This is a genomic window from Sphingobacterium sp. UBA5789 (genome assembly GCF_002418355.1).
Classification (GTDB): Bacteria; Bacteroidota; Bacteroidia; order Sphingobacteriales; family Sphingobacteriaceae; genus Sphingobacterium.
Genome location: NZ_DIDX01000004.1, coordinates 220,260 through 277,930, shown reverse-complemented (window position 1 = coordinate 277,930; position 57,671 = coordinate 220,260). Strand labels below are relative to the sequence as shown.

Sequence of the window (57,671 nt, the reverse complement as noted above, 5' to 3'; positions counted from 1 at the left end):
ACTTTTCAGGCTTATTTCCCCAATATTAATCTTAGACTCACACTAAAGGATACTTCTCTGATAAGCCTGAATATAAAAGTAACCGCCAATGTAACTATAGATACCTCTATTGAGGGAAAACAGAACTATCTGACAGCAACTATACTGACAGCAGATCTGGAAATCAAAGAAGAGCAATATAAAAAATATGTAGATAGTCTGAAAAAGTATGTTATCCCTATCCTGATTCTGGTATTAAATACAGAACTTCTCAATAAAATAAAGTTACCCGCACTGACCTTTAAAGATGTCACGGTGAGCTTACCTATACCTGTTGTTGAAAAATCCTTTGTGACAGCTTACTCTTGTATAGGAGCCCGGCAACCTGACACATATGCTCCACTTAACTGGCCTGTTGAAACTGTATTTGCCGGAGTAGACAGTACTGCGATAGAAACAATGGCAGCTATACCTTTTCCCCTGAAAAAAGAAAATGAATTTTCATGGAAGATCATAAGTGGTCATGTATTGGCTCAGGTATTTAATCCCAGATCTTTTGTTATCCAGTCTGACGGAAGTATTGAAGGAAAGATTGACACTGAATTATTAGCACAGCTGACGCTAAAAAAGGCTTTTATTAAAATATCTTTCGGACCACATGGAAAAGCAACTATAAAAGCCACTTTTAAACCTGTTATTCATAAGGGAAAACTATTACTAACCGTCAAAGATCTTAATATTCCTAAACTGGATATTGACTTTGGTATTGCCAAATGGGCTGAATATTTGTTAAAACCACTGAGTATAGGACTGAGTATCGCGCTTAATGGGGTATTTCTTCCTCTGGTATCAGCCATATTAAGACAGATTGAAATTCCGATTATGCAATTTCCGACTATTTCATTTGAGATCAAAGGCATGACTTTTAATATTGATATTATTGAAGCTAAAACCTCAAAACTCGATAAGCTGTTGCTAATCTCCGGGATACCAGCTGTTAAGTGATATTACTGTGATCCTAAGTATGCAAGAATCTTATCTGCTTAGGTCCTGACAGGATTCTTGCAACCTTAAATTACCATGTACTGATCTTTGACAGAAGTGACCTGATCTCCTGGATAATGAGATCGGCATCATTCACCTGTACAATATGTCCGCTATTCTGTGCGATAACCAGATGGCTGTCTGCAGACCAGGAAAGCATATCATGATGCAGTTCACTGACAAGAGTTTCAAAATCCTGTCTAGCTTTTTCATTTTCAATTGCACCCGACCATATTTTCGGATTTCCCATGATTACGGTTAAAGGAATATTTCCGAATTTGCCGGAGTGCTCAGCCATTTCAAAATTCAGTACATCATTCTTCGCCTCTTTAAATACCGCATCGTATGATTTGTAGAAATAATTTTTAAACTGTGTTTGAAACGGATGATCCATCGGGATTTCAGGAGACACCTGTGCTTTGGAAAATATAAGTCTGAAAATTCCGGTTTCCACTCCTGCGGTCACTGCCCAGTGAGGAGGTTGAGAAAAAGCCTTCAACACTTCTGGAGAGGATTTTTTCATTTGCAAAGGATGAGCCCCTTCTACAAATACAATTCCAGCAATATCTTTTCTGTGTTGATCTATAAATGAACGCAGGTAAATGGCCCCCATAGAATGTCCGACCACAATATAAGGTTTGGGACAGTGTGTTTTCTCCAGCAGTTGATATAGTTCATCAGATATAGATGTATTGGTCTTTGCGGTATCTCCGGCTTCGCTTAAGAAAAAACCACTTCTGTCGTATGCCAGTGTCACGACCGAATCCTCTGCCAGTTTCTGCTGTACATCTCTCCAGTTAAAATGATCGCTCGCCAGACCAGACTCGAAAACTACGGTATAATTTCCCTTACCCATTTTCACATAATGAATATCATGTCCGTTGATCTGTTCAAATGTACGGCCGGTACGAATATCTTTTTCAAGCCGCCAACGCGAATATTGTTCAAATAATATACCCACAACAATCAGAATAAGCACGACAACCAGCGCCCACTTAAAGAATAATCCGGAAAACTTAAGCAACTTCATGTAATTATTTTTTAGATATATGTTAATAAAAAGGATCATCGCTGATCTACGCAGATTTCCAAATTTAACAGAATGTAACGACTTGAGATACAGGAGAGAAAATATTAGACATTTCTGTGGCATACCATCCTCCTGATATACCGTATATTGCAAATAACATGTTTATCTACAAGTATATATTAACTAGTAATATGGGTGAAAATAATTTTGATGAAATTATTCGACGTTCTTTGGAACTAAGAAAGAGTTACCACAATCTGGAAGTGCAAAACCATGGAAGTGAATGGACAATAGAGGAAGATGCATTGGCTTATCTGACAGATGCTGGTTTGGTAGGCAGAAATATTATGTCTCAGCAGCAGAGATGGCCAAAAAGTAATTCGGCCTCCGAACTGGAACATAAACTGGGTGAAAATATCTGGTGGCTGATCGTACTGGCTAACCGAAGTAACATCGATATCAAAGATGCTGTTGAAAATTTTCTGACTAAAACGGAGAAATTGGTTCGTTAAGCAAAATCAATACTGCAGTTGTGGGACATAACTTACTAAGAGTGTTTATCCTCGTGGCAAGTTAGTTCTACATCCATTTCCATACACTTTTATAGGAATCTATGGATTCGGCATATTGGATCATACCGGCATAAAAAGGGTGCTGGCCTATTGTAGAACTGTCACCGATAATGACCAGTTTGTATCGGGCGCGGGTCATCGCTACATTCATACGCCGTATTTCATTCAGAAATCCGATCTGACCTTCGGCATTGCTGCGTGTCAGTGAAATATAGATAATATCACGTTCTTGTCCCTGAAAACCATCAATTGTTTGCACTTGGATAGGTACAACGGTTTTCGCCCACATTTCATTTCCTATCAGCTCTTTGAGTAACATTACCTGTTGTCTGTAAGGGGAAATCAGACCTATTTTTGGGAACTGATTTATGTGTTCATCCCTTTTAAATGTTGTTAAATATTGTTTTAAATGACGAATCAGGAAATTAGCCTCTTCAGCATTTGAAATGGCCGTATCTTCCTGCAATTCATCAAATCCTGCTCCGGCAGTATCGATAAACAGAAAAGCCTTATCTCCCGGCATAAGCTCCTGTTGTGCTATTAATGGTTCTGCAAATAAGGTATTATTATAAAGGGCTGCTGATGGATATTGCATAATATCCTGATGCATACGGTACTGTTGCCGCAGCAGACACACATTAGATGGATAGGCATAAACCAGCTTTTCCATAAGTGTTTCCTGAAAAGCCTTTACCAAAGAATCTTTAGATTTAATAGTCGGAGGCAACTGAAGATGATCTCCGGCAAGAATAAGCTTGTCAGATTTTAAAACAGGAATCCAACAGGCGGGTTCCAGAGCTTGTCCGGCTTCATCAATAAATACAGCTGCATATGTTCTGTCCTGAATAGCAGAATGGTTGGAACCTACAAGAGTAGCAGTAATAACCTGTGCCTGATCCAGAATATCATTCTGGATATATTGCGCAATCTGTTCCGCTTCTTTCATGAGATTCTTTGCTTCCTGAAAGAGAGCTTTCCGTTGATCACGTTCGGCTTTTCCAAAGTTTCGTTTATACTTCTTAGCCATATCTCTAAAAACATCCGCTTTTTTCCGTATTGTTTTTAATTCCTTTTGCATAGGGTGACTTTCCAGTTTTCCATCCAGGGTGAGCTCATGCAGCTGTTCGGATACTTTTACAGGATTACCAATGCGTACGACCTTTACGCCTGTTTCATGAAGTTTTTCTGTCAGCAAATCTACGGCTGTGTTACTGGGTGCTGTGACCAGAATCTGATCCGGATATTTCTGCAGAAGCGCTTTAATACCCTGAACCAAAGTAGTGGTTTTACCTGTACCCGGAGGACCGTGTACAATGGTAAGGTGTGGCGATGCTATTATCTGATTTACAGCTTTTAACTGATATTCATTTAATCCTGTAATGGAGTTGATTTGCTGATCAGAAACCGTATGATCAGAGTCATGAACCTGCTGATCAATCAGCAGATTGATAAGTGGCCCCATCCTCTTATCATCCCTGGCAGCATCAGCCCGTTTTAATGCTTTAAACATTTCCTGATAGCTGTTTTCATCAAACAGGAGATCTACACCAAGTTTTCCCGATCTTACCCAATCCGGTAATTCATCCACCCGTAGAGAAATCTTCATTTCATCTCCGTTTACATAGCCTATGATGCCGGAAATCCGATCTGCAGAAGGATTGTGGTTAGAGAACAGGGCTACAGGCATCCCGTATCTGAACCGATGTGTCTGTTCATCCTTAACTGTCCGCTGGATTATAATCTGAATATAGTCTCCAAGTCCGATCTCTTCATTACGAATCATAATCGGATACCAGCACAATCCTGCCTGTCTCCGTTTGGCTAAGGACTGGGTCTGCAAAAGCTGTTGATATTCTTCTTTATCGTGTTTTTGTTCTTTCTCTAATAAGGTAGCGAGCTCTTCAAAATATGTCATCTACAAAAGTTAAATTCAAAAATAGGCATTCGCAGACTACATATTAAGAGACTTTCTCATTTTTCTGGTAAAAGATTTAATTCAATACAGATCAGCAAATGCTATTCTCCTAAAAAGGCTTCCAGGTCATCTTCTTGTCCCAATCCAAATTTCTTCTTCAATCGGTACTTGAACATCCTTACGCTCTGTGGTTCTATATGCAGCACTTGTGCAATCTGCTTAGTGGTCATTTTGAGATAAAAATAGGTACAGTATTTCAGATCCAGTGGGGTTAATTTCTGTACCGCTTTATCACTTAACTTGTTGAAGAAATCAGGATGGAGCTCCTGTACCTGCATTTTAATTTCTTCAAAGTCCGTCTGTATCAGCATTTCTTCTTTGATCAGTTTTTGGATAAGTCTGGATTCTCCTGTTCTTATTTTCTCCTGTATCTGTTTGAACGTTTCGTTTTTACGGTCAATAATCAACGAATTAGCCAGAGCTTCCTTTTCCAATTGCTGCTTTCGGATGTCTAATAATTCCTGTTCTGCCTTTAAACGTGCCTGCTCTTCATGCTCTAATTTCAACAGCATCTGTGCTTGCAGTTCAGCATCCTCCTTTTCCTGTGCTAACTTTTTCTCCCGTTCTATGGAATACCGAAGCTTGAAGTGGTAGGAAATGAACATGAATATCAGCCCAATAAGTAATGCAAAGGCTATACCTCCATAAAGGTAGTTTTGCTTGCGGCGGAAATCTTCCCGTTGTTTTGATAGTTTCAGTTCTTGGTCTTTCTTTGTAGTTTCATATTGGACTTCCAGCTTTTGTGCATTGAAAAGCTGTTGCTCGTTGAAGGATTTCTTTAATAAATCTTCTGCTCTTTGCTGATAAGTTAACGCCACTTTTAGATCGTTCCTTCTACCAGCGAGTTCTGCAAGATCTTTATTGACGGCGTACTCCAATCTAAAAAAATTACCATTGGCATTCATCAATTGGCTCAGACCTTGCAGCAGATATTTCTCTGCAAGTGTAAAATTTCCCTGCTTTTTAGCGAAACCACTCTTAATTCCGAAAACGTTCATCCATTTTTCAGATGTGGCTTTTTTGTTCACCAATTTTTCTTCAACAAGCCCAAGATATTCATAGGCTTTTTGTTCGCGGGTAGAAAGTTGTTCCGTTGAAAAATCCAGATAATAATTTGCGATATTTATGCAGGTAATTACAAAAGTATTTCCACTCACTTTTTCAGGATTTAGCTTTTGCTGTTCAAACGAATTATTCAGATAATAAAAACTACTATCAAGTAAGTCTTTATTTTTCTCCTTTTTATACCGCGTGAGATACATGCTTGAAATTCCATTGCTGATATTGACCTGCAGGTTGATGTTTTTTGCTTTTACGGCATAATAACGGGCTCTTCGGATATAATGCTCCATTTTATCACTATCATCCCATTTACTGTAAGCCCCATACAACAAATAGTTCAGATGATATTTGGTAGCAAGGTCTTCATCTGTGTTTTCAACCTGTTTTAAACCTTCCAGGGCATCTCTCACCACCGCATCCGGCATGTCCATCCTGTTATTTAGAAAAGCTTTGGCACGATAAGCAACCGCCAATGCTGTCTTACTTTTAGCTTTTTGAGCATTTTTCATACTCAAGTCAGCAAGCTTCTTGGCTAAAAGCAAACTGTCCATAGAAACATAGATGCCACTCTGGTAAGCATACAGATAGGCAAGATCAGCTGGTTTTTCGGTAATATTTATGCTGGAATGCAACAATTTACTAGCCTCCGATGATCGATTTTGTAATTGATATTCATCGAACTCATCCAATATCTTCTTTGTGGAGGACTCGATATGTTGTGCTTTTGCGGAAGAACAGAGCAAGAATATTATAATGTGATACAGGGCAACTCTCATTTTTACACTTATTTATATCTACAATTAGAAACAAAATAATGAAAAAAGCAGGCTATATCCCAATTGTTCGCTGTTAAAACACCTTATCTACAGACAAGGTAATCCGATGATTTTCAATTGTTTTTGTTACGTGTAGATACTTTGTATATACAGCAAAAAATCATGTAGATGCTATGTAAAGGATTAAACAGGTTTTATTTTCCGGTTATACCGATTTTTGATTTTATTGACAACTAATATAATTGTTATGAGAAGAATTTTTTTATTCGCATCAAGCATTGTTTTGCTGTTTGTATCCTGTAGTAAAGATAATGACAAACCTGAGTATGACACCCTGTCATTCTATGTACACGGTGTCGGAATACAGATGCTGCAGGATAAAACTCGCGCTATGTATATGAAAAATAAGCAAATTGTACAGCTTCCCTCTATATCAGGAGAATCGGCTATCGCATCGGATATTTATGTATCGGGTGAAGATGTCTATATCATCGGGGCAACAGTCGAGGTTGAGGATTATTCTTACACCCCCGTTAAAGCAGTACTATGGAAGAATGGTCAATTGCATGAACTCCATACCCCAGCTTCAAAAAGTGCATTGGCGCAAGCTGTTTTTGTTTCCGGGAACGATGTATATGTGGCGGGACATTATGTGCCATCAGCTGAAAATGCCAAACGTCAGGCAGTCATTTGGAAGAATGGAGTAATAACCCAAATTGGCAACAGTAACATCAACACTCGATTGGAAGACATATTTGTGTCCGGAAGCGATGTTTATGTGGTGGGTTATGAAAATCAACAAGGAGGAATTGTATCTAAATATTGGAAAAACGGTGTAGAAAAGGTGCTTTCCAAAGCGGGAATAACGACATATGCTAAAAGCATATGGGTGGACAATTCGGATGTGTATGTAGTAGGTTATGCAGATGCCACCGGAGACCGAAGTATGAAATTATGGAAAAACGGTGTCCCAACCAATCTGATATCTGGGAAATCCGTTATCCGTGGACTTAGTGTCACAGTAGAGAATGGGGATGTGTATGCTACGGGCTACGAACAGGTAGGAAGTAATTACGTCCCCCGAGTGTTTAAAAACAATGAGCTACTTCCCATTCAGCACTCGAATAGCGGACATACATACGCTTTTTCTACACAGGTTGTAGAGGGGAATGTCTATGTATCCGGGCAACAAGATGAGAGCGGAGCATTGAAGCAACAAATTTGGGAAAATGGACAAGAAATTGAACTTTTGACTCCCACCGCGACGCAAATAGGATTGCAGTCTGTTTTCATAGTTAAAAAGGACTTAAAACCATGAAAACAGACCACGACTGTCTTAAACAAATGCTAAACTACATGCGTAATATTTTCATCATATTGGTGTACTGCTCTTTAGCATCTAATTCCTTTGGACAGACTAATCCTATCCAACAGGAATTTGTAATAAAGAGGCAACGCATTTTTGACAATGAAAAGATTTTCACTGCAGGTGAGATTCGGCAATTGGACAGTAATATAGCTCAATATTGGAAAAAGGAAGTTGCCGATATAGTTATTGTAACCATTGATGATCGACATACCACTAAAGAAAATTTTGACAATTATGTGCGTCAGCAATTGACAGGTTACGCATCGGGAAATTTGGACAAAAATAATGGTATTGTGATTGCGATCTCCAAAAAACTACGCCGGATTCGTATCGAAAACGGATATGGCATAGAAAAGGTTTTGAGTAACGCAGCTACCAAAAAAATCATTGATGAACAGTTTATCCCAAAATTCAAGGAAGAAAAATATTTTGAAGGCACGCTAAACGGGCTGAAAACGATTATCAGCAATGTAGAAAAAGTAATGAATGAAGAGGATTTTATCCATGTGTCATCTATCTTCACGCCTTCGATTTTTAAAAAGATAAGAGCTTTTGTGCTGGCAAATGGTGAGCCCCAAACATTCCGCAATCTGGACAGCAATAATCCTTCCTACAGCTTCACTTCGCTGGATGTGTTCCTCGGACCGTCGAGAAAAAATTCCTTTGTGCTGAAAGATTTTCGGGAAGAAGATTATTATGAAATGACCATCCGGGATAATGATAGCAGTTATTATCAGTTTATTTATTTTGAAGAGACTGCGCCTGAACAAACATTTATGCATAGGAAAATGCTACCCGGAAAAATCTACTGGTGGCATGCCGGCGATAAACTTCTCTCATCGGATGTATGGCCTTTACTCGCACAGATAGAGAACGAGATAGCTCAAAAATCAGTTGTGAATGAAGCAAAACCTTTTGACAAATATGACTGGATATTGAAACAGGAATTTCATCCCATGGAACATCGTTATGCAGATATTGAAAACAACGATACCTTGTCATTTGATGGGAATTGTTTTTCTGTCAATGGAAAGCAGGCAGGTACATTTCATATGAATCCAACCGATCGCATATTGTCATTGCAGTTAAAGGATGGGAAACAGCCTTCATTTGCTATTTTCAAGTTGGATCAGAGTTACAATTACCGCTATCTCTTCAATAAAGAAGGCCGAAAGCTTTACCTAGTTCCATTGGACGAGAGAGAGGGAAAAGACCTTATCTGTGTAGAGGGACGTACGTTACTGCTTAAAATAGTAGAACCATAAAAAGGATGAAGTTGGCAGATATGATAATCATATTTTTAAAAACTGATACTGTACCGAAAAACAAATGAAACCGCCATCTCCATTTCAAAAAACAGCATTAAGGCCAATACTGCACTTGTGGCCAAAGCAGCAGGATTAATCGAATGTAGAAGATGTCCATCTTTAGACAAAATTGATCCAAATAAAATTGATAAACCCTTATATACCAACAAACAAAAAGAAGAAATATGTTTTTTGTAATCACTAAAATAGAACAGGGATCTTACGAAAATGATAAGTTACAAAATCCAAAGAACCTTGGAAACCCAATGGTACTAGTTGTTTTCAGACAATTGACCAGAACCGCCATTTTTTCGGTACATTCCAAGAAAGCATTTGGAGAATTCTATGATAAAGTAACACAAAAGAAGATTGCACATCGATCCTGGACACCTGAAATGAAATCATTTGCTAATCAAAAAATTGTCCAGGCTCCAAAGCCACTCTTTATATTCAAACTCACAATTCTAGGTTGGATATTTATCATGCTTGTTATAACCACTTTTGCGCTGATTATCTATCAGGAAGTAAAGCCTCCCCTACCAAAATCGGCTGAATATGTGGCTATGGAGCAAGTTCCTGTAGCGGGAAACATTTACTTTGGACACTATGAAGTTTTTAAGGAATCTGGAGATCGTATCGCTTCGGATATAGGTTTTGGCTGGTTCAAGGTTGTCAAAGTGGAAGGTGACACATATTATATCGCCAAATCTATGCAGATGAACAAAACGCATAAGCCAAAAGAGGAACTGAATAGCACAGACTTTGAATCCGATGGCACTGCAACCACGATCACTGAACAGGCTGGCTACATGATCAATATGAAAGCTGTGGACGGCAAGATGGAAATCTATATCACGGACAAAAAATAATATGAAAACGAAACAAATAATGGGTATAATCGCATTCGTTATCGTTGGAAGTATTGGGCTTCTTATCTTTATCATATACGCTACGGTGAAGACAAAATCCACAAGCCTTAATAAGTACGAACCGTACAAAGAATGGGTGGGTAAGACGGTCACGATGAATAAGGAAACGATACTATTTAAAGACAAAATTCCGACGAACGACAACAGCGATTATCCATATAGTCTATTAGACAGCATGCATCCTCAATGGCGGTATGTTGATGAACGAAAAAGCATTGGTGATATCAAAGAGATAATGAGTTTTCCGACAGGTACAGTGGTGAAGTTGGAGAAGGCAATCCAATACACCAACGGTGTGTCAGGTTCATCCTACCCGACGATCTTTGGAACAATAACTGTTGATGGGATTGATTACAAAGTAGGTTATCAATGGGGAGAACGCGACCTGAGCAAGGCATTCGAGAAAATCGAAAAATGCTGGTTTTTTCATCAGGCACCCTGGCAGACTTCTGCCGACAGGTATTTCTATGCGTTGCCTACGGCTGGTTTTTGGTAAAAGAGTAACAGTTGAACACAGTAAAAAATTATAGAATTCCAAATAATTTCACTCGTATGAATCCAATAAATATTTTGTTTTTTGCAATTGCTTCCATTATCGGAATGGAAGATGCTAGTATTGTCAGTCGAAAAGTGAGCATTACAATTAATCCTGTTGACAAAACTTTTGAAATTCTACAGGAAGATCTTTTTTCAATTATTATATTACCGGATGACAGCCTGAGGGTAGCAAATGAATTAAGGAAAATCGTAGAATTCGGGACGGATGATAGAAAGACAAATATTAATGGTCTGACTATAGAAAAGATAGTTCTAATAGACGATAAGCAACAATTGAACGCTGCATTGAAAGGCAGTTACACTGATCCGAAAGTACTTGCTGAAGCGGGAATTTATTTTGATACGGTGACGCACGAATTTGGAATGATCAATATTCCCGACTGGAACATACGTTCATCTGACTCCGTATTGAAGGATGATACATGGGTTTGGACAAGTCAAAAATCATTCACATTTGTAATGGAACCCTTTCAAAGTATTCCGAAGGAGTATATTGAATATAGGCGGAGTATGCTGTCGTATTGGAAATAATGAATGGAAAGTCGAAATGTTTGATGTTTGAAGTTGATCTTAGAGAGAATTAGATATGGCATCTTCTTAACCGCTGCCAGATGTAAGAAACATACTCTCTGCACCTTTAAGAAAAGAAGTCATTACCAAATACAACCAATTGGATAATGAATATCTCACGAAAATAATATCGCAACCTGTTTGGTAAAATCTTAGGAAGAGATGCATTTTTTCGCGGTCCGATTTTGACGATTTTCAATAAAAATACCTGACTACAAGCTATCAAATTAGTTTTTATTCAAACTCAGCATGAGAAACGGAACAACAAAAGCAGACTACAACTTAGCAGTTGTAGTCTGCTTCAGGGATGTAAACGTCCAGTCCGAAAACTTCACGCAGCTGACCGGCATAGCTGTCAAAGGCATAACAATCTCCGTAGAAAACTGTATCTGTATGTTCCTTATCTTTTAGCTGAACCTCAAAGCTCGCATATCCCGGACCTTTGGCAGGCAACAGGTTATAAAAGCAGATCCGTTTTATATCATGTATATCATAGATCAGACACATTTCTTCACCAGCAAACCCTATTTTACCATTATTCTTATCCAACCAGATTCCACTTTTGTTACCAAGTGTTTTCCTGATTAAAGAAGGCAATGCAAATACATTTATATTTTTACGGTAGTCCTCAACGATCTCACTGGCTATACCCAATTTAATATACGCGTCCATATGCAAGTGATCATCTGTGTAATCCGGATGATCCAGCAAATCCGGGTAAGATCTGTTGTTCTGTATACTCAATGATGTGCTGCCATCATCATAGCCCTCTTCTGTATCATAAGTGTAAGAGATGGACAGCCATACATCCTCTATATCAAAGGTAAGGTACTTCTGGTCGTCACGTTCATAGCCACAGGCATCTATATCTATAGGAATATGTTGCATCCACTCTGCTTTGATTTCGTAATAACTCGTATCAGTATGTGCCTCGTTGTACAATGCACATATATAATGCTGTACCGCAATATCTGTACGTTCATTATCATAATAGGCTTCCAGACCTTCCACAACCATGTTACCTATACGTACCGGATAATCAAATACAAATACTTTAATATCGTAGTCCGATTTTTCAATATGCCCTACATTCAAAGTTTCCAATTCATCATACGATGTATCCCAGGACACAAAGTGAGGAGCTGATGTCATCACCTCAAAACCATCTGTATAATCTGCAACATCTCCTTGCAGAATGCTGTAATTACGGGAATATTTTTTCAGCCAGATCCGTTTCTTTATATCGTTTGTTTGTCCGGTCACCTTATAGAATACCGTATCATCAAAACCAAAACGTAAGGAGAGTTGGCGGTATACCGTATCAAAACCGTTCAAAAGCCCTGATATATAACATTGCCGGTGATCGAATAAAAAGAGATAAGGATCTCCGCCTAGCACTTCTGCATAAGCATATTTGAGTTTGCTCAGATCTACTTGTTCCATATTCCCGTATTCCAGGTAATACAGCTGCTCTCCTTCTATGTATATTTCTTTTTTATTCGCTGCAAACATATCTAATATTCCCATCTATTTCTCTTATCTGACTATTCCCATACCAGCTCCGCCTTATACAAGATCTTCTTATCTACTACATTATAATCTTTATCATAAGTAGCTGTATAAAAAATTAGATAAAGCGGTGTTTCTATATCCTTCAAAGATACTTGTTTATCCAGAGCCAGCAGATCTATTTTGGCAACAGTTCTGTTCGCAGTCCAATGATCCGGAGTTCCTTTTGGATTTCGATCAAAACGATGATCATCTGCTGCTGTAAAATACCAATAGCTAGGCGCATCATTACTTATAAACAGAGACTGTTCTGCATTAAAACGCCCTTCCGCCATACCTGTGTTCTCAAACCATTCAACCTCCAGATCAGCTTCACCGATTGCAGATCTGTAGACATCATCATCAGTCGTTGCTCCTATCAGGAAAGCATCTGTACCGGATACCTCTACCTGAAAAGTAAACGGCAATTTCCGCAAGGTATAACGATCTCCTTCAGCAACTATCTTTTTATTTTCCTGTATAATATTTACGTTTAACTCTTGTCCATAGGCAGACCACATATTCATGATAAGTGCTGCTATTCCTATTATTTTTCTGACCATCTTTTGCTTATTTGTATTCTTCACTTACTTCCATATTGTATTCTTTTGCATATGCTATCCATTGTTTAAATTTTTCAGGATCAGCATAGGCCGGATCATTTTTGTAATAGTATAATAATCTTTCCAAGCCGTAGAAATACTGCCCCTGAGACATTGCCTTCTCATAATTTTCAACAGATTTTTTCGCATTTTGCTTCACTCCGTACCCATAATCATATAGAATGCCATAGTAGATAGCAGAAAAGGTATCTCCATAATCTTTTCTAAGGTAACGCAACAGGTTTGTATAGTCTTTCTTTTGATAGTAGATCTCTGCCATATTCTCTACTCTAGGATGCCGCTTCTTTTCTGCTTTTCTGTAATAGTCCAGTGCCCGATCATAATCCTGCTCTACATGACCATAAAAATAGAGATCTCCCAGATTGGCCAGAGCTAATCCGTTCCCAAGCTCAGCTGCCTTTTGGTAAGCCACCATAGCTCTCTCCATATCTTTGGGGTAGCCTATTCCATTCTGATACAGATAGCCGATATCATTCCATGCTGCCGGAAAATCTTCCATAGCAGCCTGCTCATAATATGTGACACCTAATGGAATGTTTTCGAATTGTTCATTCATTGTATAGATACTTCCCAGTTCAAACATCATACGGGCACTCCCCTGTTCAGCACCCAATGTATATAGTCTGATCGCATTTTCCATATCAGCAGATCGGGCAAAGCGACTTGCTTTCAGATAAAGAGTTTCCTGATCAAAATAAGATTCGTAACCTTCACCTATACGTTGTGTCCAGCTCCGGTAGTAATCCAGAAAATAACGCTGATCATTTCCTCTCAGCGCATGATTATTCTCATGTAACTGTCCCATCTGATCGTTGCCGACTTCTTTGATCTGACGATCGTAATCCAGCGTCCACATAGTATCTCCTGCAAAAAGACATAAAAATTGAGTTTGATAATCTATCGCTTCACACACATAATCGTACAACTGGCTCATTACCTCAGTTTTATAATCATAATATCGCATGTGTGTCCCCTGCGTAATCCGCAGGAATTCCATATGGCAATGTTCGATCTTCGTATTTTCAACAGACAGGGGTATCAGCCATCTGTCTTGTAAGGCATCATAAAGACCATTAGCACCCTGATTTGTCACGATAAATACATCCGGCATATAATTGTTTAAGGAGTCAATCCCTATCCTTTCGACTCCCTCACCTCCCAGACGCATCACCTGATGACGGATATCGTAGATATACCAGGCTTTATTTTTGAGATAAGCTATACTGTTGTAATTATCCAATACAATAATCCGGTCAATTTCATCTTTGAAAACGGCACCTTCCGGACTCAACACGCTGATTTTTTTATGAAATTTATTGGGTTCTACCCAATAATAACCATCTGAAATATTGCGCAATACATCTTCCGGATAGGCTCCCATGTAAATACCGGATAAGGTATAATAATGTCTAAGCGCAGAACCCTTTTCCTTTTTTAAAACCAGATCAGGATATTGAAATTCGTAAGGAAAATCACTTTGTCCGGGGATAATCTGTTCATTTTTAAAATTTAAGAGTGTATAGACTCCATTCGTATTTGCATTAAAGAGTCCACGGTATAATTCTTCCAACTGCGTATATTGTACAGGAATACTGGAGTTCCCAGTCTTTAAATTGATAAGTCCTGACTTGCCTTGATTTATCACTATAGCGAAGAGTTCTTCTTCTATCAGAAAGGCATCGAAAGCATCCTCATACTGACAGGGAATAATGAGTTCCCCGTTATCTTTGAGATATCCGTACAAATCATCTTTCATCACGACAGCTACACCTTCGTTTGTAAAGTTGTAAATATCATCGTAAACTGGATTTACCAGAATATTCCCTTTATTGTCTTTGAGTCCATAATGTTCATTTTGTTCAAAAACTTCAGCTCCGCTTTCCTTATAAGCCTCTTCATTCCAGTATCCTAATCCATAATTGATCCAGTCATACTGCAGCATATCCAGAAATGTAGCATGACCCGACTGAACCAGTATATCATTCAAGAAACTCAGGTCCTTTTCAGCAATAGCCTTATAATAAAGTTCGGTTTTTTCACGGATCTCCACTACCCAATCTTTTGCCTGATTACTATGCTTTTCTTCGCTCATATTGAATACATCCGTTGCATCCATCACAAAAGTATCGTAGGGCAGATTTTCTAAAAAACTGAACATTGTATTTACCGGTTCAGTATATGCTTTTTCATGGAGAAGTTGATACGTTTCAGCCAGAAGATGGTAGAATTGACGCAGCGCAATAATCCCGGACTCCCGATCAAAATAAAGTCGGGTCCCTTTACTTCGCGGATTTGCAGAAAATAACGGAAACAGTAATTCAGGAATGACATAATTCCACTCGCCGAGATAATGAGGGTAATTCTGTCTCGTTTTCAGATCAATATTGTACGTATATATGCGGTGTGCCATATGTTATATTAATACTGTAAAATAACATAAAATTAGGAGTGCGGGATATCCCTGATTTCCGCTATTTTTTCCCTTTTTATCTGTCAAATATATTAAGCAATATTTTAAGTTCTGATGTAGCATCTGATTCCTTCTGATCGTTATCCATACAAATCAATTTATTCGTAAAAAACATGAAGAACCTATTGTTTACCCTGTGCACCCTTTTATTGGTGCTTTCCTGTAAAAAAGAAGAAGTATACAGTCCATGGAAATTAAAAAACGGGCAGATCGTTGAATTACAGGTCAGTCATAAATACGGTTCAACAGATAACCAATTATTGTTATTGCCAGGAAAGGAGTCTATAGATATATCTTTATATGACTTTAATGAACGGGAACCGGGATATAACTATAAAGTGAAGGCCAAAATGGTGGGACTCAAAGAACCACCGATGGATGGATCCTCTTATTACTTTGAATTTATGAAAGTGCTGAATAAGGAAAAATACAACGGAACTGAGACCTTTACCATCCCTCTTATTCGTTCTGCTATGCCCGGAGGACCTTATATCTTAATCCGTAAAAAAGAAGGCAAATATTATTTTGAGGGAGAAAAGCTCATCTTGAAACCATTGAATACTGAAGCTGCAGCAGAACTGGAGATGCTGTGGCAGGAACAAATGGATCTGGAAGCAAAATGGAAAGCAAATCAGAATGCAGTTCCAAAATGGCACATGGTCACTGCCAGAGTAAAACATGATCCGGATAATTTCGGAAAAGCCTATATAGTCGAGAAACTTACTTTTACGACCCTATAGTTCTTTACAAATACGGTCGGCTCAATAAAAATTGAGCCGACCGTATTTAAGCGTTATTTGGGTACATGGATATTTGCGTTTAACCTTTAGGTGCATACGGCAGAAGCGTAATAAATTCAAGCAGACCTGCTAAGAATTGCTGAACTTCCTTGTATATACTCTTCTGTTCATAGGGAACCTTTTTATTGCTGAGTACGGCTTCCTCCCATTTCATAAGTTCCTCTCTCCATTCCTTCCGTGTTCGGGTCCCAAACATTTCACTCAGATATTTCAAAGGTTTTTTGCCTTCCTTTACAGTCTGTAATGTTATCTCCTGAAGTATATGAGCCGGAATATTCCATTCCAACTCCGGATCTGTGTTGCTGGATATGCTATGTTGTAAAAATACATAAGCGCTATCTATTATAAATATAAAGTCATGGAAGTAATGGAGTACATTGGCCGGATCATGATGGTATTTCCAGAAATCATTATGGTACAACACTTTATACGAAGATGATAAGGCATGTTGCAAATCTTCTTTTTCAGAATAGGTAAACATATCCGTTAACTGATGCTGATATATATGAATTTGCCGTATACCAGCTGTGTCATCTTGTTGATATTTTTCCAGAATAAGAAGATCCTCAGCTGAACATTCTCTTCTCTTTTCCTGATCATGAATGATATATAAAGCATCTATAAGCCTGCTCAGGTAGTGGTAGCGATCAACCAGATATTCATTCAGAGAAGGTGAATATTCCACACATGTAGGATGTAATCCTTCAAAAAGAAATTCAAAAAGATCAATGCGGACTGAAAACAGTTTGTCTTCTCTATAAGATTGTAATACTATTTTATATGCATTTGGCAAAGCGTGTTGCTCTAAGGATTTGATGACAGGTCTTTTCGGATCCGTTTGCTTTGCCATAAATTTGTCTGACAAAGATGCCCTTATTTCCTGCTCCGGCCGTACAAGAGATATCAGCCAACCGGCTTCTATCAATCTCAAAATAGATTTATACAGATTACAGATTTTAAGAGGAGAATCATAGCGTGCCCAGTAATGCGGACGCATAGCCACTGTAACCAGATCCCATAAATGCTCCTGCATACGAAAGCAGGAAGAAGTATCTCCAAAAACATCATCCAATACAGTAAAAGGATTACGGATTTCTTCATCGGTCAGCAAGAGTGTATAATTTATATCATATGTATAATGTCTCATATACTTGGGCTTAGCGGAATACCTTTCTTATCTTACATGTTCACAACACCTTACGAAGAGAACTAAATAAGTTTTCAGAATCAATTAATTTAAAAAAACCAAACCCCTCCTTTTAAGAAAGTATCAAAAAATATGATACAAGTTACTTGCTTTGGCAGAAAAAACAATCTATCTTTAATGAGTTCAAAATATTAAAAACAATTGATTTAACCATTTGAGGCAAGGGGTTTCTTATGGAAGAGAGGTTGGCCTACAGACGAGAGCAAAGGTGCTTTCTCATTTCTTTTCTGTTATAGAAAGGAAATACTACGATTTCCGGTAAAAGGAATATCGTACAGCCTTTTTTGCTGTCTGTAATAGGATAAACGCCCTATTCTGGCGGACAGGATATGTTCTTTTTATGGAATTGCGCATCGTGCTGTACATCTGTTTCGGGATGTATATGACGATCGGGATTAATGGTTATGATATGAATAACGTATGTTTTCATAATCTCTCTCTTTAATTAGTATAGCGAAATATTCTATAAATGGTGTAAGGCTCAGATTTTACTGACAGTAAAAACTTTACACCGTATTTAACTTTCGCTACAGGATAAACAAATATACAAAGTTGATTTTAAAAATCAACAATAATTATGAAAGAAATTAAAACAAATCGAATAAAAGACGTTCTTGAAGAGAAAGGTGCAGTAAATAACGATCTGGTCAGACATCTCAATGTAAAGAAGGAAACGGTTTCGAGATGGGTTAACAATAAGCAACAGCCGACTGTAAATACCCTAAATGATATCGCCGAATACCTGCGTGTAGATATCCGTGACTTGCTGTATCCAAGTGACTGGAAAGATAGTAGTATACCTCCGTTCGAAAAAGACAAGAGCAAAAAGAAATAATAGTATTTAGGATTTCTAATCCTCTGTTTGAAATCATACTGAACTGATAAAAAAGCAATCTTTTTACTAAAAGATAATTACGGTATCTGCACAATCTTAATCAACAAATACAAAGGCTATGAATAGAAAAGACCAGATACAAAATGTACTTTCAGACGAAGTTCTTATTGATAAGATATACCTCATCAGAGGACAGAGAATTATACTGGATAGAGATTTAGCTCAACTTTATAATGTAGAAACGAGAGTACTCAAACAGGCTGTCCGTAGAAATATAGACCGGTTTCCTGAAGATTTTATGTTTGAAATGTCTGATACAGAGTTACAGGATTGGAGATCACAAAATGTGATCTCCAATCCTGATAAAAAGGGATTAAGATATTCTCCATTTTGCTTTACAGAACAAGGGGTGGCGATGTTATCATCTGTACTAAACAGTAAACCTGCTATTCATATTAATATACAGATAATGCGTATTTTCACGCGTATTCGTCAGTTTATTACCGATAACACTCAAGCTCAATTAGAAATCTTAGAACTAAGGAATACAGTAGAAATGATTATAAAAAAACAGAACAGCTATGACCAAAGCTTAGATACTCTGTTTAATTGTCTGGATCTCTTACACGATAAAATGGAGTTCAGAAAACAAGAAGAAATAGAGAAAATTGGTTTTATTATCGGGAAAAAGAAATAGCAAAAAATGGAACAGATACTTTTCTATAAACAAGTTTTGGAGGAAAAGGGATATGTCATTATCAATGCCGTATATTCAATAGAAGAAATAGATCAAATGATCATAAGTATTGAAAATACCGAAAGGAATAAAGATACATTCCGTCAATCTACCGATCTATTTGCTATCAGACAGGTTCTTAAGGAAATTCCGTCTCTTTATAATATTGTTTTCACCCCGAATCTCCGGAAAGTAATTAGTAACCTGTTCGGAAAAAACTATTTTTCAGTCAAAAGCATATATTTTGACAAACCTGAAACATCTAACTGGTATGTCGCTTATCATCAGGATCTGACCATTTCAGTGGATAAAAAACTGGACATACCGGGTTTTACGTCATGGACTGCAAAACAAAGACAATTTGCTGTGCAGCCTCCTTTGCCTGTTTTGGAAAATATCTTTACTGTCAGAATCCATCTGGATCAAACAAATGAAAACAACGGTGCACTGAAAGTAATTGAAAAGTCTCACCTCAAAAACATATACAGACCGGAAACAATCGATTGGCAAATCGAAAAAGAGTATACCTGCGATGTTGAATCTGGTGGAATTATGATTATGAAACCGTTGCTTCTTCATAGCTCAGGCCGGACAACAAATAATCGAAAACGAAGGGTTATTCATATAGAGTTTGCAGACCTTGAACTGCCAGATGGATTACAATGGTCTGAAAGAATAGATCTGAATACGGCATAAAATAGTCAAAACCGAATACAGCTAAATGAAAAACAACAGATATTAGCATTAATTAAGAAGTTCGTGATTACAGATATGAATGCCATTAAACAATTACTAACAGATATCGAACACAGACCCTGGGACATGCCTGCTTCAAAATGGCAGTATTATCAGGAATGGAATGATGCGCTATTTCTGCATTTTGAGATTGACTATGACCACCTTCGTAAGCTGGTTCCGGCTGCTTTGCATATCGATAGTTTTGATGGAAAATATTATATCTCTTTGGTAGCGTTTAAGATGCAAAATATACGTCCCCGAAATCTGCCTCCTGTAGGATTTATATCTGATTTTTATGAAATAAATGTCAGAACCTATATTGATAATGACCACAAAAAAGGTGTGTATTTTATCCACATAGAAGCAGAAAAAGCACTTTCCGCATTTGTAGCCCGAACGCTGTCCGGGCTTCCATACCAAAAATCTGTAATAGCACGCCAAACGGATCTGTATACAAATACGAATATAAAAAAGAATTTTAACCTGCATTCAGATTTTCAAATTCTCGATAAGGTAGCTGAAAAGTCCGCACTGGATCTGTGGCTGACAGAACGATACTGTCTTTATCTCGAAAAAAAATCCGGGTTATGGAGATATAACATCCATCATAAAGAATGGGAAATACATCATGTACATTTGACTAATCTGGAGGTTAACTATAATTTCGGAGATATTAAACTTTCTCCAATAAAAATGACTAAAGCGCATTATTCTCCAGGAGTAAAAGTGGTCTCCTGGAAGGCTGAAAAACTTTAGTCCCGATCCTCAAAAGGATTCTTCCTACAGTGCCATCAGTAAAATAAAAATTAAGAAGTATACAACTGTAAACCGTTCAGACCATTTTTCCTTATATCGATAGGTACACAAGACATTCAGACACAGGATCGTAAAATAAAAAATTAAGGTAAGGAACTGAACGAACAAACCCGGCTTTGTAATACTGTAAAATACATCAACGGCTTTATTTTTATTTCCAAATCCTATATAAAGAATCTGTTCTCCAGTATTTAGGTTTCCGGCATCTCCTTTCAGAATGTAAAAAATAATCGGAGCATTACTTTTAATCGGCTCATTCTTAAAGAGTGTTAATGTTCCTCTTCCGGGATGATAGAACATATTATCATACTCTGCCACACGAAATTTATAATATGGAATGCGTGTTCGGGTTTTTATTAGTTCGGTAACAGTACCAGTCACCGGAACTAAAGTATGATAACGATAAAGAGCTTTGAGAGGAATATACAGCATACCGATCACTGATATAAGAATAGTCCAAGATCTTAAGCTGTTCTTCATTAGTTTAAGGATTTATACGATTCTTCAATCTTTTCTTTACGAATCAGTTTCCCATCAAAGCTAAAGTAATAGTAGTGATCATCTTTTTTAAACTGCAACTCCTTCTCTGTCTTATAGACGTCTGTATATGTAGATGGGATGAGTACCTTTTTATGATAATCCATTAGTCCGTAATTATTTCCTTCTTTTATAACAAATGAAACCGGAGTAAGGTAGGAAATAGAAATATCTGCAGGCTGAAGTATATACGTACCTTGTGGATCTATTACAGCGGTTTTATTTCCTATTTCAGCCATAGCTAACAGGCTTCCGTTATATCCTTTTTCGAAAGCATAAATCTTATCAAATTCAAAACTCACCTTCACATTATTACGGGTATCTATTATACCGGATTTGTTATCCTTCTCGGCAACAATCAGATTCGCATCAATTGGATCTAACCAACTATATGCTAAAGGCACTGTTATTTGATTGCTTTTGTTGACGACTCCATATTTGTTATTCTTTCCGACAATAATTACGTCATTACTAATCGTTACAAAGCTGTAATTAGCCTCTAATGGAATAATAACCTTTCCCTTACTATTCAGTAATCCGTATTTTTCGGTGCCGGGAATATGCTCTTCCTTTCTTCGTCCGTCCGGGTAATGATCATGTTCGGCTCTCGAAACGATATAATATTTGTCGTCGATAAGATAGGTTGCCGTACAAAATTGCGGAGGAACGACTTCTGTTCCGTCTTCCAGATAATAACCGATATATCCCTGCTTTCTGTCATTCACGGGCACTAATACAGGATCTGTCTGTGCACTTACATACACATGCATGAATACCGTTATCAGCATAAGTAGGGTTTGTGTAGGTCTCATAATTCATGCAGTTTAGTAATATACATCTATAGTAGAGAGCATGGCCTGTATCTTTTCCTGCTGGACATTGTCCAGTCCCAGATCATGTAGATAGAACAAACCTCTCCATTTAATATTGTGCAGCGAATTGATAAAGGTTTTAGGATCTACCGGATTATTTCCGAAGTCTACAATTACTAATCCTTTCATTGCTTTCAGCTGATCAGGAAATGTCTTAAATGCATTGCCAGACAATGATAATTCTTCAAGTTTCAACAGCTTTGTTATAGAAGCAGGCAAAGTCGAAATATTGGTATAACGTATACTCAGATCAGTTAGTTCCGGGAGTTTGGCAAACTGATCGGGTATTGAATTTATTTTCTTAGGACTTTTCACCTGATTTCCAATCTGCAGAGGACCTGCTAAATAAAGTTTTGTCAACTTTGACAGCGAAAAAATCTCTTGCGGAAATTCTTCAAATCCTGTTCCATAAAGAGATAATAGTTCCAGATCAGACAACTGCACTATAGATGAAGGAAGGGCTTTCAAATGCTCATTGTAATCACACTTTAATATTTTAAGAGTAGTAAACTGGCCAATACTTTCGGGAATACTGTCCAGCTTATTTCTGGAAAGATCCAATACGCGCAATTTTTTGCTTGGGGATGATATCTTCGGTAGTTTAGTAAGATTGTGATGCAAGGTAAGCTCCTCTAAATGAGGAGTGAGATTAAATATCTTGTCAAGAATATCCTTATCCAATGGCGCACTTTCCCTATTTAATGCAAAGATCTCTATACATTTGATCTTATCAAGATCAAATGTATTTATTTCGGTGGCCTTATTGAGAAAGAGTGTCGAATCGTTTATTAATTTCAATTTCACTTCTCTTATTACAGCAGGGCTCATCACGATCTCCTGACAAATTGAAAGGACTGGCAATAAGAATAGTAGTGTCAGACTAAATAACTGTTTCATAATTATTGATTTGGAAGTATAGGAGCCGGAACTGTTGTAGTAGGAATAGCTTCATCACTCGCTGAATCAATTTTTTTCAAACCATTATATTTATAAGATTTATCTGGTTCTTCGCAAGTGGTATAAAACATACTTCCTGATGCCATATTCGCTTGTCCGTAATCAAATCGTTCCTGATAACCCGATTGAAGCTTATTGTACTTCCGGAGAAAGCGATCATCATTATACTCATTCTGTTTGTAGTATTCTTCATTTTCAAGATAGTCCTTACTGATGTATTGATTGGTCTTTGCATCGTAATCATATGCTTGGTCATCCGGATACGGAAAGCTGTTGTAATGGCGGTTGGCAAATATAGCGTCTTCCAGGTCTTTCTTTTTAAAATATTGATCTTTCCAATCTACTATAGCTGGCCATTCTTTGTCATCTTTGACATCATACTTTCGCGGAAATCCGTCACTGTCCTGATATCCGTCTCCCTTTAACCATAGTTCTCCGTCTTTATTATATACAAGGGCTGCAAAATCCTGATAAACAGATTTTGGTTTATTGTATATAACAATAAAGTCATTATACTCCGGAGCTATCGTATATAACCAGGAAACATTAGAATTTTCTATTTCTCCCTCCTGCTCACCGCCTCCCTGAGAAAGACTAAGTTGCTGAAAACGATGCGCTCTTTTATATACGAACGGAGCATCAAAACAATTCGCGTCTTGATTGAAAACCCGTTGTATACCCCCCTTATCAAATTGGGCAAAAGTAGTTCCGTCTTCAAAACCTGTGAAATTAATGCTTACGCTATCGGCCAGACTTCTATTCTCGTAAGCAAAAACTTCAAATAATTCAGGCTTATCCGGATAAAAAAGAAGATGGTCTTTCTCGAAACGATATGTACCAAATACAGCCGTTGCATATCCGTAAAGCAAAAAATGCCCGTCATCAAAAAGACAAATGCCTTCATTTCCTCCATAACGTCCTTCATATTTTTTATATCTGTTATCGTTTGGATTCTGTGCAGATAGATAAGATGCAGAAAGTACCATAAGTAAGATTATTATTTGTTTTTTCATACGACTTAAGATTGTAACGGCAGTTTATTTTGTGGTTTTGATTCCCGTAGCTATTGTATCAGCATATTCCGACATCTGTAATTTGATATTCCCGTTTTCTAACACCGTAAATTTTAATGCACTATCCATTCCTCCTTGTCTGATACCCTGAAACTCATTTGCCGAAACAGGGTAAAAACGCAGATCCAATCTGGTTCTGGAAGTATTATAAATAAGATGACCGTCTACATATGTCACCATATGATCTTCATCCGGATCTCTATTATCTTTATACCGGCCTTCATATTTTTTTATATCTGCTTCGGAAAGCTGGACCTTCTTTCTGAATTCTGTTTTCAGAGGCCGATTTTCCAATATCTGTGTGATATTGTTAAAAGGATACGAACCTAATTTAAAATTCTCTAACACAAGTACCATTCTGTCTTTGACCACATCCCGGTAAAGAAGAGCTACATATCCACCCCAATTTCCAACATTTCCATAGGTGAAAATATTTTCTTTCTTTGTCAGATCAAAACCAAAACCATAGGGAATATTTTTACCATAGGCATTCTGTGTTACTTCTGTCATCTCCTCAAACTCTTGTTTACTAAGCAGTGTATTTGCTTCTAAAGCATTGAACCAGCTGTAGATATCTTTTACATTCGAACTGATCTTGGCTGCACCTACAATTCCATCCAGGAAATAGACTTTTTTTTCATTGTAAGCGGTATCTTCAGGTACTACCTTACGGAAAGAGTTACGTGCCCACACATAACCGGTAGCATAATTCTTTATATTGCGGGGATGGAGTCTGCTGTTATACACAAATGTGCTGTTCATCTTTAAAGGCTTAAAAATATGATCAGCCATAAAATCTGCATATTTCTCGCCTGATACACGTTCAATAATAGTGGCGAGCAACGCATAACCTGTATTATTGTAACGATACAGATTCTTTGGTTTGAATTGCAAAGAATCCTTTCTTTCTGCATAAAACCGGATCAGATCATCGTTAGTTGCAATCCGGCTATCGTCCCACTGCTTTGGCATATCAATAATAAATTCGGGCAGACCACTTGTATGACGCAGCAAATCATAAATAGTAACTTTATTCCAGAACCCGAGTTCAGGCAGATACTTTTCTATTGAATCTTCATAGTGCAACTTTCCTTGTCTTTTGAGCAGAACAATAGCTGCCGCGGTAAACTGTTTGGAAGCGGCTCCCAATTCAAATATTGTCTCCGGATTATTATACTCTTTCGTCGCTTCATTGGAATAGCCATAACCTTTTTCAAGTAGAATATTACCTTTATCTGCTATAAGAACTACTCCGTTAAACTGATTCTGCTCGTTCATCATAGAAAATATGCTGTCGAGTTGTTTACTCTGTTTTTGTTGCTGCTGTGCAAAACAAATGTTTACAAGTACAGACAATACGAGTATAATATTGATTTTTTTCATGTATAGGTTGACGAATATTATTTATTCGTTTCTATTTTTCAACAACAATAGTGCCTGCAATCATATCGTGAGCAGCTTTTCGTTTGTCATTGAATAATAGAATAATTGGAAGAACAGGAATACATTTGACTATACTCCTTACAAAATACTGAAATACAGACAGCTTACTGCCTTCATTATCCGAAATAATTTTAATAGACAGGGCTTTCTTACCTATAGTACCCTTAAAAAGTAATTCCATCAGGAAGAAATAAAGTATCCATAACGGGAAGAATAACAGGTAAAATTTGTTGTCAAAATAGTCCGGTAAAAGTTTGCTTAGGAAAGCTAATGGAAAATTAAGTAATGTTAAAACAACCATATCTATCAGGTAACTTCCAAAACGCTTGCCTGCGGATGCCAAAGGAGCTTCCAGACTGTCTATCACCGCTGTTGAGGAGGTATATTCAGAAGCCGGTAATACGGTAGAGGGAATATATGCAGTCTTACAAAACGTACACTCCAGTGTATCTCCCAATTTGCCCAAAGGAATAATCGGAATAAAAAATAAGGAGAAAAATCTCTGATTTTGTTTCAACTGATATGTGCGTTGAGTATTACATCTAGCGCATTCGAATTCTCCGGTTTTTACTGTTTTACCTACGGATTTTGTACCAAAAATGACAAGCATAAGATCTGTATTAAGTATTAAAAAAATAAATATAAACTCCTTATTTTAAATATTTTAAACCCTTTATAGAGGAATAAAAATCATAATAATACTCAAATAAACAATATTTTTTCTATTTGCTATCGATGTATTTTATATTCGCATCAGATGACCCTATATTCGTTGTTTATTTTATCATAATTGCCAGACAACCTTTGTCTTAAGTTCTTCACATTATTTTGTATTGATGATCGTTTTTGCTGTCGATACACTATAAAAATTAAGTTTCTGTTCCTCAAATTTTTGATATAAAACTTTGAGTACATCATTTCTGAAAGGTCCTGCATTTGCCGCAGCATTAATCCAGCAGCCCAGATTGAGATAGATCATATCTTCACTGACATCCTGCACACTTACATTAGTCCCGAGATCTTTGAGACAGTACGTACTGCTCTCCATGGCTTCAACGATCCAGCTGGTCGCTTCCGCAAGGTCAACCCTGCGGTCAACCTGTATTGTAAAACTTGTACGGCTGTAATCCTGAGACAACGTCCAGTTAACCAGCCTCCCAGATAATAAATCCCCATTCGGAATAATAACATCTGCGCCATCGCCGGTCTGCAATACGCTGGCGCGAATACCAATCTCTTTAACCCTCCCCTTTTTATCCGCCAGTTCAATCTGGTCTCCTACCCGGAAAGGCTTGTCAAAGACCAGAATGATACCTGACACAAAGTTATTGATGATATTCTGCATACCTAAACCAATACCCACACTCAATGCCCCAATGACAACCGTAAGTTTATCCAAACTCATTCCGAGAGCGGAAATTGCAAAAAAGAAGCCTATCAGAATAATAGCTAACCGAAATAAAGGAAATAAAGTCAGTTTCTGGTTGTAGTCTCTGTTCAGTTTACCATTTTCACCACCAAGAATCAGCAGGCTAATATTTTTCTGAAGCCAGTTGGTTACGAAAAGTAACAATACAGCAATACCCATATTTCCTATGGTAAATGACAAATTACCAATCTTGCGGATTTTGTTAAAAAACAGATCACTTGAAGTCAGCAGACGCTCTATAAACTGCAAATTGTTGGCAAAGACTATAATGGCCACTATAATACACAACAGTCTGAGGATGTCGGACAGAACTTTGATTGTGCGCTGTTCATTAAAACGACTCCAGAACCCTCCTTGTATACGATCTTTTTTAAACTGATTCCGTACATCGCGGCGGATCATTTCCGTAAAAAACTGTAGTGTAAATGATTGCGCAAAAGCTACTGCACAAGCCACACTAAAGCTACGTGCCAGATCTACATATCCGAGTGTATTGGAAACAATAGCCAGAATACTTAACACTATAACCAGCAGATATACAAAAGTGCCGATATAGCCCGGAGATTCCGGATTGCGAATCTTTTTCTTTGTATAAATCACCAGAACCAGCGCAATCAGGTTGAATAGAATACATACTCCTCTAAGGAATAATCCATCATTGACAATCAGATTGGCAATAACAACCAAACTGTAAAACAAAAATATAAAGGCCAGCATCTTACGCTGTGTTCTGGATAGCTTGTCCAGCAGTAACAAGCTGAATAAAATCATGATCACAAGCTGAGAGGCCTGTATAAGAAAAGTAGGTGTGATAAATTTAACCAACGGTAGCAATGTCAGTAGAAAGATGACTCCTTTCCCCAAAATACGCAGTAGTTTCCATGGATTACTGATCACTATGCGTCTCTTGTCGCCGGCGGCTTTTCTGGAAATAAATTCAACATTAAAAATCCAGTAGATATACCCTAATGTCAATACAATAAGTAAGATGCGCGATCCCCAGTCTGTATGATTGACATATAAATTAAGTGACCGTGTACTCGCATAGTTTTGCTTTATACTGTTTACAATATCATTTTTTGTGATTCCTTGTGTATGCGCACGCCAAAGCGAGCTTTTTGTTTTAACAGTTTCGGACTCATCAGATACACCATATGATGTAATGGCTTCGTTTATATCAGCGCTTATGGAGGGTGATTCGGAAATCATTTTTTTGATCTTTAATTCGATCGTATGCAGAGAATCCATCTTTGCACTTAATTCCATTTCCGAATGGCTTAGTGTATTATTGAGTACCGGATTTGCCAGCAAAGTTGTTTCATATTTCCTTTTCAATTCATGAAACTTATCTCTTGTGGAAATTAATCCCAGATTATAATTATTGATCGTATGCTCCATAGATCGAAGACGCACCATTTCAGCCGTTGCATCCTGATGCCATTTTTGTAGCGAGTCCAGAGAAGTACTATCCGATATTCCTGCATACTTTTTATAATTATCTTCTATTTTTGATACTACAATAGCGATATCCTTTGCCCGAATATTCGTAATGTATTCTATATTCAGGCTTTTCATTCCTGACTGTAAAGCTTCCAGATTATTAGACAATGAATCCGGATGAGTAGTCGATATAGAAACGGAATCCTGGGAATAAGCTGATCCGAGATACAATAAAAACGAAAGAAAAACCAATAACTTCTTCATAATTCTGTTATGCATATGAACAAAAATAAACTTTTAATAACAGGATACCCATCTACTTTTCGAAATCAAGAAACAAAAATCCAACTCCAAAAGTTAAGGTCATCATAAGTTACAACAAAAAACTCCTGAAACGGATTGGTTTCAGGAGTACTGTTTAAAGAAATAACGTTTTTAAAAAGTTTCAGTGCTACAGTTTGTTCCACAACCCGGGATCGTCTGTCTGCACAACTCTGACAAAAGGATAACGCTGTATAAAATCTCTGTATACAGCTATTCCATTCTGTGAAGCCTTATCATCTGTCTCGCCTAAGCTATTGATCCAAAAGAAGACTCCTTTCTTTTTCTGTTCATTAAGATAATCCTTATCGGTAAAAGACTCGTCAATATGAATAATATGCGTCAATCCGGATTTAAGAATTTCTTTCAGGTCCTCCATATTACGGGCACGCGGAAAAAGAGTAATTTTCGGATTAAGTTTGTGCAAAGCATGCATATCAAGGTGATCATACAAAAAGAACATAACTTCATCTTCCATCTCTTGTTGGCGGATGAGTTCGTACGTTTTTTGCATGAATTCCTTACGCTCTTCCTTAAAGTCGATATCCATCACAATCTTTCCTTTACAAGCCTTCAATGCTTCTTCCAAAGTAGGTATGCGGTGTCTCCCTGCTTCACCATGCGCTGTCTCTCTAAGATAAAGCTGTTGAATCTCTGCATAGGTCTTGCTACTCACCTTCCCATTCCCGGTAGTAGTACGGTCGAGTGTTTTGTCATGCATCAGAATAAGAACTCCGTCTTTGGTGCTGCGTATATCCAATTCGACAAACGTTACCCCAAGCCGGATAGCTTCTTCAATAGCAGCTATTGAATTTTCGGGTGCAGTACGATGTGCACCTCTATGTGCAGCAATATGAATGTGATCAGGCGCCAGCTTATCTAACATAGCTGAAGGCTGCGCAAAAGCAGAAACAGAATTATTGAAAACCAGCAATAACAGAAGTACAGTTGTTTTTATATACGTGTTCATATCCTACTTTTTAGACAATTCAAAAGAATCGAAAAGTTCACCATTCAGTTTATAACTCTTAAAATATAAGCGGTCTCCGGTCATCCTGATCACCTGATAGAGTTGTGTGTTTTGGGCAGATACATCCATCCATCGTTCTGAATCTGACTGATACATCTTAGGACCGGCTACAGAAAGCAGATATACAGGTCGTTCCCTGCCAGCCGCACCGCGTGCATAAGTGTGATCGTGTCCCTGCAAAACCAGATCAACGCCATACTTCTCAAATACAGGTTTGAAACGCTCGCGTAAAATCGTATTATCTCTGTTTTTGGCCGTTGAATATACCGGATGATGCATAATCACAATATTCCACTTTTTAGAAGAGTTAGCTAAGACTTTTTCCAGCCACTTTTCCTGTTCCAGGGCAGCAGAAGAATCTAACATGATCAATTGAGAGTTTAATGAAATAAGGCGAACATCCTGATAATCCAGAAAATATACCGCATCCTGTAAATGCTGAGGTCCGTTTTTTGGAAGTTGAAACTGTACTTTCCAATGCGGATCTAATACCAATTGTCCAAGTGAGTCTCTCTTGTATTCGTGATTACCCGGAGTCGGTACTGCCGGTATCATCTGATGAATAAATCCGGCTCCTTCGTACCATTCTCCCCATTCACTATCCGTATTGGATCTGTTTATGAGATCGCCTGCATGCACAATAAATCTGGCATCGGGCTCCTGCTGAAATGCTTTTCTGATCGTCCGGGACCAACGGGAGCGCAGATCATTCTGTGCATCTCCCAGATAGATAAACGAAAAATCCTCCTTAGCTCCTGCTGTCCGAAATTGATTCCATGAACTCCAGGTGGAACCGTCTCCGACCCGGTATACATAAGTTGTTGCGGGTTTAAGTCCCCGAAAGGTAACATGCTGATAGGTATCCTTACCACCCTCTGCCAATACTAAGTTCATTTGCTGTCCTTCCACTGTCTGGGCTTTTTCTTCCAGTTCAGGATGGCTGTTTTCCTCAACAATCTGTCCCAGAGCTTTAGTACTGTGTTGGGGGCTACGCCAGCTGACAGACTGTGTGACAGCGGGATCATCCGACCAGGTAAGCATAATACGATCCGGATAATTTACAATTTCCGGCCGTTGTGCTGCAGCCATAGACAGGCTACAGCACAGACCGAATGTGATAAATAGAGTTCTTAATTTCATTTTGATTGTGATATAAATATAATTTACCAGGGTTTATTAGTTCCCTGTAACAGCCAGGGTTTCGACCAGGCGCTATTCTCATTGTCAGCCTGCGAATATTGTGTTTTCTCAATACGGCGAAGAGCTTCTTCTGCATTAGCCTGATTGACACTCATCTCATTTTGCATATAAGGAATACGAACAGGCAACTGTGTGCGTATGGCAGCCGGACCAGCTTTCAGATTCGGGAATCCCGTGCGACGGTAATCAAACCAGGCTTGCGCTGCGGTAGTCCAGCCGGAAATCCACTTCTGTTCGAGAATCTGCGCCTGAGAATTGGCATATGCAACTGTATTTTGCTGTATGTAGGCATTATACTCCGCACCTTTTCCCCAACTATCCAGTGAATTTTTAATCCCTTGTTCGTAATAGATTTTAGCTGTTGATGGTAATGACCAGCCTTTCCACGCTGCTTCAGCCAGTATAAAACTGATCTCAGCCGCAGACAACAGTCTTGCTTTAAGCAACTCCCCTTTAGCTTCTTTGTAACGCTCATGCAAATAAGACACATGCGGATTCATGGATGTCTGCCCAGGAGTAGGATTAAGATTATAAGTTGACGGATTTTTGGAAACACTTGCCGGCAATCCTACGTATTGCGGATCTGTATCAACCATTATTCCCTGTACAACATCCGGAGAAACTATCCGAACGCCATTTTCGATTCTATCTGTTTTTGCAGGCAAATTATTGCGCACCTCTATCGGAATCTCAATCTTACTCGCCCAAACAGATAATCTGGGATCCTGCAGCGTCTGAAGCTTCTCTACCAGTGTAGCACACATTTTAATCCGTCTGTAATTGCTTCCGCTGGCATCAAAAACGGTATTAGACGGCCAGGAATTGGCCGGATTAGTTCCTACAAAGTCCATCTTCACTTCATCTGCCACATCCGTGATAATAGGATAACGGTCAGGCTGTGCAGCAATCTTTTCTATTCCCTGACGTGCATAATCCGGTTGTTTTTCGGACAAGCGCATATAATAACGTAAGGCCAGTGAATTCGCAAATCGTCTCCATTTGGATGCCTTTCCTTTGAAATAGACATCCGCTTCAGGCAAAATGGATGTATATGCCGCATCCGGCTTGGACAACAAATCATTCGCCTGCAAGAGTTCTTCTATTATTCCCTTATAAATGGTTTCCTGGGAATCGTACTTGGGAAAACTGTATTTAACATCTCCCAGTTCGGCTTTCAGAGCGTCTGTATAAGGCGCATCTCCCCAAAGATCTGTAATCAATCCAAAAATATAAGCTCTCATTACCAGAGCTACACCTTGATGGAATTCCAGACCCAGACTTTCTGCACGCTTGCGAAGCAACTCATTATCCCGAAGCAAACCATAATAACCGTCCCAGCTTAATATGCCTCCGGTCCATTCGTAATCATTGTGCGAAGCAAACCATGCATCTAACTGCGTGTGCTGCACAACTCCTCCCAGATTTGTAAAACTCAGCTCATTATAACTGCTGCCTAAACCTGTAAGTACGGTGGGTAAAACCAGATTAGGATTAGCCTGTTCTTCACTGACACCATTTGGATTGATATTCAGTTCGGTAAGATCTTTACAGCTCCATACGCTGACACTTACCAAAACCAGCAATATTGGATATTTTAGTTTATTGAAATATTTCATGTGTGTTTTGTATTTCATTAGTCCGGTATGCATTATTTCTACAAGACGATATTAAAATGTTAGATTCAGTTTAAAGCCTACCGGCATTGCCCATGGAGTTACATTATAGCGTTCTATACCTTGTTTGAACTGTATTCCACCATGTGTACCCGCTTCAGGCTGAAATGCCATTTCAGGATCAATACCTACTTTAGCTTTAGTCCATAACAGTAAATTACGTGTATATACACCTACACTTCCTCCGGATACTCCAAGACGTTTTAACCAGTTGCCAGTAAGATCGTAGCTAAAAGATAATTCCCGTAATTTGATAAAGGATGCATCAAACGTAGAAGCGTTCATAAAATCCCATGGATAGTTATCGGAATAGGCAATGTATTTGGTCCCTGCATCCCCCAGATTTTCGGTATATCCGGTAATATTACCCTGTGAATCGTATTGCGCAATAACACCTGGATTAAATACGCCATAATTACCGGTAATACCTCCTGATGTTATAGGGTAACCACCGTATTCATCACCAGGACCTCCGACAATCGGATATCTGTTGCCCTCCACTTTTACCAAATTGTTATTAACCAGATAATCCCGCAGAGCTGCACCAGTCATTCCGTTAGGGTGGATCAGCTGATCCAAAAAGCGCTGTGTCGTCAGGTTAGACTCAAAATAGCGGTAGGTCTGCGACATAAACTTGCCTCCGAAACGCATATCTGCAGCAATATTCATCGTCCATTTTTTGTAACGCAAAGTAGACTGCAGACCCATTGAAAAATCAGGATTGAAATTTCCGATCTTATTACGGCTGTTGTTGATTCGGATAGCCTGCCAGGATCCGTTTTTATTCAGTATTGGATAGCCATAATAAGGTGATTCCGGATCTTCCACCACTACAAGTTTGGAATCATAAAGGTCTCCGATCTCTTCACCTATATAGGTACGCGCTCCTCCCCGTCCATCTGTCCAGAACGTATAGAATTGTACACCATCAGAGAGTTCATTGATCTTCGTCCGGTTGCGTGACCAGTTTACACCAATATCCCAGGTCCAGTCTGTTTTCTGTACAGGGCGACCAGACAGTGCCAGTTCAAATCCTCTGCTTGTCAGCAAACCTGCATTGATATTCATGGAATTAAATCCGCTGGATCCGGGTAAAGTCGTTGGGATAATCTGATTTCTGTTTTCAACTTTGTAGTACGTACCTTCAAACTTCAGTCTGTTATTCCATAAACCTATATCCGTACCATATTCATACGAAGTTGCCAGTTCAGGTTTCAGATCCGGAATACGCAATGCACCGGACTTTGTGAGACGAAGTACATTGCCCCATGCACCGGGATTAATCAATACATTAGAAAGGTTATAAGGTGACGTATCATTCCCCACACGTGCTATACCTCCTCTAAGTTTAAAAAGACTGATAGGTTTAGGTAATGAAAAAATACGGTCTGCCAGTATACTGAGGGAAGCTGAAGGATAAAAATAAGATCTGTTATTCACCGGAAGCGTACTGGACCAGTCATTCCTTCCTGTGACATCCAGATAGACCATATCTTTGTAACCAAAATTCAGCAATCCGTATAAGCTGTTGACCCCTTTCTCTGCAATTGTACTGTTGTAATCCAGATTGTCCGGGGCAATATTTGTAAGACTGAAAAAGCCGGGGGTGATAAGTCCGGATCCGTTTTTAGAGGTATTCTGTACTGAAGTTCCTTTATAATACCGGATATTACCTCCAAGCGATCCTGTAAAATGAAAATTGTTAACTTTTTTAGTATATGAGGTCAGAAAATCGATGTTCTGCTCCAGATTCATCAGATTGACAACTCCATATGCTCCCCGCGGTTCGTTAGTGTAACTAAAAGGGATCTTAGTTTCCCTGTTTTCCCAGTACACATCAGCCGCATAACGTACCATCGCGGTCCATCCTTCTTTAATGTTCCAGTCAATACGCAGATTTCCGAAGATACGATCCCTTACAAATGCATTATTAACTCCATAAGCCAGAAAATAAGGATTATTTCGATTTCCGACAGATTGGGACCGTTGCTGAAGTCCTTCCTGTCCCGGCATCCAGTAATCTTTCAGATCCAGAATATTGATATGAGGAGCCACCTCATAAGCAGCCTGCATCGGATTTGTACCTCTGTTGCCCGCCGGACGATTGTTGGAATTGTTACGACTGGCATCCAGCTGCAGACCGATTGACAGATCTTTTCTTACATGCATGGTCGAGTTAATGTTCAATGAGTTGCGAAACAGATCTGAATTAGGAATAATCCCTTTACTACTCATATTAGAATAAGAAAACCGATAATCCAGACGCTCACTACGATTAGCTATCGAAAGTCCGTTGACGGAAGTAATCCCGGTCTGGACAAAATTTTTGATATTGTCCGGATAAGATTTTAATTCAGTTGGTATCGGATTTCCATTCTCGTCGAGAGGGCTGTTCCATTGAATTGCTTTAAATCCCTTATCCAGTGCAGGCCCAACCATACCGCTGGAACCTTCTTCAATGGTCAGATTTCCTTTTACCTGATCAGGTGTAAGCGGCATAGTGCCACTTGCAAACTTATTATGCAATTTTATATAATGATATGGGATATCAAATACCGTATTGCTATTGACTGCAATCGTCATTTTTTCCGCATTCTTGCCACTCTTGGTAGCGATGAGCACGACTCCATTTGCTGCACGAGATCCATATAAAGCTGCTGCACTTGGTCCTTTAAGAATCGAAACACTCTCAATATCATCGGAATTGATATTCGAAATGGCATTACCATAATCTACCCTGTTATCATCACCGATCTGTCCGATATTATTAAGGCTGTTCATCAAAGGCACACCATCAACAACAAATAAGGGTTGATTATCCGTACTCAGGGAAGTAGCTCCACGTATCACCATACTCACCGAGGAACCTGTAGGTCCTGTAGAACTAATGGATACACCCGGTACCTTACCAGCCATCGCAACCATAAAATTATCATTAGCGACACGGTTAAGATCCTCTCCTTTAATATTTCCTACAGCATAACCCAGTGAACGATCTTTCCGCTTCATACCTAATGCGGTAACCACTACTTCTCCCAGCTCGCTGCTTTTATCCTGCATGACAAGAGTCTGAACCCCTGCAGTTCTGTTGTCTACAGTTATTTGATTTATATATTTATCCTCATAACCCACATGTGTGGCCTTAAGATTGTACTGACCTTCAGGGAGTCTGAATTCTGCATTTCCATTCTCATCCGTAGACATTGCTTTATCTGTCGAAAGTATCTGAACAGATGCCCCTGCAACAGGCTTACGAACCTCATCAATCAGTCTGATCCGAAGTAAATAAGTGGTTTGTCCTTTCGGATCACGAACCAGAACAATACCTCCGGATCTTTTATGTGCTACTATTTGAGTATCCTTTAAAATATAACGGAGTACTTCATCAAAAGTACTGTTCTCAAAATTCTTTTCTCTGATACGGATCTGATCCAATTGCAGCGCTTTAGTATCATACGCCAAAGCTATTCCGGTCTGACGGGAAAGTTGGATAATTGCCTGTTCGGCATTACTGTTTGTAAGTCTTATGTTAATACCGTTAGAATATTCCTGAAAGGCGGAAATATGGGCTATCGCAACAGGCAGATCGGCGTAAAGTATGGATGTACAAAGCAAAACCTTTGTGGTTAATATGGTAAGCTTTCTTAGATTATACATATATTTGTTATAGTGTTTTATTTAAACATGAAAGAAATGGTGCTCACTGGACGATTTAGCGGTCTGCCAGTCTGAGCACTTTTTTATTTGCCAAACCTATCTGATCCGGCAAAATGTATGTCGTTCTATTAGTAGAGTATTATTTCATTTTTCTCCCTCCTGTATTTTATTTGGTGAATGCTGCATATCATATCCAGCAGATGATCTACAGATTTAACCTGTGGCATCAGAATAGCATATTGAGAACTGTCTGTATCATTTTTTTCACTGCGCAGATGTATACCGTAACGATTGTACACAAGATCCTGTAGATCTGAAAAAGTAGCCTGATGAAGAAAAATACCTCCGCTGGTCCAAAGATCTGTATGATGCGGGTTGTTGCTAAGCAGCGTAAATCCGTCCACCAAAGGGTCATAACGCAGACTTTCACCTTTTACGAGTACCTGAGCAATATTCTTCTTTCGTTGCGTGACACTTACTTTTCCACTTTTTACATCTACAGCTATACGATGAGAATCTCCGGCATGATTGACATTAAAGGAAGTCCCCAGCACTTTAATATCCAGATCTCCGGATTCGATTACAAACGGATGTAAGGTATCCCGGTAGACATTAAAGAATACTTCCCCCCGATCCAGATAAACTTTCCGGTTGCTGCTGTAATTATCTTTATCATATCGCAAACGTGTATTCCCGCTAAGCCATATGGAAGAACTATCTGGCAATATAAATTGTCTTACATCCCCTATTTCTGTTGTCAGTTCAGTATATCTTGCTTTTCCATGATTAGAGAAAAGCCCAAATAATCCTTTGTCTGAGGAATACATAAAGAAAAAACTGATGGCACATACCAAAAGAACGGAAGCTGCAGCGACCAGCCAGCGCTGTTTGAGAATCGGAACGGGAGTTTTTTCAGTATGAATATGTGCCTGCACAACAGTCAAAATTTCCTGTTGTATCTGCTGTTTATGTTTCTGATTTTGAAAGGGGGTTACCTTATCTTCTGAGATCGAATCATACCAGCGATCTATTTCATTCTGCTCGTTTTCGGATAGTCTTCCCTGAAGATAATGTTGAAGCTTTTGTTTGAACTGTTCTATACTCACCTGTTTTGTCTTTTATACAACTCATACAAGTGAAAGCTCCGAAAGTACTTTAAGCTATTGTTTTATTTAGGTTAAATAATTATAAACTACACTGGAGCTTATCAGGAACATCAGGATCAGATCATGATCCGCAAAACGTTGTGTCAGATCCTGCTGCAGTTTTTTCCGGGCATCAGTAAGGTAGTTTTTAACTGTTTGCTCCGCAATATTTAATGTCTGTGCTATCTGTTTAATAGAATAATTATCATTTTTCATCAGGTATACCGTCTGTACCAGGGGAGGAAGTGTAGCAACAGCTTCATCTACAATTTTTTCCAGTTTTCTATATGTATCCGGGTTATATTGTTCTTCATGCGCCATAGACTCCATTCGCAACATAACCTGATCCAGCACCTGCCTACGTACTTTTTCCGAAGCATAATGATTAAGAACTTTATTTTTCACGGCTTTAAAGAGGTAGGGCTTTAGAGATCCGTGTTCCGTATTAATCAAATGCTTACGTTCCCATATATGAATAAATACTTCCTGCACAACATCTTTTGATAACCCTTCATCCTGCACATGTCTGTACGCTACCGTATACAGTTCTTCCCAGTAGGTATTAAAAAAATAAGTAAATGCTTCCGTGTCACCCTCCTTAAAGCGGGCAAGGAATGAGGATTCTATTCTTAATCTGGTCGTGGTCACGCCGCAAAGATAGCTTCCTAAGATTAGGAGAATATTAAATTTTAGGTTTGGAGTAGAAATAAAAGTAAAGAGAAGCTGTTTAGAGCTTCTCTTGAATGCTTTTTTAAACTCTTCTGATAATTACTGCAGATGCTCCTCCACCACCATTACAGATTGCTGCCAGTCCGTATTGCCCCTGTTCCTGCTGCAATACACTAGTTAACGTGACCAGAATACGTGCACCTGAACATCCCAGCGGATGTCCTAATGATACCGCACCTCCGTACACATTCACTTTTTCAGCCGGAATATTTAAGAGTTGTGCATTTGCTAATGCCACTACAGAAAAAGCTTCATTAAACTCAAAGTAGTCAATATCGGATAGGGAAAGACCAGCCTTTTTCAACACCTTTTCTGTTGCAATACGTGGTGTCGTCGTAAACCATTCCGGAGCCTGTTCGGCATCTGCATAAGCAACAATCTCTGCCAGTGGACTTAACCCCCATTCCTTTACTTTTTCCTCACTTACAAGTAATAAAGCTGCGGCACCGTCACTGATAGTAGAGGCATTGGCTGCTGTGATTGTTCCATCTTTTTTGAATGCAGGTTTTAATGAAGGAATCTTGTCAAAATTGACCTGCGAAAACTCTTCATCCTGTGCGACAACCTGCTCTCCTTTTCGTGTACTGATCACGACAGGCACAACTTCTTTTGTGAATTTGCCTGTTTCCCAGGCTTCAAGACTACGCTGATAAGAGCCTATAGCATATGTATCCTGATCTTCGCGTCCGATAGCATATTTCTCTGCACATAATTCCCCGAAGACGCCCATAGCATCCTGCGTGTACGCATCGCTTAATCCATCTTTTTGTACGCCATCTGTCAAGCTTTGGCTTCCGTATTTTGCACCCCATCGGGCGGCAGGAACATAATAAGGTGTCTGACTCATACTTTCCATCCCTCCTGCCAGCACTACATCAGCATCTCCCAATGAGATGGATTGTGCAGCAAGAGATACCGCTTTCATCCCGCTGGCACATACTTTATTGATTGTGGTTGCGGTTACCTGATCAGGCAAACCCGAGATCTTCGCCACCTGACGTGCAGGAGCCTGCCCAAGATTAGCCTGCAGGACACAGCCCATCAGCAATTCATCTACATGCTCTGCGGCAATACCGGACTGATCCAAAACGGCAGAAACAGCTTTAGCACCTAGTTCAGTAGCAGAGAGTGTAGAAAGTGCTCCTCCGAAACTACCGATAGCTGTACGCTTGGCAGCGACTATAAATACTTTTTTATTCATGCTTATCTTTTGTTTATAATGGTAAAAATCACAAATGCAGTGTACTAACATTGAAATCAAAATAGTATTTGACTTACCTTTTAGCAGGTAAAAACAACCTGTCTTCAGTTTTCCTGTTGATACAGCTCCCTTAACCGGAAATGGAAAACTAAGATGATACACACATATTACATTTATTTTGTAAATATATGAAAAGAACGAATTCAATACGGAATTACGTGCCTATATTTTCATAAAGTAACAATATAATGAAAATAAAACGAACACTTATCTAAAAGGCATTTGGAAAAATTAAATCGTAAAAATTAACGAAAAGCCCTATTTTTTCCCTAAATTCGTCTTTGCCCCTGACGAAAATCAAATATGCTCAGGACATATCATAACCAATAAATTTATAATATATGCAGGCCACCCTACTAACAGCTGAGCATCAAACCTTTCGCGAAACGCTACGGGCATTTATACGTAAGGAGATCTTACCTCATATTGACCGTTGGGAAAAAGACAATCAAATCGACAAATCTATCTGGAAAAAAATGGGCGATATGGGCTTTATGGGACTCAACTATCCTGAAGCTTATGGTGGATTAGACCTGGACTTCTACTACTCCATGATCTTTTGCGAAGAACTTTCCTATTGTTATTCCGGAGGGTTTACCATATCTGCATTGGTTATTCAATATATGTCTGCCCCTTATCTTCTGAAATATGCTTCTGAGGAACTGAAACAACGTTATTTAACGGGTGTTATCGCCGGAGACCTCATCAGTGCTGTTGCTATTACCGAACCTGGTGCCGGATCGGACATACAACATATCAAGACTACTGCAACCCGGGAAGGTGATTATTATATTGTCAATGGTTCCAAAACCTTTATTACAAATGGTTATTACGGTGACTTTTTTATTACGGCAGTCAAGACCGATCCAAGCAAAAAAAGTAAAGGTATCAGCCTTTTACTTATAGACCGGAATACAGCCGGAGTGAGTGCTCATAAAATAAGTAAGATGGGATGGCATGCCTCCGACACAGCAGAACTGGGTTTCGACCAGGTCAAAGTCCCGGTATCTCATCTGATTGGTGAAGAAGGTGCCGGATTCGGCTATCTGATGGGAGGACTGCAACTAGAGCGCCTCACTGCAGCAATTCAAAGTTTATCCACTGCTGATTCCGCCTTACAGTACACCTTAGCGTATATTGACAAGCGTGAAGCATTTGGTAAAAAACTGATGGATTTTCAGGTACTAAGGCATCGGATAGCACAGATGGTTGCAGATATAGCCACGACAAAAGCATTTGTATACCATTGCTGCGACCTTCAGCAACGTGGAGATTATGCTGTTCAGGAGTGCTCAATAGCCAAATTACAGTCCAGCGAACTGGCGATTAAAATTGTCCATGAATGTTTACAGCTCTTCGGGGGATATGGTTTTACAGAGGACTATAAAATATCACGCTTATACCGTGATGTACGTGTAGGAACAATCATCGGTGGCACGTCTGAGATTATGCGTGAGATCATAGCAAAAACAGCAATTGACAAAGTGAATTACCATCCTAAAAAAGAGTAGATCTGGATCAATGACAGTATGATGAACCTATTCCGGCACTATAACAAAAGCACAAAAACTAACTCATTTTTAATATCTTAAAGTTGAAACTAATGAATAAAAACCTAAAATATTTTCATACCGAACAAAATACGCAAGGTATAGTGCTCATTCACCCTTCAACAAAAGATAGCAATACAAATGAGCTGGATCAATTGGAAGAATTCATTGCAATAATCCTACTCTATCTTCAGGAACAAGAAATAAAGGGCATTATCTATCGGAACCCGTTAGGTACCAGAGAAACGGATTATAAGTCTCTTTATTCGGTAGCTTCACATACGGATATTTTCGAAGAGCGTCTTTCTCTTCTTCTTTCTAAAATTCCAGAGTTACAGCAAAATAAGCCCGTAATCAGTATCGTACAGCATGATTGCACAGGAATATCGATGGCTGCCGCACTATGGAGTTCTCGCAGAATAGCAACTCAGGAAGCGCGAATTGGTTTTCCGGAAGCCCGATATGGCTTATTTCCAGGCTTTGGAGCAACGGTACTTACCTCCCGTTTAACAGATCCTGAAAAAGCTGTTCCTTTTCTCACACAAGGCAATATCCTTACAGCTATGCAGGCACAGGAAACAGGAATAATAGATGAGGTAGTTTCTGATCTGACTGAAGCATTGGAATCGGCTCAGCAATACATACTTCAGCATCCTGTTTTACAAGTCACAACTTCTCCTTTGCCGATCAACACAGAAGCGTTTGAGGCAAGCACAGCAACGATTAAAAGAAGAAGTAATGGCCTTATTTCAGCAATAGATCACAGTTTACAAATGATCCTGAATGCAAGACAGCTACCTCTAAAAGAAGCATTGATGCAGGAGGCACAACGCTACACACGAGTATGGAATAGCCCCGAAGCAATAAGCATGCTGCGGACACATTATTATGGAATCAAAGATGCTATCAGGCCGGATGCTTCAACAGGATTTGAGCTTAAAAAGCTAGGAGTAATCGGCGCCGGAATGATGGGATCCGGAATAGCGTATGAGGGTGCGCGTGCAGGTATTGATGTATTCCTCAAAGACGTAGATCTCGCCCAGGCATCAAGAGGAAAAGCTTATTCTGAAAAGGTCAGTAGTAAACTTGTACAACAGGGTATTCTGACAGAAAATACACAACAGCAATTACTTACACGCATCCATCCTACGGATCAAATGACTGATCTGGAAAATACAGATCTGATTATAGAGGCCGTATTTGAGGATAAAGTGTTAAAAGCGGAAGTTACATCGGAGAGTCTTCCTTACTTGAATGCACAGGGATTCTTTGCATCAAATACAACATCTTTACCCATCAGCGAACTGGCTTCTGTATCCACAAAACCTGAAAATTTTATTGGTATGCATTTTTTCTCTCCGGTGGATCGTATGGCTTTGGTTGAGATTATCAGGGGCAGGAAGACCAGTGAAGACACATTAAAAAAGGCACTTCAGGTAGCTCGTCAGTTTGGCAAAATTCCGATTGTGGTTTATGATGGTCCTGCTTTTTTTACTTCCCGTATTTTTTTCAACTATTTATTAGAAGCCATTACTATGCTTCTGGAAGGCATTCCGGCAAATGAAATCGAACAGGAGGCACGGATAGCGGGTTTTGCTGTAGGTCCGCTGGCTGTTCTGGATGAGATTTCTCTGCCCCTCATGTTACATGTGTATGATCAGTTGCCACAGCTACATCCCAGTCAGAAAAGATGCTATAATTATCTAACAAAATTAGTAACTGCGGGTCGAAACGGCCGTAAAACAGCAAAAGGTTTCTATGACTACGATGCGGAAACCGGAAAAAAGACCATCTGGCAGGATCCGGAAATTACGGAAGCAGATCATTTACCTGCCGGGGAGCAAATCCGTAAAAGACTACTGCATGTGATGTCACTGGATAGTTTTCGCTGTCTGGATGAAGGGGTTTTGCAACGTCCTATAGACGGAGATATTGGTTCGGTATTGGGTATCGGCTATGCGACTCACACTGGCGGTGTATTCGGACATATTGATCAGGTTGGGTTACCTGCTTTTGTAAACGAGTGTCAGGAGTTTTCCTCATACGGGGAGCAATGGGAAATCCCTCCGGCTCTCAAACAGTTGGCAGACCGCAACTTTAGCTTTTACACAGGATTTGACTCTAACTGGTCATAATTCTTCACTTAAAACCTCTCCCTCGTAGTGACGTTGTTACAACTTCTCTCTCCTTTTAAAGGAGAGATGCCCGAAGGGCAGAGAGGTTAATAGCAATAGTTTAGAACCTCTCCCTAACCCTTCCGACTTGTCGGAACAGGTTCTCCTTTTTAAGGAGAGGAATGACTTTAGCATACATAAAGTATTTTTATCGCGTCTGACGGTGTCCTCACCAGCAATATGATAATTTCTCTTCTATTATTTGGTTTGGACACCAAATGACGCTATTGAGTATTTTAAGTTGATTAAAGTTTCCAGAATAGGCTGTTATATTATAAGTATTATAACCTCTCCCTAACCCTCTCCTTTTTAAGGAGAGGGAATTATATTGCAGTGACGTAGTTAGAACTTTTCTCTCCTTTCAAAGGAGAGATGCCCGAAGGGCAGAGAGGTTAATAACAATAGTTTAAAACCTCTTCCTAACCCTTCCGACTTATCGGAACAGGTTCTCCTTAAAAAGCACAGGAATAGCTTTAGCATACATAAAGTATTTTTATCGCGTCTGACGGTGTCCTCACCGGCAATATGATAACTTCTGTTCTATTATTTGGTGTGGACACCAAATGACGCTGTTGAGTATTTTAAGTTGATTCAAGTTTTCAGGACAGGTTGTTATACTATAAGCATCATAACCTCTCCCTAACCCTTCCGACTTATCGGAACAGGTTCTCCTTAAAAAGCAGAGAGAATTGGTTTATCAAATAATAAAAAAGCCGTTGCAAGCAACGGCTTTTTTATTTATCGTACCATCAGATCGACTAGCTGCTGTACATCGAGTGCAACAAAAGTATCGTAGTCCAATGTAGATTGTATAATCTGTTTCTGTTGTTTTTCGGAAAAAATACGTGCCAGATTACGCTTATATTTTTCGATAAGTTTAGGAATACCTTCTTCCCGACGACGAGGATGTCCAATAGGATATGGTACAAACACTTCCGGCAACACCGTTCCATCCTTCATTTCTACTGTCAAAGCGTTAGCAATAGCACGTTTTTGCGGATCGTGATAATCTGCAGTAAATTGCGGATCTTCCTGACAGGTCATCTTATCACGAAGTATATCAATACGCGGATCCTGTGCAATAACATCTTCGTAATCTTCAGCGGTTAAGCGTCCGAAAATCAGCGGTACAGCAACCATATACTGTATACAATGATCACGGTCTGCCGGATTATGAAGCGGTCCTTTTTTATCTATAATACGTATAGCGGCTTCATGTGTGCGAATGGTAATACGAGCAATATCCTCTGTAGATTTACCTATACGTGCAAGTTGCTCATGCAATTGCATAGCTGCCTCAGCAGCTGTCTGTGCATGAAATTCTGCGGGAAAGGATATTTTGAACAGAATATTTTCCATTACGTAAGAACCATACGGGCGTTGAAATTTGAATGCCTGCCCCTTGAAAGAGACATCATAAAATCCCCAAACCGGAGCAGTTAATACCGAAGGATAACCCATTTCTCCGGTTTGTGCGATAAGCGCTAATCGTACAGCACGCGAAGTTGCATCGCCGGCAGCCCAGGATTTACGGCTTCCTGTATTTGGTGCGTGCCTGTACGTCCGCAATGCCTGACCGTCCACGAAAGCTAAGGATACAGCATTGATCAGCTCTTCCCGGTTCAGTCCGAGTAATTTACCTACAACAGCTGTAGAAGCGACCTTGACCAAAATAACGTGATCCAATCCAACCTTGTTAAATGAATTTTCCAGCGCCAACACTCCTTGTATTTCATGCGCCATTACCATTGCTTCTAATACCACTTTTGCCTTCAGTGGTTTTTCACCATTAGCTACATGTGTGCGGCTCAACCAATCAGCAGTAGCAAGAATTCCTCCCAGATTATCTGAAGGATGTCCCCACTCTGCAGCCAGCCAGGTATCATTAAAATCCAACCAGCGTACAATAGCCCCGATATTAAAGGCTGCCTGCACAGGATCCAGCTGATAAGGTGTCCCCGGTACTTTGGCTCCATTAGGCACAATAGTGCCTGGTACAACCGGACCTAACAGCTTGGTACATGCCGGATACGTCAAGGCCTCGAATCCACAGCCCAGTGTATCCAAAAAACAATAAAATGCAGTGCGCCAGGCTACGTCACTTTCGATTTTGTAGTCCAGTACATAATCAACAATATCCGTCAGTACCTGATCGGGTTGTGGTCTTTCATTTGAAATAATTGAAGCCATTTTTATATAAAATATAAAGTTTTAGTGTAGTTAAAATTTAAAATCACTTATGATACATTTGTTTATCTTTCAGATATTGGCACAAAAGCCCTGTTTTCCGGTCCGATATAATTTGCACTGGGACGTATAATCTTACCATCCTGCCGTTGTTCAAATACATGGGCAGACCAGCCTGTAATGCGCGCCAATACAAATAGAGGGGTAAACATCTCTGTTGGTATGCCCATTAAATGATAGGATACTGCAGAATACCAGTCCAGATTCGGAAACATTTTCTTCTCTTCCCACATGACCGTTTCCAATCGTTCAGCAATATTATATAAGGTCATATCTCCTGCTTCCTCAGATAATTCTCTGGCGATCATTTTGATAACCTGATTACGGGGATCTGCTATGGTATATACCGGATGGCCAAACCCAATGATGACTTCTTTATTGGCCAACCGTTTCCGTATATCTGCTTCTGCCTCATCCGCATTGGCATAACGTGTCTGAATTTCAAAGGCGACCTCATTGGCACCTCCATGCTTAGGCCCGCGCAGTGCACCTATAGCCCCGGCAATGCAGGAATACATATCTGATCCGGTACCGGCTATAACACGCGCTGTAAATGTAGAAGCATTAAATTCATGCTCTGCATATAAGTTTAGCGAAACCTGCATAGCTCTTACCCAGGATTCAGATGGTGGTGTACCGTGCAAAAGATGTAAAAAATGTCCGCCCAATGTAGCATCAGTTGCTTCAACGGCAATCTCCCGTCCATTTTGGCTGAAATGATACCAATACAACAATGCCGACCCCATAGAAGCCATTAATCTGTTGGCAATATCACGTGCTCCGGCCAAAGGATGACTTTCTTTCTCGGGTTGAATGCTTCCAAATACAGATACATAAGTCCTCAGTACATCCATAGGATGCGCTGTAGTCGGCAATTGCTTCAGGACATTCTGCAAAGCAATAGGCAATCCCCTTTGACTGATCAGTTGAGCCTGATAAGACAGCAATTGAGCACGTGTGGGCAAACTGCCGTATATTAATAGATAAGCTACTTCTTCAAATGTCGCCTGATCTGCCAGATCCAGAATGTCATATCCTCGGTAATGCAGATCATTGCCACTCTTTCCAACTGTACTTAGGGCAGTATTACCTGCCGCTACTCCCGAAAGGGCAACACTTTTCTTAGGCTTAAAGCCCGTTTCATTTGTTTCTTTCATCATACTTCGTATTGAACAATTGATCTAATCGGTTTTCATATTCGTAGTAGTTTATACTTTTATACAGCTCCTCTCTTGTCTGCATAGTATCGAGTACCGCCGCCTGGCCTCCATCCTTTCGTATGTGACTGTACACATTTGCAGCCGCCTTGTTAGCCGCGCGAAATGCCGAAAGCGGATACAGGACGATAGCAACACCAGCTGCGCCCAGTTCATCTGTAGTAAATAAAGGTGTCTGTCCAAATTCCGTGATATTTGCCAGAATGGGTAAGCCTGTTGCTTCACTAAAGCGAGTATATTCCTCCAGTGTGTGCACAGCTTCAGCAAAAATAAAATCCGCACCTGCTTCTTTATATGCAATTGCCCTGTCGAGTGCTTTATCAATTCCTTCTGATGCTAACGCATCTGTACGGGCACCGATAGCAAAATTGATATCAGTACGGGCATCTACTGCAGCTTTTATTCTGTCTGCCATTTCATCTGCAGATACAAGCTCTTTCCCCGGACGATGACCACAGCGTTTAGCACCGACCTGATCTTCCATATGTACAGCTGCTGCACCGGCCTTAACGAGCGAACGGATAGTACGGGCAACATTAAAAGCCGAGGGCCCAAATCCTGTATCAATATCTACCATCAAAGGCAAAGTACACACATTGCTGATGCGTTCTACATCGATCAGTACATCCTGTAAATTGGTAATACCCAGATCAGGTACTCCTAGAGATCCTGCAGCCACTCCTCCTCCGGAGAGATAGATTGCTTTAAATCCGGCCTGTTGAGCCAGCAAAGCATGGTTAGCATTGATCGCACCGACCACCTGCAATGGTTTCTCATTCTTGATTGCTTCTCTGAAAAGAAGCCCTGGAGAGTTTATCATATAATTGGAAATTGAAAATAAACAGAAAGCGGCCTGAGGATTTTAGACGATTCTGTTTTTATGTCCGAATGTCAGACGCTTTTAAATTTTTAGCGTCTAAACCTTCTTTTTAAAGATACAAATAAAATTTTAGCGTCTACAATATTTACAGACGCATTTTAGCTGAATCCTTATTTTTAAAACGTTTGATCACAATCAATTATTATTAAAAAAACGTTTATTCTCAATGGGGAAGGAATTAAACATAAAATTACCTGAAACAAAGGCTAAGTATTTAGGATTTCAAAATTTTCAGAGGCAATATATTTTATTCGAAGGTTCCATCCGGGACGTAGAAAAACTCCAGTTCTCTCCTGTTATTGATCTGGCGACACCCTCCATTTTGAAGTAACATAATTTGGGTAGTTACATCCAGTACACTTCTGTAATTATGATCAGAAATCACGAAGCCTTTTTATTTTTTAGCACCATCAATATGTATATTAGTAATATATAAAATGAGCAACCACTTCAGGTAAGTCCTTGAAAGATTATGCTGAAATAAATTATACGCCTATGAAATTACCAGATATTGTACTATTATTAACTGCTGTCAGCACAGCTTTGATGGCAGGTTTCTTTTACTCCTACTCTATTTCAGTTAGCACAGGGTTAGGAAAATTGACAGATTCAGAATACTTAAGGGCAATGCAACAAATAAACAGAGCCGTACTGAATACCTACTTCTTTGCCTGTTTTATGGGATCGCTGCTATTACTCCCTTTAACTACATTTCAACACTACAAAAGTTCCTCCACAGCTTTTATCCTGCTATTGCTGGCAAGTTGTTGCTATATATTTGGCGTTTTTGCTGTCACAGCAATTGTAAATGTACCTCTTAATAACCGACTGGAAGCTTTTCAAATAAATGATGCTACAGCGGCTCAGATTCGTGAAATGCGGGATATCTTTGAAGAGCGGTGGAATTTCTGGAATAATGTACGAACTTTTGCTGCCGTAGGCACAATAGTTCTGGTGCTTATCTCCTGTATTACAAGATCCAAATAAGAGTTTAAAATTCTTTAATCAGCGATTTTCCCGGAAGTTCTGCCTTTGTTATAATCTGTGATATAGCGGAAGAATACATCCTGATTATAGCTTTTTTCCTTTTGTAAGTTGCTGGAAAGTACGGGTTCATCTTCAATAAGTTTCAACAGATTATCTGCTCTCTTTTTTGTTTGTTTACCAAATAAATCTAGCGCAGAATTTGCTATTTCAGCTATATCACCCGTAGATTTTTTGACAGCATAATGCTTTACAGAAATAGACCCGGTTGGCCCCATTACTAATTCACGATTTCCAATCCCATAATTTCTATGTCTGGGTGAACCATTATGCATCTTTTCAACCGCATATATCGCAATTTCTCCTTCCTGAACAATCTCTGCAAATACCGGCTTAACAACAGCGCTCGCCTTGATTTGTATAGATATAGGAGCATATACTTTGTCAGTAAAAGAGTTATACGCTTTCAAAACTTCAGTCGGTTTGAATATCTTATTTCCGTCTTTATTTTTAAATTTCAACTTATTGTCTTTTACGGACAAGATCTTACCGTACAGTGTATCTCTCTGCATAGTAATTATAAAATCAGAAACCGTATTGTTTACCTGACTGTAGGCATTTAAAGTCGTTATACAGAAGCATACTACAACTGCTGTTAAAGAGAAGACATTATGTTTCATAACGTTATATTACAATTTAAGATTACAAAGATAAAAAATCTCTTCTTAAGTATCGATTTCACGAATATATCTGGCCAGATCTTTTTCCACAGCTATTTCACTTTTCTCCAGTTGTTGTACGATTCGGTTTCGTTCTGCACTTGTTTTATTCTGACTCAGCTTTTTCTGTCCCTGAATAGCTGATACCTCCATTTCAAAAGCGACTATACCTTTCATCATCCCCTTTCTATACTTTTCAGGAAGATTTTCCCATTGTTTGAGATAATCCTTTTCATAGAACTTTATCATCTGCTCTAACATTGCCGATTTAGTGTATTCATCGTCAACTATTCTGGTCTTACCATATACATGTACCGCAATATAGTCCCAGGTAGGTACACTTTCTGTTTTGTCATAATGAGATGGCGATATATAAGCATGTGGCTCTGAAAAGATAACAAGCGAAGTATTTGCTTCTATATATTTCGTCTGTTCATTTGCGGCAGCAAAATGAGATTTGAGCAAGAGTGTATCTCCAGTATCATCAACGAAAAAGGGAAGTTGAGTAGCGAGAGGCAAATTGTCGTGAGCTGTAATCATAGTAGCAAAGCTATATTGCTTCATAAAAGCCACCTGATCTGATAGGTTATCAAATTTGAAACTATTGGGTACAAACATTTACTTATATATTTAATAAGCGGATAATTTATTTATAACCAAAAATATGCTTCTTTAAGAAACAAATACAGTCACAGTTTTTCAATATACAAGGGATACAGATTATATACTACTTTCAATTAAAACAAAAAAATCATTCTGACAGGCTTTCGAAAACATCGCTTTTTTTAGCTCACCAAGTTGATTTTAATTTCAAATGGTAATTTTTCAGGTTAAATGGGTTGCTACTTCATCATAAAAATAATATTTATCAGGCTGATAATCACAAAAATGTATGAAATAGAAAAATTAGCCGTTTTCAGGGATAAAATACCTCCGCTACATTGAGCATCTTTGTACTAACAATATGTATTATTACAACATGAAGAAAATAAGTATTACGTTAGTTGCATTGCTTGTGTCTTGTGTCACATCATTTGCACAAAGCAAAAAAATGTTCAGAATTGATTACAGTCTTTTTTCGCAGGAAACAGCAGACAACAACCAGAACGATGAACAGGAAACTATTTTTCAGGGCTGGGTAAATAAAGATTTTATCCGTTTTTATGTAGAAGGAGAGGATCCTACTGTACAGCTTACAAATAAAAACACGGGAACCTCCACTATGCTCTATCCCGGCCTGAAACAATTTGCTACTATATACGGAGAAAATGAAGCTCCTGCTGACCATAATTTTGACGATCTGAATATTGAATATGTGGCTGGTAAACAGAAAAAAATTGCCGGATATACCTGTAAACTTGCAAAGATCAATGCTTCAGAAGATACGGATGGTGCTTATTCACTGGAAATCTGGTATACAGAGCAGATCCCTAGTATTTATTGGGGAGATTACGAATTTCTAAAAAAACTTCCTGGTGCAGCACTAAGTATGAGTGCTATGGGCAGCGGTATCATTGCGCATAAAATTGAGCAGGAAGATGTTGCAGAAACGTTGTTAACTGTACCTCAGGATTTTACTGAAATGGAGGAAGCAGCAGCAGAAGCGGTAGATACAGAATCGCTTGGAGAAGGTGTTTATCTATATACAGATGAAAATACTTCATTATACGGATTGAGAGATGAGGAAGGAAATGTAATTACCCAACCAAAATTCACATCGATACTACACTTTTACGAAGGCAACGCAGTGGCAAGTGATGCAGATTATAATTACGGAACCATTGATCCTAAAGGAAATACAGTCATTCCTTTTAATTACAGCTTTCTGTCTTATGATACCAATAGTGAACAGTTTCTCTTCAGTAAAAATGACAAATTCGGCCTGATGGACAAATATGGTAAAGTTGTGATCAATGCCAAATATGACATGCTTTCCTTCTTTGAACATGGTACTGCAATCTTTCAGATCGATGGCAAAAGTGGTCTAATTAACGAGCAAGATAAACAAATCGTTCCGGCAAATTATGGTTATATAGCCGACCGGAATGCGACGCATTTCATTGCGATAGAAGGAGAACTCTATAATCTGTATACTATAAAAGATCAGAAAAGACTGGGCGGTAACATTCAATTCATCGCTACTACGGAAGATCCGAATATCTTTTTAGCACAAAAAGATGATAAATATGGCTTTCTGGATCAGAATGGCAAAGTAATGATTCCTTTCAAATATGCTTATGCAACAGGTTTTTCTAATGGGGTGGCATACGTAGCCATGGATTCTGATATGGAAGATCTGTTTCTTATCAACACCAAAGATGAGCGTGTAGAGGAAGAGAAATAAGTTTTTTATAAAAATAAAAAGCTACAAATCAGATACTTACATGTATTTTGAAAAATTTATAAAACAAATAGGCTAATAAGACGTTTTATATAGTACAATAAGATTATTGGTTAGTTTAAGACTAAAGGTTTTAAGACATAACGAATAATTTTAAAAATAGAAAGCACGGGACATAAAAACCTCGGGCTTTTGCTATTTAGTCTATTATCGCTAATCTATCTGAACGATTGTATACAGCTGGCGAGGACGCCAACTGACGCATTTCCTTGTAAAAGAGAGAATCCGATTTAGCTAAATAATAATATACAGCTGGCGAGGACGCCAACTGAGGCAATTTAATATGAAAGAGAGAATCCGATTTAGCTAAATAATAATATACAGCTGGCGAGGACACCAACTAACGCATTTTCCTGTAAAAACAGAGATCCCAATCTATCTGAATCATGTTACAGCTGGCGAGGACGTCAACTGACGCAATTTAATGTGAAAGAGAGAACCCGATTCAGCTAAATGATGATATACAGCTGGCGAGGATGTCAACTGACGCTACTTCTTGTGAAAGAGAGACCCTAATCTATCTGAATGATGTTACAGCTGGCGAGGGCACCAAATGACGCAACTTCTTGTGGAAGAAAGATCTTGATTTATCTGAGTAATGATATACAGTTGGCGAGGACTCCAACTGACGCAATTTAATATGAAAGAGAGTACCCGATTTATCTGAAAGAAACCTCAGTCATGTTACTGAGGTTCATAAATCTTACCTTCCATATCCATATAATAGGACTTCCCTTCCTGACTGACTACGACAAATACTTTTGCTGTCTGACGCGTAATATCCGGACTTTCCTTATTATATGCTTTAGTATTCATATAGTCCAGATATTCCAGTCTGAATTTCTGTGGAATTGAATTAATATATTTCAATTCATAAGTATCAATAATACGTTGGTCTGTCAGAAAATATCCGGCTGTTGTCTTCACAGGCATATAATATGGAAAATGCTCCTGGCTACTTTGATAAGCCCAGTTATATATTCTTGAAGAAAGACTGTCTTTAAGTTTGTACTCTCCTTTATGATTCATGTAGCTGTATTTCACATCTCTACCTCCTGTCGGCTGTACAAGAAACCAGTTTGATGTTGTGTCCTTTACACCTCCGATAGGAATAAGCTTTTGATGCTCAAAATTAAAACCGGGTAAAGGCTTGCCGTCACTGTCTATAATTCCAAAATGCGTCACATGCGGATCTGCTGTAGACTTACCTGCTACTGCATATACTTTTCCATCAATACGCATGGGGGTCAGCTTAGGTTCATTTACATTATGTGATGTGTACAGATCTGAATACGCTGTAATTTCTATGATATCACCAGCCACCACTTTATATTCAAATCCAGTATATCCATTTTCAGAAGATATAGATTTAATATTCGGATTTGGGGATCGTCCGTATTGCTGAGGCGGCATGACCAGTTCAGCCACCTGTTCAGAATGTGTTCGCAAGTTTCCTTCCTCATCTAAAGTCAGGGTATAAAATAAATCATTCTTGTAGTCATTGAATGTACCTATATATCCCTCCGGTTTAAACAGATATAAGGTATTTGCCAAAGCCGGAACAGTTATTTTCATTGTTCTCTGATCCAGATATCCCCATTTTTTATCCTGTTGAAATGGGATCATATAAGGCCAGTCCTTAAGTGTGATTTTTGCTAAATATGATTTCATACTCTTAAATTCTGTAGCTTCAGAAATAAGTTCGGAGGAGTTCTGGGCACTCAGCGGGTAATATAAACTAATGAAAAAAAGTAAAAGCAGATGTTTCATAGATATTCAATTTTTGGATTCACTGAAATAATGAATACCTTCAAAAGTACCCAATTAAAAATAGTATGGGTATAGCTGATATCAGGGATTATTAAGTCTTCCGTCTGCCTTCTTTGTTAATTGTTGTTAATTGTTAACTAATCAGACTACTACAAGAAAAATAAAACATACTTTTATGAAAACAATAAAAACCTTAGACTATGAGAAATATAACCTTAACCTGTTTTCTTCTTTTTACAGCGACACTAAGTTTCGCACAGAAACAAAAAGAGCAGCATCTTAAAGTAAGTAATAAATACAGTATTGGTCAACAGGTAAGTGATGAAGAGTACACTGTTACATTAAAACAAATCCGAAAAATATCAGATTCTACTTTCCTGATGCAAATACAGGTCAATGATATCTATTATTCGACAGTGGACAATAGATTCAATATAACATTATCAACTGCTCATCCGAGCAAAAACAGGAACATTCAGAATACTACAGCTACGATTCCTTATGTACTGTTATATGGAAGGCCCATCCAGTTTGAGGTGACAAACGGAAAAGTAAAAATTGACTCTCTAAAACTTCGTTCAGAATTACTCCGGCAATTAACAGACTGGCAGATTACGCCAGAATATCAGAGCAATATTTTAGCCAATACAATAAGTAAGAGTCAGACAATGGCCCAGTATTTATTTTTTTCAAAAGAGAAGAGTAAACTAACTGGTCAGATACAGAAAAAAGATAAAAATCAAGCTTCCTTTATCCGGGACGAAAATAATACAGCGGAAAAAACTCAGGAGAAAACAATATTTGACATCCATACGTTTCAGATAACAGAGGCCAGCCTTACTACAAAAGTAGATCAGGATGTAAACAATAAGGGGGTAAAAAGTGAATTTTACTTTGCCGTCCAACCGTCTTCATTACCTTCGGTAAAATCTGATGCTGAAAAAAACTATCTGGTCATGATTATTGAGGGAAGTGGATGGAGTCAGGCAGTAATGACTAACAACGAAATTGACAGTATAAAACTAAAGAATTACATCAGCAAATACGATCCGCTCTACGGTGAACGTCCGGATTTCAATAGTATTAAACTTGGGCTGATACAACGTCAGGGAAATTATGAAACCTATAAAGAAGAGCTTAAGAAAACAAGACCATTTCTTTTAAAGAGTACATATCATCTTTCCAATAAGATTGTCTTTGATGATTTAAGTGAGGCTGATTTTATCGAGATTGTACCTTTACTGGATAATGAACAACTCTATTCCTGGGCGCAGAATGATCTTTACCAACATGTCTTAGCCGGAAAAAGTGAAGCTATTAATAAGCTATCCAAATTATCGGTTTCATTCAGTGAAAGAGAAAAAACAACGGCCACTCCCATGATACTATGGCATAAAGCCTTTTTAAATAAAAATCATGCAGACAGTCTGCTTTACTATGGCAATGCACTTTTAGCACTTGATCCCTCCTACTGGAATGATGGAAATGCCAGCAGATATGCTCTATTTATCTGCAAATTACTTGGTGAAAAAGATAAAAGTACTGCAACAGCATTTCTGGATCAAATTATAAAAAAGCTGACTCCATTGGCTGAGGATGAACAAAACAGCTATCGTATTGTTAAAAAGGCACACCTCGCCTACTGCTACTATCTGCATGCGGCGGAAGCAGATCCGGCTCAGGCTCTTGCCTATACGGAAAAGGCGGTTTTTTATTCCCACGAGAATAAAAATGAGGATCGACGTGTCAATAGTTATGAAAGATCATTTGGTGTAGCCAAAGAAAATTACAATGAAAAATACCTCGACATGCTGGCTCAGAACGGGCAAAAAGATCTGGCTTTACAAAACTATGTAAAGGAATTTTTAATAAATCATTCCGGTAATTTTAGTGGATTAAAGAATTTTTATGAAAAGCAATTCGATTCCGTTTCTTTTGGTCAGTATTTTAAAGATAAGATTATTCCTCAGCTCGCAGATGCACCTGCATTTGAGTTAACTGATCTGGAAGAAAATAATGTAAATATCGCTCAGTTTAAGGGTAAATGGACTGTAATAGATTTCTGGGGAACCTGGTGTGGTCCCTGTGTGGCTGAAATGCCAAGACTAAATACCTATCATGAGAAGCTAAAGGAAGATGATAAAAGCAAAATAGATTTTATCACCATTGCCTGTAATGATACGAAGGAAAAGGTAGAGACCTTTTTAGCTAAAAACAAGTTTACAATTCCGGTATTGATGTCTGATGAAAAAGTGCAGTATAGCTACAAAGTACCGGGCTATCCCAGCAAATTTATTGTTACGCCTGAAGGAAAACTAATACCGACAATGTTTGGCTCCGATTGGCAAGGTTTTGTTAAACAACTAGCGACATTGTATTAAATAAAACCCCGTACCGGCTGTAGCCGGTACGGGGTTATAAGATCTTAATATAATAGTCTGAAAACCGGCTATTTATTAAGTTTTTTGATATTCTCTATACGATTCAACAGGTCTTTGTAATGGACCGCTTCAAAATCTTTTGATCTTTTGGCAGATTTAGCAATCTTTTGCTCCACCTGCAGCAACGCTTCGTACATAATGATACGCATATCTGAGAGATTCGGATTGTAAGGTGTCAGACCTGCTGCTGCGTAGGCTGTCTCCTGTACAGGTTTATCAAGTTTCAGCAATACGCCTAACCGATCTACATACGCACGCTGTAATCCTCTGCTGAATACATCATTGGCATTTGATTCAAATATTTGTTTCTCCAGATCATTCAACAACTGTTTTACAGTATAAGCCTGATTACCATTTTTAAATTCATCATCCAGCATGCGCGCAAATCCGTATGTTTCCATAAGTGAAGTCAGTACCTGATTTTGCATTTCAACGATCCGGTTGACCATTGTTCCGTAATCTACACGGGAAAGTAAAGTGGAATCCAATAACCAGGTAGGCGTCTGGAAAACCTGTCTCCCAACAAAGTCAACAGCTCTCTGCTGTTTATCCTTGCTTACATACGTGAATACAGCTCCCGGCTCGCCCATAGTCTTCACATCTTCTGTCATAGCTGCAACATTTGCAAGCACATGATTGACATAGCGGCGATACTGGCGCATAATTTCCAGATACAATTCTTTAGTACCACTTAAATCATCCGCATTATCATACGTCCATTTTTCCAGATTCGGCAGAATATAACGTAAATTGGCAATTCCGTAATCACTTGCTTTTACAGCATCGTTCCCCAGATCTTCACTTTGTGCACGCGGATCCATAGATCCCTGTCTGCCATAGAAATATACAGGATTCTTTACTTTCTCGCGAATCTGCAATTCTAATGCACGCTCTTCCTGTTCCGGAGTCTGGCCTGCAAAATAACGGTAACCAAAGTCAATCGCAAAACGGTCATACTCTCCTATTTTAGGATAGATCTGTTTGACTCCGTCACCTGGCTGTGCTACATAATTGAAACGTGCATAGTCCATTACAGAAGGTGCTGTACCATATTTTTCGGTAAATGCGGGAGAACGAAGAGAGTCTACATCATATGCTGCACTGGATCCGAAGTTGTGGAGCAACCCTAAAGTATGTCCGACTTCATGTGAAGATACAAACCGAACCAGTTGTCCCATCTGCTCATCACTAAGTTTGGCACCACGAGCTCCGTCATGAATAGCTGCAGTCTGTACAAAAAACCAATTGCGAAGCAATGACATTACATTATGGTACCAACCGATATGGCTTTCTATGATCTCTCCTGATCTCGGATCAGATATACGCGGACCATATGCATTTTCAGTTTCCGAAGCAAAATAACGGATGACAGAATAGCGTGCATCTTCTGTGCTGAATTCCGGATCTTCCTGGGGTGTCGGAGCCTCTCTGGCTACGATAGCTTCTTTAAATCCAGCAGCTTCAAAGGCTTCATTCCAATCGTTTACACCGGCAATCAGATAAGGCACCCATTTCTTGGGTGTAGCCGGATCAATATAGTATACGATCTGCTTCTTAGGCTTGACCAGTTCCCCTCT

The 57,671-nt window shown here is 39.0% G+C and carries 45 protein-coding genes (2 of these 45 cut by a window edge); 17 read left to right on the top strand and 28 right to left on the bottom strand.

Annotated elements, in window-relative coordinates; genetic code table 11:
• A protein-coding gene (locus B4B65_RS10440) for a hypothetical protein (protein ID WP_293915597.1) crosses the window boundary here: on the top strand, positions 1–984 show its 3' portion. 291 nt of this gene lie to the left of the window's left edge; the window shows 984 of its 1,275 coding nt (coding positions 292–1,275); its start codon lies beyond the left edge, outside the window; it ends in the stop codon at positions 982–984.
• A 70-nt stretch (positions 985–1,054) separates the two neighbouring features.
• On the opposite strand, the gene B4B65_RS10435 is transcribed toward B4B65_RS10440, so the two are convergent.
• The gene (locus tag B4B65_RS10435) at positions 1,055–2,053 is read right to left on the bottom strand and encodes an alpha/beta fold hydrolase (RefSeq protein WP_293915596.1); all 999 of its coding nucleotides are present in this window, start codon (positions 2,051–2,053) and stop codon (positions 1,055–1,057) included.
• Between the two features lie 191 nt (positions 2,054–2,244).
• On the opposite strand from B4B65_RS10435, the gene B4B65_RS10430 reads away from it, so the two are divergent.
• Complete coding sequence (locus B4B65_RS10430; protein ID WP_293915595.1) at positions 2,245–2,565, top strand: MazG-like protein; 321 nt, start codon at positions 2,245–2,247, stop codon at positions 2,563–2,565.
• A 67-nt stretch (positions 2,566–2,632) separates the two neighbouring features.
• On the opposite strand, the gene B4B65_RS10425 is transcribed toward B4B65_RS10430, so the two are convergent.
• Both B4B65_RS10425 and B4B65_RS10420 read right to left on the bottom strand, forming a co-directional pair.
• Positions 2,633–4,540 carry an AAA domain-containing protein gene (locus B4B65_RS10425; protein WP_293915594.1) on the bottom strand — a complete coding sequence of 636 codons (1,908 nt, stop codon included), beginning with the start codon at positions 4,538–4,540 and terminating at the stop codon, positions 2,633–2,635.
• 101 nt (positions 4,541–4,641) lie between these two features.
• Positions 4,642–6,438: a hypothetical protein gene (locus B4B65_RS10420; protein WP_201678980.1), complete on the bottom strand. Its 1,797-nt coding sequence runs from the start codon at positions 6,436–6,438 to the stop codon at positions 4,642–4,644.
• 247 nt (positions 6,439–6,685) lie between these two features.
• Between B4B65_RS10420 and B4B65_RS10415 the strand changes: the two genes are divergently transcribed.
• From B4B65_RS10415 to B4B65_RS10395, 5 genes are all read left to right on the top strand, one after another.
• Positions 6,686–7,756, top strand: a complete 1,071-nt coding sequence (locus B4B65_RS10415; protein WP_293915593.1) for a hypothetical protein — start codon at positions 6,686–6,688, stop codon at positions 7,754–7,756.
• Positions 7,753–9,072, top strand: coding sequence for a TPM domain-containing protein (locus tag B4B65_RS10410; RefSeq protein ID WP_293915592.1), 1,320 nt, complete (start codon positions 7,753–7,755; stop codon positions 9,070–9,072). Before B4B65_RS10415 ends, B4B65_RS10410 begins: the two co-directional genes overlap by 4 nt.
• A gap of 227 nt (positions 9,073–9,299) precedes the next feature.
• Positions 9,300–9,983 (top strand): hypothetical protein, encoded by a 684-nt coding sequence (locus B4B65_RS10405; protein WP_201678977.1) that lies wholly within the window; start codon positions 9,300–9,302, stop codon positions 9,981–9,983.
• Between the two features lies 1 nt (position 9,984).
• Complete coding sequence (locus B4B65_RS10400; RefSeq protein ID WP_201678976.1) at positions 9,985–10,539, top strand: hypothetical protein; 555 nt, start codon at positions 9,985–9,987, stop codon at positions 10,537–10,539.
• A gap of 56 nt (positions 10,540–10,595) precedes the next feature.
• Positions 10,596–11,132, top strand: a complete 537-nt coding sequence (locus tag B4B65_RS10395; protein ID WP_201678975.1) for a hypothetical protein — start codon at positions 10,596–10,598, stop codon at positions 11,130–11,132.
• Positions 11,133–11,453: 321 nt separating this feature from the next.
• Here the strand turns inward: B4B65_RS10395 and B4B65_RS10390 are convergent, their stop codons facing one another.
• Genes B4B65_RS10390 through B4B65_RS10380 form a run of 3 tightly spaced genes read right to left on the bottom strand, consistent with a single transcriptional unit; the run spans position 11,454 to position 15,752 of the window.
• On the bottom strand, positions 11,454–12,698 hold the full coding sequence (locus tag B4B65_RS10390; RefSeq protein WP_293915591.1) for a hypothetical protein: 1,245 nt from the start codon (positions 12,696–12,698) through the stop codon (positions 11,454–11,456).
• 17 nt (positions 12,699–12,715) lie between these two features.
• Positions 12,716–13,282, bottom strand: a complete 567-nt coding sequence (locus B4B65_RS10385; protein WP_293915590.1) for a hypothetical protein — start codon at positions 13,280–13,282, stop codon at positions 12,716–12,718.
• A 7-nt stretch (positions 13,283–13,289) separates the two neighbouring features.
• Positions 13,290–15,752, bottom strand: a complete 2,463-nt coding sequence (locus B4B65_RS10380; protein ID WP_293915589.1) for an SEL1-like repeat protein — start codon at positions 15,750–15,752, stop codon at positions 13,290–13,292.
• Positions 15,753–15,925: 173 nt separating this feature from the next.
• On the opposite strand from B4B65_RS10380, the gene B4B65_RS10375 reads away from it, so the two are divergent.
• Positions 15,926–16,552: a hypothetical protein gene (locus B4B65_RS10375; RefSeq protein WP_293915588.1), complete on the top strand. Its 627-nt coding sequence runs from the start codon at positions 15,926–15,928 to the stop codon at positions 16,550–16,552.
• A gap of 79 nt (positions 16,553–16,631) precedes the next feature.
• Here B4B65_RS10375 and B4B65_RS10370 read toward each other — a convergent pair whose 3' ends face one another.
• Complete coding sequence (locus tag B4B65_RS10370; RefSeq protein ID WP_293915587.1) at positions 16,632–17,759, bottom strand: hypothetical protein; 1,128 nt, start codon at positions 17,757–17,759, stop codon at positions 16,632–16,634.
• Between the two features lie 637 nt (positions 17,760–18,396).
• Between B4B65_RS10370 and B4B65_RS10365 the strand changes: the two genes are divergently transcribed.
• The 4 genes from B4B65_RS10365 (at position 18,397) to B4B65_RS10350 (ending at position 20,884) form a co-directional block, all read left to right on the top strand.
• Positions 18,397–18,654 (top strand): helix-turn-helix transcriptional regulator, encoded by a 258-nt coding sequence (locus B4B65_RS10365; RefSeq protein WP_201678970.1) that lies wholly within the window; start codon positions 18,397–18,399, stop codon positions 18,652–18,654.
• Between the two features lie 118 nt (positions 18,655–18,772).
• Entirely contained in the window at positions 18,773–19,351 is a 579-nt protein-coding gene (locus tag B4B65_RS10360) for an ORF6N domain-containing protein (RefSeq protein WP_293915586.1), read from the top strand.
• A gap of 6 nt (positions 19,352–19,357) precedes the next feature.
• Positions 19,358–20,086: a phytanoyl-CoA dioxygenase family protein gene (locus B4B65_RS10355; protein WP_293915585.1), complete on the top strand. Its 729-nt coding sequence runs from the start codon at positions 19,358–19,360 to the stop codon at positions 20,084–20,086.
• A 75-nt stretch (positions 20,087–20,161) separates the two neighbouring features.
• On the top strand, positions 20,162–20,884 hold the full coding sequence (locus tag B4B65_RS10350) for a YqjF family protein (protein ID WP_293915584.1): 723 nt from the start codon (positions 20,162–20,164) through the stop codon (positions 20,882–20,884).
• A 24-nt stretch (positions 20,885–20,908) separates the two neighbouring features.
• Here B4B65_RS10350 and B4B65_RS10345 read toward each other — a convergent pair whose 3' ends face one another.
• The 14 genes from B4B65_RS10345 to B4B65_RS10280 all read right to left on the bottom strand — a co-directional run bounded on the left by B4B65_RS10345 (position 20,909) and on the right by B4B65_RS10280 (position 39,651).
• Complete coding sequence (locus B4B65_RS10345; protein WP_293915583.1) at positions 20,909–21,424, bottom strand: hypothetical protein; 516 nt, start codon at positions 21,422–21,424, stop codon at positions 20,909–20,911.
• On the bottom strand, positions 21,424–22,293 hold the full coding sequence (locus B4B65_RS10340) for a WG repeat-containing protein (protein ID WP_293915582.1): 870 nt from the start codon (positions 22,291–22,293) through the stop codon (positions 21,424–21,426). The genes B4B65_RS10345 and B4B65_RS10340 overlap by 1 nt, the downstream gene beginning before the upstream one ends.
• Before the next feature lie 12 nt (positions 22,294–22,305).
• Complete coding sequence (locus B4B65_RS10335) at positions 22,306–23,250, bottom strand: leucine-rich repeat domain-containing protein (RefSeq protein WP_293915581.1); 945 nt, start codon at positions 23,248–23,250, stop codon at positions 22,306–22,308.
• Positions 23,251–23,252: 2 nt separating this feature from the next.
• Positions 23,253–24,323, bottom strand: a complete 1,071-nt coding sequence (locus tag B4B65_RS10330) for a preprotein translocase subunit SecD (protein ID WP_293915580.1) — start codon at positions 24,321–24,323, stop codon at positions 23,253–23,255.
• 24 nt (positions 24,324–24,347) lie between these two features.
• On the bottom strand, positions 24,348–25,766 hold the full coding sequence (locus B4B65_RS10325) for a serine hydrolase domain-containing protein (RefSeq protein WP_293915579.1): 1,419 nt from the start codon (positions 25,764–25,766) through the stop codon (positions 24,348–24,350).
• A 31-nt stretch (positions 25,767–25,797) separates the two neighbouring features.
• Positions 25,798–26,436 (bottom strand): RDD family protein, encoded by a 639-nt coding sequence (locus B4B65_RS10320; RefSeq protein ID WP_293915578.1) that lies wholly within the window; start codon positions 26,434–26,436, stop codon positions 25,798–25,800.
• Positions 26,437–26,649: 213 nt separating this feature from the next.
• Positions 26,650–28,959, bottom strand: coding sequence for a mechanosensitive ion channel family protein (locus B4B65_RS10315; protein ID WP_293915577.1), 2,310 nt, complete (start codon positions 28,957–28,959; stop codon positions 26,650–26,652).
• Positions 28,960–29,146: 187 nt separating this feature from the next.
• Positions 29,147–29,986, bottom strand: a complete 840-nt coding sequence (locus B4B65_RS10310; protein ID WP_293915576.1) for a glycerophosphodiester phosphodiesterase family protein — start codon at positions 29,984–29,986, stop codon at positions 29,147–29,149.
• Positions 29,987–29,989: 3 nt separating this feature from the next.
• On the bottom strand, positions 29,990–31,186 hold the full coding sequence (locus tag B4B65_RS10305) for a purple acid phosphatase family protein (protein WP_293915575.1): 1,197 nt from the start codon (positions 31,184–31,186) through the stop codon (positions 29,990–29,992).
• Between the two features lie 23 nt (positions 31,187–31,209).
• Positions 31,210–32,880 carry a SusD/RagB family nutrient-binding outer membrane lipoprotein gene (locus B4B65_RS10300; RefSeq protein ID WP_293915574.1) on the bottom strand — a complete coding sequence of 557 codons (1,671 nt, stop codon included), beginning with the start codon at positions 32,878–32,880 and terminating at the stop codon, positions 31,210–31,212.
• Between the two features lie 33 nt (positions 32,881–32,913).
• Entirely contained in the window at positions 32,914–36,576 is a 3,663-nt protein-coding gene (locus B4B65_RS10295) for a SusC/RagA family TonB-linked outer membrane protein (protein WP_293915573.1), read from the bottom strand.
• Positions 36,577–36,704: 128 nt separating this feature from the next.
• Entirely contained in the window at positions 36,705–37,682 is a 978-nt protein-coding gene (locus tag B4B65_RS10290; protein ID WP_293915572.1) for a FecR family protein, read from the bottom strand.
• A gap of 66 nt (positions 37,683–37,748) precedes the next feature.
• Entirely contained in the window at positions 37,749–38,369 is a 621-nt protein-coding gene (locus B4B65_RS10285; RefSeq protein ID WP_201678956.1) for an RNA polymerase sigma factor, read from the bottom strand.
• Between the two features lie 103 nt (positions 38,370–38,472).
• Positions 38,473–39,651 carry a thiolase family protein gene (locus tag B4B65_RS10280; protein ID WP_293915571.1) on the bottom strand — a complete coding sequence of 393 codons (1,179 nt, stop codon included), beginning with the start codon at positions 39,649–39,651 and terminating at the stop codon, positions 38,473–38,475.
• Positions 39,652–40,052: 401 nt separating this feature from the next.
• Here B4B65_RS10280 and B4B65_RS10275 point away from each other — a divergent pair, with 401 nt between their 5' ends.
• The gene (locus B4B65_RS10275) at positions 40,053–41,222 is read left to right on the top strand and encodes an acyl-CoA dehydrogenase family protein (protein ID WP_293915570.1); all 1,170 of its coding nucleotides are present in this window, start codon (positions 40,053–40,055) and stop codon (positions 41,220–41,222) included.
• Between the two features lie 92 nt (positions 41,223–41,314).
• A complete protein-coding gene (locus tag B4B65_RS10270) occupies positions 41,315–43,396 on the top strand; it encodes a 3-hydroxyacyl-CoA dehydrogenase NAD-binding domain-containing protein (RefSeq protein ID WP_293915569.1) in 2,082 nt (693 codons plus the stop codon).
• A gap of 777 nt (positions 43,397–44,173) precedes the next feature.
• On the opposite strand, the gene B4B65_RS10265 is transcribed toward B4B65_RS10270, so the two are convergent.
• From B4B65_RS10265 to prpB, 3 genes are all read right to left on the bottom strand, one after another.
• Positions 44,174–45,625: a bifunctional 2-methylcitrate dehydratase/aconitate hydratase gene (locus B4B65_RS10265; RefSeq protein WP_293915568.1), complete on the bottom strand. Its 1,452-nt coding sequence runs from the start codon at positions 45,623–45,625 to the stop codon at positions 44,174–44,176.
• Between the two features lie 62 nt (positions 45,626–45,687).
• Complete coding sequence (prpC, locus tag B4B65_RS10260) at positions 45,688–46,842, bottom strand: bifunctional 2-methylcitrate synthase/citrate synthase (RefSeq protein WP_293915567.1); 1,155 nt, start codon at positions 46,840–46,842, stop codon at positions 45,688–45,690.
• A complete protein-coding gene (prpB, locus tag B4B65_RS10255) occupies positions 46,823–47,719 on the bottom strand; it encodes a methylisocitrate lyase (RefSeq protein ID WP_293915566.1) in 897 nt (298 codons plus the stop codon). The genes prpC and prpB overlap by 20 nt, the downstream gene beginning before the upstream one ends.
• Before the next feature lie 555 nt (positions 47,720–48,274).
• Here prpB and B4B65_RS10250 point away from each other — a divergent pair.
• A complete protein-coding gene (locus tag B4B65_RS10250; RefSeq protein ID WP_293915565.1) occupies positions 48,275–48,766 on the top strand; it encodes a DUF1772 domain-containing protein in 492 nt (163 codons plus the stop codon).
• 14 nt (positions 48,767–48,780) lie between these two features.
• Here B4B65_RS10250 and B4B65_RS10245 read toward each other — a convergent pair whose 3' ends face one another.
• Positions 48,781–49,335 (bottom strand): hypothetical protein, encoded by a 555-nt coding sequence (locus B4B65_RS10245; RefSeq protein WP_293915564.1) that lies wholly within the window; start codon positions 49,333–49,335, stop codon positions 48,781–48,783.
• Positions 49,336–49,488: 153 nt separating this feature from the next.
• Positions 49,489–50,100, bottom strand: a complete 612-nt coding sequence (locus B4B65_RS10240; RefSeq protein ID WP_293915563.1) for an FMN-binding negative transcriptional regulator — start codon at positions 50,098–50,100, stop codon at positions 49,489–49,491.
• A 361-nt stretch (positions 50,101–50,461) separates the two neighbouring features.
• Here B4B65_RS10240 and B4B65_RS10235 point away from each other — a divergent pair, with 361 nt between their 5' ends.
• Positions 50,462–51,826, top strand: coding sequence for a WG repeat-containing protein (locus B4B65_RS10235; RefSeq protein WP_293915562.1), 1,365 nt, complete (start codon positions 50,462–50,464; stop codon positions 51,824–51,826).
• 741 nt (positions 51,827–52,567) lie between these two features.
• Here B4B65_RS10235 and B4B65_RS10230 read toward each other — a convergent pair.
• Positions 52,568–53,554: a hypothetical protein gene (locus B4B65_RS10230; RefSeq protein ID WP_293915561.1), complete on the bottom strand. Its 987-nt coding sequence runs from the start codon at positions 53,552–53,554 to the stop codon at positions 52,568–52,570.
• Positions 53,555–53,853: 299 nt separating this feature from the next.
• On the opposite strand from B4B65_RS10230, the gene B4B65_RS10225 reads away from it, so the two are divergent.
• A complete protein-coding gene (locus B4B65_RS10225; protein ID WP_293915560.1) occupies positions 53,854–56,034 on the top strand; it encodes a TlpA family protein disulfide reductase in 2,181 nt (726 codons plus the stop codon).
• A 68-nt stretch (positions 56,035–56,102) separates the two neighbouring features.
• On the opposite strand, the gene B4B65_RS10220 is transcribed toward B4B65_RS10225, so the two are convergent.
• Positions 56,103–57,671: the 3' portion of a zinc-dependent metalloprotease gene (locus B4B65_RS10220; protein ID WP_293915559.1), read on the bottom strand. The gene runs 924 nt beyond the window's last position; the window shows 1,569 of its 2,493 coding nt (coding positions 925–2,493); the start codon falls outside the window, past its right edge; its stop codon occupies positions 56,103–56,105.

Bases quoted from the DNA above. Each gene is read 5' to 3' on its own strand.
- B4B65_RS10435 (WP_293915596.1), bottom strand. From the start codon at position 2,053: ATGAAGTTGCTTAAGTTTTCCGGATTATTCTTTAAGTGGGCGCTGGTT.
- B4B65_RS10430 (WP_293915595.1), top strand. From the start codon at position 2,245: ATGGGTGAAAATAATTTTGATGAAATTATTCGACGTTCTTTGGAACTA.
- B4B65_RS10425 (WP_293915594.1), bottom strand. From the start codon at position 4,540: ATGACATATTTTGAAGAGCTCGCTACCTTATTAGAGAAAGAACAAAAA.
- B4B65_RS10420 (WP_201678980.1), bottom strand. From the start codon at position 6,438: ATGAGAGTTGCCCTGTATCACATTATAATATTCTTGCTCTGTTCTTCC.
- B4B65_RS10415 (WP_293915593.1), top strand. From the start codon at position 6,686: ATGAGAAGAATTTTTTTATTCGCATCAAGCATTGTTTTGCTGTTTGTA.
- B4B65_RS10410 (WP_293915592.1), top strand. From the start codon at position 7,753: ATGAAAACAGACCACGACTGTCTTAAACAAATGCTAAACTACATGCGT.
- B4B65_RS10405 (WP_201678977.1), top strand. From the start codon at position 9,300: ATGTTTTTTGTAATCACTAAAATAGAACAGGGATCTTACGAAAATGAT.
- B4B65_RS10400 (WP_201678976.1), top strand. From the start codon at position 9,985: ATGAAAACGAAACAAATAATGGGTATAATCGCATTCGTTATCGTTGGA.
- B4B65_RS10395 (WP_201678975.1), top strand. From the start codon at position 10,596: ATGAATCCAATAAATATTTTGTTTTTTGCAATTGCTTCCATTATCGGA.
- B4B65_RS10390 (WP_293915591.1), bottom strand. From the start codon at position 12,698: ATGGGAATATTAGATATGTTTGCAGCGAATAAAAAAGAAATATACATA.
- B4B65_RS10385 (WP_293915590.1), bottom strand. From the start codon at position 13,282: ATGGTCAGAAAAATAATAGGAATAGCAGCACTTATCATGAATATGTGG.
- B4B65_RS10380 (WP_293915589.1), bottom strand. From the start codon at position 15,752: ATGGCACACCGCATATATACGTACAATATTGATCTGAAAACGAGACAG.
- B4B65_RS10375 (WP_293915588.1), top strand. From the start codon at position 15,926: ATGAAGAACCTATTGTTTACCCTGTGCACCCTTTTATTGGTGCTTTCC.
- B4B65_RS10370 (WP_293915587.1), bottom strand. From the start codon at position 17,759: ATGAGACATTATACATATGATATAAATTATACACTCTTGCTGACCGAT.
- B4B65_RS10365 (WP_201678970.1), top strand. From the start codon at position 18,397: ATGAAAGAAATTAAAACAAATCGAATAAAAGACGTTCTTGAAGAGAAA.
- B4B65_RS10360 (WP_293915586.1), top strand. From the start codon at position 18,773: ATGAATAGAAAAGACCAGATACAAAATGTACTTTCAGACGAAGTTCTT.
- B4B65_RS10355 (WP_293915585.1), top strand. From the start codon at position 19,358: ATGGAACAGATACTTTTCTATAAACAAGTTTTGGAGGAAAAGGGATAT.
- B4B65_RS10350 (WP_293915584.1), top strand. From the start codon at position 20,162: ATGAATGCCATTAAACAATTACTAACAGATATCGAACACAGACCCTGG.
- B4B65_RS10345 (WP_293915583.1), bottom strand. From the start codon at position 21,424: ATGAAGAACAGCTTAAGATCTTGGACTATTCTTATATCAGTGATCGGT.
- B4B65_RS10340 (WP_293915582.1), bottom strand. From the start codon at position 22,293: ATGAGACCTACACAAACCCTACTTATGCTGATAACGGTATTCATGCAT.
- B4B65_RS10335 (WP_293915581.1), bottom strand. From the start codon at position 23,250: ATGAAACAGTTATTTAGTCTGACACTACTATTCTTATTGCCAGTCCTT.
- B4B65_RS10330 (WP_293915580.1), bottom strand. From the start codon at position 24,323: ATGAAAAAACAAATAATAATCTTACTTATGGTACTTTCTGCATCTTAT.
- B4B65_RS10325 (WP_293915579.1), bottom strand. From the start codon at position 25,766: ATGAAAAAAATCAATATTATACTCGTATTGTCTGTACTTGTAAACATT.
- B4B65_RS10320 (WP_293915578.1), bottom strand. From the start codon at position 26,436: ATGCTTGTCATTTTTGGTACAAAATCCGTAGGTAAAACAGTAAAAACC.
- B4B65_RS10315 (WP_293915577.1), bottom strand. From the start codon at position 28,959: ATGAAGAAGTTATTGGTTTTTCTTTCGTTTTTATTGTATCTCGGATCA.
- B4B65_RS10310 (WP_293915576.1), bottom strand. From the start codon at position 29,986: ATGAACACGTATATAAAAACAACTGTACTTCTGTTATTGCTGGTTTTC.
- B4B65_RS10305 (WP_293915575.1), bottom strand. From the start codon at position 31,186: ATGAAATTAAGAACTCTATTTATCACATTCGGTCTGTGCTGTAGCCTG.
- B4B65_RS10300 (WP_293915574.1), bottom strand. From the start codon at position 32,880: ATGAAATACAAAACACACATGAAATATTTCAATAAACTAAAATATCCA.
- B4B65_RS10295 (WP_293915573.1), bottom strand. From the start codon at position 36,576: ATGTATAATCTAAGAAAGCTTACCATATTAACCACAAAGGTTTTGCTT.
- B4B65_RS10280 (WP_293915571.1), bottom strand. From the start codon at position 39,651: ATGAATAAAAAAGTATTTATAGTCGCTGCCAAGCGTACAGCTATCGGT.
- B4B65_RS10275 (WP_293915570.1), top strand. From the start codon at position 40,053: ATGCAGGCCACCCTACTAACAGCTGAGCATCAAACCTTTCGCGAAACG.
- B4B65_RS10270 (WP_293915569.1), top strand. From the start codon at position 41,315: ATGAATAAAAACCTAAAATATTTTCATACCGAACAAAATACGCAAGGT.
- B4B65_RS10265 (WP_293915568.1), bottom strand. From the start codon at position 45,625: ATGGCTTCAATTATTTCAAATGAAAGACCACAACCCGATCAGGTACTG.
- prpC (WP_293915567.1), bottom strand. From the start codon at position 46,842: ATGATGAAAGAAACAAATGAAACGGGCTTTAAGCCTAAGAAAAGTGTT.
- prpB (WP_293915566.1), bottom strand. From the start codon at position 47,719: ATGATAAACTCTCCAGGGCTTCTTTTCAGAGAAGCAATCAAGAATGAG.
- B4B65_RS10250 (WP_293915565.1), top strand. From the start codon at position 48,275: ATGAAATTACCAGATATTGTACTATTATTAACTGCTGTCAGCACAGCT.
- B4B65_RS10245 (WP_293915564.1), bottom strand. From the start codon at position 49,335: ATGCAGAGAGATACACTGTACGGTAAGATCTTGTCCGTAAAAGACAAT.
- B4B65_RS10240 (WP_293915563.1), bottom strand. From the start codon at position 50,100: ATGTTTGTACCCAATAGTTTCAAATTTGATAACCTATCAGATCAGGTG.
- B4B65_RS10235 (WP_293915562.1), top strand. From the start codon at position 50,462: ATGAAGAAAATAAGTATTACGTTAGTTGCATTGCTTGTGTCTTGTGTC.
- B4B65_RS10230 (WP_293915561.1), bottom strand. From the start codon at position 53,554: ATGAAATCATATTTAGCAAAAATCACACTTAAGGACTGGCCTTATATG.
- B4B65_RS10225 (WP_293915560.1), top strand. From the start codon at position 53,854: ATGAGAAATATAACCTTAACCTGTTTTCTTCTTTTTACAGCGACACTA.